The sequence below is a fragment of the Kitasatospora sp. NPDC056273 genome (assembly GCF_042268845.1).
Classification (GTDB): domain Bacteria; phylum Actinomycetota; class Actinomycetes; order Streptomycetales; family Streptomycetaceae; genus Kitasatospora.
The window spans coordinates 1-56,883 of sequence record NZ_JBHJSJ010000039.1; the positions used below are offsets into that span (position 1 = coordinate 1).

At 72.8% G+C, this 56,883-nt stretch carries 49 protein-coding genes and 1 tRNA gene (1 of these 50 only partly in view); 10 read left to right on the top strand and 40 right to left on the bottom strand.

From position 1 onward, the window contains the following. Window positions 1–143: 143 nt before the first annotated feature. Window positions 144–1,337, bottom strand: coding sequence for an acetyl-CoA C-acetyltransferase (locus ACFCY1_RS28425; protein ID WP_074001457.1), 1,194 nt, complete (start codon window positions 1,335–1,337; stop codon window positions 144–146). Between the two features lie 280 nt (window positions 1,338–1,617). Here ACFCY1_RS28425 and mce point away from each other — a divergent pair, with 280 nt between their 5' ends. The 3 genes from mce (at window position 1,618) to ACFCY1_RS28440 (ending at window position 8,738) form a co-directional block, all read left to right on the top strand. After that, complete coding sequence (gene mce / locus ACFCY1_RS28430) at window positions 1,618–2,058, top strand: methylmalonyl-CoA epimerase (protein ID WP_049651447.1); 441 nt, start codon at window positions 1,618–1,620, stop codon at window positions 2,056–2,058. A gap of 566 nt (window positions 2,059–2,624) precedes the next feature. Continuing rightward, window positions 2,625–7,691: a hypothetical protein gene (locus ACFCY1_RS28435; RefSeq protein ID WP_375876469.1), complete on the top strand. Its 5,067-nt coding sequence runs from the start codon at window positions 2,625–2,627 to the stop codon at window positions 7,689–7,691. Window positions 7,692–7,808: 117 nt separating this feature from the next. After that, window positions 7,809–8,738 carry a cellulose-binding protein gene (locus tag ACFCY1_RS28440; RefSeq protein ID WP_049655735.1) on the top strand — a complete coding sequence of 310 codons (930 nt, stop codon included), beginning with the start codon at window positions 7,809–7,811 and terminating at the stop codon, window positions 8,736–8,738. A 102-nt stretch (window positions 8,739–8,840) separates the two neighbouring features. On the opposite strand, the gene ACFCY1_RS28445 is transcribed toward ACFCY1_RS28440, so the two are convergent. Then, window positions 8,841–9,161, bottom strand: coding sequence for a hypothetical protein (locus tag ACFCY1_RS28445; RefSeq protein WP_049655736.1), 321 nt, complete (start codon window positions 9,159–9,161; stop codon window positions 8,841–8,843). Continuing rightward, window positions 9,158–9,955 carry an alpha/beta fold hydrolase gene (locus ACFCY1_RS28450; RefSeq protein ID WP_375876470.1) on the bottom strand — a complete coding sequence of 266 codons (798 nt, stop codon included), beginning with the start codon at window positions 9,953–9,955 and terminating at the stop codon, window positions 9,158–9,160. The genes ACFCY1_RS28445 and ACFCY1_RS28450 overlap by 4 nt, the downstream gene beginning before the upstream one ends. Before the next feature lie 93 nt (window positions 9,956–10,048). Here ACFCY1_RS28450 and ACFCY1_RS28455 point away from each other — a divergent pair, with 93 nt between their 5' ends. Both ACFCY1_RS28455 and ACFCY1_RS28460 read left to right on the top strand, forming a co-directional pair. Next, window positions 10,049–11,053 carry an ABC transporter ATP-binding protein gene (locus ACFCY1_RS28455; protein ID WP_049655738.1) on the top strand — a complete coding sequence of 335 codons (1,005 nt, stop codon included), beginning with the start codon at window positions 10,049–10,051 and terminating at the stop codon, window positions 11,051–11,053. A 1-nt stretch (window position 11,054) separates the two neighbouring features. Then, window positions 11,055–11,822 carry an ABC transporter permease subunit gene (locus ACFCY1_RS28460; RefSeq protein ID WP_375876471.1) on the top strand — a complete coding sequence of 256 codons (768 nt, stop codon included), beginning with the start codon at window positions 11,055–11,057 and terminating at the stop codon, window positions 11,820–11,822. A 20-nt stretch (window positions 11,823–11,842) separates the two neighbouring features. Here ACFCY1_RS28460 and ACFCY1_RS28465 read toward each other — a convergent pair whose 3' ends face one another. After that, window positions 11,843–12,166, bottom strand: coding sequence for a hypothetical protein (locus ACFCY1_RS28465; RefSeq protein WP_049655743.1), 324 nt, complete (start codon window positions 12,164–12,166; stop codon window positions 11,843–11,845). A gap of 390 nt (window positions 12,167–12,556) precedes the next feature. Here ACFCY1_RS28465 and ACFCY1_RS28470 point away from each other — a divergent pair, with 390 nt between their 5' ends. Next, window positions 12,557–13,705 carry an LLM class flavin-dependent oxidoreductase gene (locus ACFCY1_RS28470; protein WP_074001573.1) on the top strand — a complete coding sequence of 383 codons (1,149 nt, stop codon included), beginning with the start codon at window positions 12,557–12,559 and terminating at the stop codon, window positions 13,703–13,705. Between the two features lie 89 nt (window positions 13,706–13,794). Here the strand turns inward: ACFCY1_RS28470 and ACFCY1_RS28475 are convergent, their stop codons facing one another. Further along, window positions 13,795–14,187 (bottom strand): SCO5389 family protein, encoded by a 393-nt coding sequence (locus ACFCY1_RS28475; RefSeq protein WP_030282024.1) that lies wholly within the window; start codon window positions 14,185–14,187, stop codon window positions 13,795–13,797. 480 nt (window positions 14,188–14,667) lie between these two features. Between ACFCY1_RS28475 and nucS the strand changes: the two genes are divergently transcribed. Beyond that, entirely contained in the window at window positions 14,668–15,327 is a 660-nt protein-coding gene (nucS, locus tag ACFCY1_RS28480) for an endonuclease NucS (RefSeq protein WP_049655746.1), read from the top strand. Window positions 15,328–15,331: 4 nt separating this feature from the next. On the opposite strand, the gene ACFCY1_RS28485 is transcribed toward nucS, so the two are convergent. The 5 genes from ACFCY1_RS28485 to ACFCY1_RS28505 all read right to left on the bottom strand — a co-directional run bounded on the left by ACFCY1_RS28485 (window position 15,332) and on the right by ACFCY1_RS28505 (window position 21,465). Next, window positions 15,332–17,608, bottom strand: coding sequence for an ATP-binding protein (locus ACFCY1_RS28485; RefSeq protein ID WP_375876472.1), 2,277 nt, complete (start codon window positions 17,606–17,608; stop codon window positions 15,332–15,334). Window positions 17,609–17,855: 247 nt separating this feature from the next. After that, window positions 17,856–18,185, bottom strand: coding sequence for an STAS domain-containing protein (locus ACFCY1_RS28490; RefSeq protein ID WP_049651796.1), 330 nt, complete (start codon window positions 18,183–18,185; stop codon window positions 17,856–17,858). A gap of 353 nt (window positions 18,186–18,538) precedes the next feature. After that, window positions 18,539–19,408: a 3-hydroxyacyl-CoA dehydrogenase family protein gene (locus ACFCY1_RS28495; protein ID WP_049651797.1), complete on the bottom strand. Its 870-nt coding sequence runs from the start codon at window positions 19,406–19,408 to the stop codon at window positions 18,539–18,541. A 201-nt stretch (window positions 19,409–19,609) separates the two neighbouring features. Next, window positions 19,610–20,260 carry a response regulator transcription factor gene (locus ACFCY1_RS28500; RefSeq protein WP_049651798.1) on the bottom strand — a complete coding sequence of 217 codons (651 nt, stop codon included), beginning with the start codon at window positions 20,258–20,260 and terminating at the stop codon, window positions 19,610–19,612. Further along, window positions 20,257–21,465 (bottom strand): sensor histidine kinase, encoded by a 1,209-nt coding sequence (locus ACFCY1_RS28505; RefSeq protein ID WP_049651799.1) that lies wholly within the window; start codon window positions 21,463–21,465, stop codon window positions 20,257–20,259. Before ACFCY1_RS28505 ends, ACFCY1_RS28500 begins: the two co-directional genes overlap by 4 nt. A gap of 157 nt (window positions 21,466–21,622) precedes the next feature. On the opposite strand from ACFCY1_RS28505, the gene ACFCY1_RS28510 reads away from it, so the two are divergent. Further along, window positions 21,623–22,243: a hypothetical protein gene (locus tag ACFCY1_RS28510; protein ID WP_063780161.1), complete on the top strand. Its 621-nt coding sequence runs from the start codon at window positions 21,623–21,625 to the stop codon at window positions 22,241–22,243. Window positions 22,244–22,308: 65 nt separating this feature from the next. Here the strand turns inward: ACFCY1_RS28510 and ACFCY1_RS28515 are convergent, their stop codons facing one another. The 26 genes from ACFCY1_RS28515 to ACFCY1_RS28640 all read right to left on the bottom strand — a co-directional run bounded on the left by ACFCY1_RS28515 (window position 22,309) and on the right by ACFCY1_RS28640 (window position 50,102). Further along, window positions 22,309–22,881 (bottom strand): cob(I)yrinic acid a,c-diamide adenosyltransferase, encoded by a 573-nt coding sequence (locus tag ACFCY1_RS28515; protein WP_049651800.1) that lies wholly within the window; start codon window positions 22,879–22,881, stop codon window positions 22,309–22,311. Window positions 22,882–22,934: 53 nt separating this feature from the next. After that, on the bottom strand, window positions 22,935–23,435 hold the full coding sequence (locus ACFCY1_RS28520) for a DUF2550 domain-containing protein (protein ID WP_049651801.1): 501 nt from the start codon (window positions 23,433–23,435) through the stop codon (window positions 22,935–22,937). Between the two features lie 148 nt (window positions 23,436–23,583). Next, the gene (locus tag ACFCY1_RS28525; protein WP_030235805.1) at window positions 23,584–23,967 is read right to left on the bottom strand and encodes a F0F1 ATP synthase subunit epsilon; all 384 of its coding nucleotides are present in this window, start codon (window positions 23,965–23,967) and stop codon (window positions 23,584–23,586) included. A 186-nt stretch (window positions 23,968–24,153) separates the two neighbouring features. Continuing rightward, window positions 24,154–25,599: a F0F1 ATP synthase subunit beta gene (gene atpD / locus ACFCY1_RS28530; RefSeq protein WP_049651802.1), complete on the bottom strand. Its 1,446-nt coding sequence runs from the start codon at window positions 25,597–25,599 to the stop codon at window positions 24,154–24,156. A 2-nt stretch (window positions 25,600–25,601) separates the two neighbouring features. Then, the gene (locus ACFCY1_RS28535; protein ID WP_049651803.1) at window positions 25,602–26,516 is read right to left on the bottom strand and encodes a F0F1 ATP synthase subunit gamma; all 915 of its coding nucleotides are present in this window, start codon (window positions 26,514–26,516) and stop codon (window positions 25,602–25,604) included. A 32-nt stretch (window positions 26,517–26,548) separates the two neighbouring features. Next, complete coding sequence (atpA, locus tag ACFCY1_RS28540; RefSeq protein WP_049651804.1) at window positions 26,549–28,123, bottom strand: F0F1 ATP synthase subunit alpha; 1,575 nt, start codon at window positions 28,121–28,123, stop codon at window positions 26,549–26,551. A 156-nt stretch (window positions 28,124–28,279) separates the two neighbouring features. Further along, the gene (locus ACFCY1_RS28545; RefSeq protein ID WP_049651805.1) at window positions 28,280–29,095 is read right to left on the bottom strand and encodes a F0F1 ATP synthase subunit delta; all 816 of its coding nucleotides are present in this window, start codon (window positions 29,093–29,095) and stop codon (window positions 28,280–28,282) included. Beyond that, window positions 29,092–29,652 carry a F0F1 ATP synthase subunit B gene (locus ACFCY1_RS28550; protein ID WP_107086439.1) on the bottom strand — a complete coding sequence of 187 codons (561 nt, stop codon included), beginning with the start codon at window positions 29,650–29,652 and terminating at the stop codon, window positions 29,092–29,094. Before ACFCY1_RS28550 ends, ACFCY1_RS28545 begins: the two co-directional genes overlap by 4 nt. A gap of 35 nt (window positions 29,653–29,687) precedes the next feature. Next, window positions 29,688–29,924: an ATP synthase F0 subunit C gene (gene atpE, locus ACFCY1_RS28555; RefSeq protein ID WP_031074289.1), complete on the bottom strand. Its 237-nt coding sequence runs from the start codon at window positions 29,922–29,924 to the stop codon at window positions 29,688–29,690. A 96-nt stretch (window positions 29,925–30,020) separates the two neighbouring features. Further along, window positions 30,021–30,833 carry a F0F1 ATP synthase subunit A gene (atpB, locus tag ACFCY1_RS28560; protein WP_049651806.1) on the bottom strand — a complete coding sequence of 271 codons (813 nt, stop codon included), beginning with the start codon at window positions 30,831–30,833 and terminating at the stop codon, window positions 30,021–30,023. A gap of 285 nt (window positions 30,834–31,118) precedes the next feature. Further along, entirely contained in the window at window positions 31,119–31,562 is a 444-nt protein-coding gene (locus ACFCY1_RS28565; protein WP_049651807.1) for a hypothetical protein, read from the bottom strand. A 296-nt stretch (window positions 31,563–31,858) separates the two neighbouring features. Beyond that, window positions 31,859–33,148, bottom strand: a complete 1,290-nt coding sequence (locus tag ACFCY1_RS28570; RefSeq protein ID WP_049651812.1) for an MraY family glycosyltransferase — start codon at window positions 33,146–33,148, stop codon at window positions 31,859–31,861. A gap of 172 nt (window positions 33,149–33,320) precedes the next feature. After that, on the bottom strand, window positions 33,321–34,601 hold the full coding sequence (gene glyA, locus ACFCY1_RS28575) for a serine hydroxymethyltransferase (protein WP_375876473.1): 1,281 nt from the start codon (window positions 34,599–34,601) through the stop codon (window positions 33,321–33,323). A gap of 118 nt (window positions 34,602–34,719) precedes the next feature. Further along, entirely contained in the window at window positions 34,720–35,379 is a 660-nt protein-coding gene (locus ACFCY1_RS28580) for a protein-tyrosine-phosphatase (RefSeq protein WP_369808349.1), read from the bottom strand. Window positions 35,380–35,393: 14 nt separating this feature from the next. Next, on the bottom strand, window positions 35,394–36,041 hold the full coding sequence (locus tag ACFCY1_RS28585; RefSeq protein ID WP_049658072.1) for an L-threonylcarbamoyladenylate synthase: 648 nt from the start codon (window positions 36,039–36,041) through the stop codon (window positions 35,394–35,396). 74 nt (window positions 36,042–36,115) lie between these two features. Beyond that, window positions 36,116–36,982 carry a peptide chain release factor N(5)-glutamine methyltransferase gene (prmC, locus tag ACFCY1_RS28590; RefSeq protein WP_049658073.1) on the bottom strand — a complete coding sequence of 289 codons (867 nt, stop codon included), beginning with the start codon at window positions 36,980–36,982 and terminating at the stop codon, window positions 36,116–36,118. 63 nt (window positions 36,983–37,045) lie between these two features. Beyond that, a complete protein-coding gene (prfA, locus tag ACFCY1_RS28595; RefSeq protein WP_049658075.1) occupies window positions 37,046–38,125 on the bottom strand; it encodes a peptide chain release factor 1 in 1,080 nt (359 codons plus the stop codon). A gap of 132 nt (window positions 38,126–38,257) precedes the next feature. Then, complete coding sequence (gene rpmE, locus ACFCY1_RS28600; RefSeq protein WP_030057539.1) at window positions 38,258–38,479, bottom strand: 50S ribosomal protein L31; 222 nt, start codon at window positions 38,477–38,479, stop codon at window positions 38,258–38,260. Between the two features lie 138 nt (window positions 38,480–38,617). Beyond that, window positions 38,618–39,730, bottom strand: a complete 1,113-nt coding sequence (locus tag ACFCY1_RS28605) for an LCP family protein (RefSeq protein ID WP_375876474.1) — start codon at window positions 39,728–39,730, stop codon at window positions 38,618–38,620. 140 nt (window positions 39,731–39,870) lie between these two features. Continuing rightward, entirely contained in the window at window positions 39,871–41,973 is a 2,103-nt protein-coding gene (rho, locus tag ACFCY1_RS28610) for a transcription termination factor Rho (protein ID WP_375876475.1), read from the bottom strand. A gap of 602 nt (window positions 41,974–42,575) precedes the next feature. Further along, entirely contained in the window at window positions 42,576–43,514 is a 939-nt protein-coding gene (gene thrB / locus ACFCY1_RS28615) for a homoserine kinase (RefSeq protein ID WP_375876476.1), read from the bottom strand. Between the two features lie 364 nt (window positions 43,515–43,878). Then, a complete protein-coding gene (gene thrC, locus ACFCY1_RS28620) occupies window positions 43,879–44,979 on the bottom strand; it encodes a threonine synthase (RefSeq protein WP_049655889.1) in 1,101 nt (366 codons plus the stop codon). Between the two features lie 10 nt (window positions 44,980–44,989). After that, window positions 44,990–46,282: a homoserine dehydrogenase gene (locus ACFCY1_RS28625; protein ID WP_049655891.1), complete on the bottom strand. Its 1,293-nt coding sequence runs from the start codon at window positions 46,280–46,282 to the stop codon at window positions 44,990–44,992. Between the two features lie 138 nt (window positions 46,283–46,420). Beyond that, complete coding sequence (gene lysA, locus ACFCY1_RS28630; protein WP_375876477.1) at window positions 46,421–47,812, bottom strand: diaminopimelate decarboxylase; 1,392 nt, start codon at window positions 47,810–47,812, stop codon at window positions 46,421–46,423. An 89-nt stretch (window positions 47,813–47,901) separates the two neighbouring features. Next, window positions 47,902–49,563, bottom strand: a complete 1,662-nt coding sequence (gene argS, locus ACFCY1_RS28635) for an arginine--tRNA ligase (RefSeq protein ID WP_375876478.1) — start codon at window positions 49,561–49,563, stop codon at window positions 47,902–47,904. A gap of 83 nt (window positions 49,564–49,646) precedes the next feature. Further along, on the bottom strand, window positions 49,647–50,102 hold the full coding sequence (locus ACFCY1_RS28640; protein WP_375876498.1) for a response regulator: 456 nt from the start codon (window positions 50,100–50,102) through the stop codon (window positions 49,647–49,649). 223 nt (window positions 50,103–50,325) lie between these two features. On the opposite strand from ACFCY1_RS28640, the gene ACFCY1_RS28645 reads away from it, so the two are divergent. Beyond that, window positions 50,326–50,397, top strand: a tRNA-Arg gene (locus ACFCY1_RS28645). Window positions 50,398–50,535: 138 nt separating this feature from the next. Here ACFCY1_RS28645 and ACFCY1_RS28650 read toward each other — a convergent pair. From ACFCY1_RS28650 to ACFCY1_RS28665, 4 genes are all read right to left on the bottom strand, one after another. Further along, window positions 50,536–51,513, bottom strand: a complete 978-nt coding sequence (locus ACFCY1_RS28650) for a trypsin-like serine peptidase (RefSeq protein ID WP_375876479.1) — start codon at window positions 51,511–51,513, stop codon at window positions 50,536–50,538. A gap of 108 nt (window positions 51,514–51,621) precedes the next feature. Next, window positions 51,622–52,554, bottom strand: a complete 933-nt coding sequence (locus ACFCY1_RS28655; protein WP_375876480.1) for a carbohydrate kinase family protein — start codon at window positions 52,552–52,554, stop codon at window positions 51,622–51,624. Window positions 52,555–52,635: 81 nt separating this feature from the next. Continuing rightward, complete coding sequence (locus tag ACFCY1_RS28660) at window positions 52,636–54,180, bottom strand: MFS transporter (protein ID WP_375876500.1); 1,545 nt, start codon at window positions 54,178–54,180, stop codon at window positions 52,636–52,638. Between the two features lie 266 nt (window positions 54,181–54,446). Continuing rightward, window positions 54,447–56,171 carry a DUF885 domain-containing protein gene (locus tag ACFCY1_RS28665; protein WP_049657741.1) on the bottom strand — a complete coding sequence of 575 codons (1,725 nt, stop codon included), beginning with the start codon at window positions 56,169–56,171 and terminating at the stop codon, window positions 54,447–54,449. A gap of 119 nt (window positions 56,172–56,290) precedes the next feature. On the opposite strand from ACFCY1_RS28665, the gene ACFCY1_RS28670 reads away from it, so the two are divergent. Then, window positions 56,291–56,883, top strand: the 5' portion of a protein-coding gene (locus tag ACFCY1_RS28670) for a TetR/AcrR family transcriptional regulator (RefSeq protein ID WP_074001443.1). 142 nt of this gene lie beyond the right edge of the window; only the first 593 of its 735 coding nucleotides appear in the window; its start codon is at window positions 56,291–56,293; the stop codon falls past the right edge of the window.

Here is a 56,883-nt window from a genome sequence, read left to right on the forward strand (position 1 = left end):
TCACCCGCGGGCCCCCCCCCGCGCCCCGCCCCCCCCGGCCCCCCCCCCCCCGCGGGCCCAAATCAAAAACCTGCCCCCCGGGGCGGGTTCCCGGCGGGGCCGGGGCCCCCCCCCGGGGGCCCCGCAGCCCTGGTCTGAGCCGGTCAGGCCTTCGGGACGCGCACGATCAGCGCGTCGCCCTGGCCGCCGCCACCGCACAGCGCGGCCGCGCCCACCCCGCCGCCGCGGCGCTGCAGCTCCAGCGCCAGGGTCAGCACCACGCGGGCGCCGGACATCCCGATCGGGTGGCCGAGCGCGATGGCGCCGCCGTTGACGTTGACGATGTCGGAGGTGACGCCCAGATCCTTCATCGACTGGTGGGCGACGGCCGCGAAGGCCTCGTTGATCTCGATCAGGTCGAGGTCGGCGACCTCCAGGCCCTCCTTGGCCAGCGCGTGCCTGATCGCGTTGGACGGCTGCGACTGGAGCGAGTTGTCCGGGCCGGCCACGTTGCCGTGCGCGCCGATCTCGGCGATCCAGGTCAGGCCCAGCTCCTCGGCCTTGGCCTTGCTCATCACGACCACGGCGGCGGCGCCGTCGGAGATCTGCGAGGAGGTGCCGGCGGTGATCGTGCCGTCCTTGGTGAAGGCCGGGCGCAGCTTGGCCAGGCCCTCGACGGTGGTGTCCGCGCGGATGCCCTCGTCCTGGCTGAACAGCACCGGCTCGCCCTTGCGCTGCGGGATGGCCACCGGGACGATCTCGGCGTCGAAGACCCCGTCGGCCTGCGCCTTGGCGGCCCGCTGGTGGGAGGCGGCGGCGATCTCGTCCTGCGCCTCGCGCGGGATGCCCAGGCGGGTGTTGTGCTTCTCGGTGGACTCGCCCATCGGGATGTTCTCGTAGGCGTCGGTGAGGCCGTCGTGGGCCATCGCGTCGAGCATCGCGATCGCGCCGTACTTGAAGCCCTCGCGGGACTTCGGCAGCAGGTGCGGGGCGTTGGTCATCGACTCCTGGCCGCCGGCCACCACGATGTCGAACTCGCCGGCCCGGATCAGCTGGTCGGCGAGCGCGATGGCGTCGAGGCCGGAGAGGCAGACCTTGTTGACGGTCAGCGCCGGGACGTTCATCGGGATGCCGGCCTTGACGGCGGCCTGGCGGGCCGGGATCTGGCCGGCGCCGGCCTGGAGCACCTGGCCCATGATCACGTACTGGACCTGCTCGCCGGTGATCCCGGCCCGCTCCAGGGCCGCCTTGATCGCGACGGCGCCGAGGTCGGCGCCGGAGAAGCCCTTGAGAGAACCCAGCAGGCGACCCATCGGGGTCCGCGCACCGGCAACGATCACAGAGGTGGTGTTGGTCATGGGACGGGCCCCTTCGCACGTCGTGGCCAGGTGAGGATGCGCTCAATGTACTGACCCGTTACCCGCCCGTCACCGGAGCGACGGTGTGATCGAGCGCACTGGCACCATCCAGTCAACACCGTGCCGACCCGCTCCGGGTGAACCGCCCGCGGGCCGTCCGCCGGGCGGCCCGCCGTGTGAGCAGGCTCGCACGCCCGGCACTGGCGCCCGTCGCGGGCCATGCGCTGCACTGGGTGCACCTTTAGCCCCACCACCTTCTCCCCACCTCCCGGAGGCCGTCGTGCTGACCCGCATCGACCACATCGGCATCGCCTGCCGAGACCTCGACAAGACGGTCGAGTTCTACCGCGCCACCTACGGTTTTGAGGTCTTCCACTCCGAGGTCAACGAGGAGCAGGGCGTCCGCGAGGCCATGCTCCGGATCAACGGCACCGACGACGGCGGCGCCTCGTACCTCCAGCTGCTGGAGCCCACCCGGCCCGACTCCACCGTGGCCAAGTGGCTGGAGAAGAACGGCGAGGGCGTGCACCACATCGCCTTCGGCACCGCCGACGTGGACGGCGACTCCGAGGCCATCCGGGACAAGGGCGTCCGGGTCCTCTACGACCAGCCGCGGATCGGCTCGATGGGTTCGCGGATCACCTTCCTGCACCCCAAGGACTGCGGCGGCGTGCTGACCGAGCTGGTCACCTCCGCGCAGCAGGGCCACGACGGGCACTGACCCCCTCCCGGCCCGCCCCCGGGCGCGCGGCGTCCCGGGGGCAGCCGACGGTCCGTCGGTCATGACCCGTCAGTAACCTGGCGGGAAGAGCCGGAAAACACCCCTGCGGCCATTCCCCCGCAGTGCGCTCCCACTACAATGCCCAGGTGCGCGAAGGCTCCGGGGGACGGAGGCGACGGGCACGGCCGAAGACAGGCCTGTCCGCCCTCCGGCGGTCGGCCCGTCGCAAGGGGAGTCCATTACGCGGGCACGGCTGAACAGTCGCAAGACGGATCTGTCACCATTCTCCACAAGGCAAGAGTTCGCCCAGGAGTCCACTCGGACGGGGGAACGCGGCACCCCCGCGCTCCCGCGCCCCGGATTCCGACGACCGCGGCGGGCGGCCCCGGCATGGCGGGGGACCGTCCACCGGCTGCGGATGCAAGGACCAGTCGGACCGGCGCCCGGGATACCGGAGCCCGGAACCGGCCGGGTCGAGGACGCGACCAGGAGATGGATGGGACCGCGGAGTGCGGGGCAACGACCGCTACGAGGCTGACGATCACCTCTCCCAGTTCGAGGCCGAGATGGGTCGGACTCGGAAGGAGCGCGACAAGGCAGTCGAGCATGCCGAAGACCTCGCCTACCAGGTGGAGGTCCTGCGGGCGAAACTGCACGAGTCCCGCCGGATGCTGGCCCAGCCGCGCGCCTTCGACGCCGTCTCCGGCCAGGCCGAGCAGATGCTCCGCACCGCCGAGATGCAGGCCCAGCAGCTGCGCGCCGACGCCGAGCGCCAGCTGCGCGACTCCCAGGCCGCCACCCAGCGGATCATGGCCGAGGCCGCCGAGCGCACCGCCCGGCTGGAGGCCGACCTCGCCGCCCGCCGCCGCCAGCTGGAGGACGAGCTCGCCGAGCTGCGCCGCTCCGCCGAGCAGCACGTCAACGGCTGGGCCGAGCAGACCCGGGCCGGCTCCGAGCAGGAGGCCCAGCGGCTGCTCCAGGACGCCCGCGCCGAGGCCGAGCGGATGGTCGCCGCCGCCCGTGCGGAGGCCGTCGCCCTCTCCGACCACGCCCGCGCCCAGACCGCCGCCGACGTGGACGCCGCCCGCGGCGAGGCCCAGGCCGCCGCCGAGGCCGCCCTGCAGCGGGCCCAGAACGACGCCGAGCGCCTGCTGCGCGCCGCCTCCGAGCAGGCCCAGCAGGCCGGCGCCCAGGCCGCCGCCGACGTGGACGCCGCCCGCGGCGAGGCCCAGCAGCAGCTGGCCGCCGCGCACGCCGCCGCCGAGGGCCAGCTGGTCGCCGCCCAGGCCGAGATCGGCCGGCTCAAGGCTCAGGCCGCCAACGAGCAGGCCCGGGCCGAGCAGCAGCTCGCCGCCGCCAAGGCCGAGATAGAGCGGCTGCGCGCCGAGGCGATCGCCGAGGCGGAGCGCACCCGCCGCGAGGCCTCCGAACTGCGCGCCCAGGCCGAGCAGGCCGCCGAGCAGCTCCAGGCCGACGCCGAGGCCGCCGCCGAGCGCCGGGTCGCCGACGGCGAGGCCGCCAACGAACAGCGCTCGCAGACCGCCCGGGCCGAGGTGGCCCGGATGGTCGCCCAGGCCACCAAGGAGGCCTCGGCGATCCGGGCCGAGGCCGAGAGCGTCCGCACCGAGGCCGCCACCAAGCAGGCCGAGGCCGACGCCGCCCGGGCCGCCGCCGCCGAGGAGAGCGAGCGGCTGCGGGCCACCGCCGAGTCGGTGGCCTCCGAACTGAAGGCCGAGGCCGAGGCGGCGATCGCCGAACTCCGCGCCCTGGCCGAGCGGGACGTCGCCGAGCTGCGCGCGCACGCCGAGGCCGACGCCCAGCGACTGCGCGGCGAGGCCGAGGAGGCGGGCCGGGCGGCCGGCGCCAAGGACGCCACCGTCCACCTCGCCAAGGCCGCCAAGACCGCCGAGGAGGTCCTCGGCCGGGCCGACCAGGACGCCGAGACCGTGCGCGGCGAGGCCGCCGCCGAGGCCGAGCGGATCCGCGCCGAGGCCGCCGCCGAGGCGCAGCGCCTGCGCGAGCAGGCCCAGGCCGCCGTCGAGCAGGCCCAGAACGCCGCCCTGGACGACGCCGCCGCGATCCGCGAGCGGATCGAGCAGATGCAGGACGAGGCGGCCCGGCTGCGGGCCGAGGCCGAGGAGCTGCGCGCCCAGGCCGCCGCCGAGGCCGACCGGGTGCGCGGCGAGGCCCGCCGCCAGGCCGTGGTCCAGATCGAGGAGTCGGCGAAGAACGCCGAGGAGCTGCTCACCAAGGCCAAGGCCGACGCGGACGAGCTGCGCGCGGGTGCCGCCGGGGAGATCGAGCGGCTGCGCGAGCAGGCCCAGGAGCAGGCCGCCGAGACCCAGGGCCGGGCCGAGCAGACCCTGACCCGGGCCCGGGCCGAGGCCGGGAAGATCACCGAGGCCGCCGAGCAGCAGGGCCAGGACGCGCTCGCCGCCGCCAAGGCCGCGGCCGCCGAGAACCGGTCCGCCGCCGAGCGCGAGACCGCCGAACTCCGGCGCGACGCAACCGAGTTCGACCAGCGGGTGCGTGCCGAGGCGACCGCCGCGGCGGAGACCCTGACCACCGAGGCACAGGCCGAGGCGAAGGCCGTCCGGGACGCCGCGGTGGCCGACGCCGAGCGGGTGCGCACCGAGGCCGACACCGAGGCCGCCCGGGCCCGGGCCGAGGCCGAGGCGGCCGCGAACGCGCTGCGCGAGGAGAGCCGGCGCGAACGCGAGGAGGCCGCCGACGGCCTGCGGCGCGAGCGCGAGGAGACCTCCGAGCACCTGGACGCGGCCGAGGCCGCCCGTGAGCAGGCCGAACAGGCCGCCGCGGAGACCAGGGCCGAGGCCGAACAGGCCGCCGGAGAGCTGCGGGCACTCGCCCAGCGCGAGACCAGCCAGCAGCGCGAGGCCGCCGAGGCCTACGCCGACCGGGTCCGCACCGAGGCCGAACAGCACGCCGGCGACCTCACCGAACGCACCGCGGCGGAGACGACCGAGGTCCGCGAGACCGCCGACCAGTACAGCGCCGAGGTCCGCGAAGCCGCCGAGAAGCACAGCGTCGAGGTCCGCGAAGCCGCCGACGCCTACGCCGACGAGCAGCGCACCGCGGCCGACACGTACGTCACCGAGCAGCACACCGCCGCCGACACATACGCCACGGAGCAGCACACCGCGGCCGACGCCTACGCCGCGGAGACCAGGGCTGAGGCCGAACAGGCCGCCGGGGAGCTGCGGGCCCTGGCCCAGCAGGAGACCACCCAGCAGCGCGAGGCCGCCGAGGCCCACGCCGACCGGGTCCGCACCGAGGCCGAACAGCACGCCACCGACCTCACCAAGCGCACCGCGGCGGAGACCGCCGAGGTCCGCGAGGCGGCCGACCGGTACGGCGCCGAGGTCCGCGAGACCGCCGACCGGTACGGCGTCGAGGTCCGCGAAGCCGCCGAGAAGCACAGCGTCGAGGTCCGCGAGGCCGCCGACACGTACGCCACCGAGCAGCAGACCGCCGCCGACGCCTACGCCACCGAGGTCCACGAGCAGGCCGACGCGTATGCCGCCGAGGTCCGCGAGCAGGCCGACGCCCACACCGCCGAGCAGCGCGCCGCCGCCGACGAGGTGCTGGAGCGCGCCGAGGCCACCGCCGAGCAGCGCCGCGCCGAGGCCGCCAAGGACGCCAAGGCCACCCGCGAGAAGGCCGCCGCCGAACTGGCCCTGGCCAACGAGCAGGCCTCGACCGTCCGGGCCGAGGCCGGCCGCGAGCTGTCCGAGGCCCGCGCCACCGCCGACGGCATCCGCGCCGAGGCCGGCGCCGAGCTGGAGCAGGCCAGGGCCGACCGCGCCGAGCTGATCGCCGCCGCCAAGGCCGAGGGCGCCGAGCTGGTGGCCGCCGCCGAGGACGAGGCCGCCGAGGTCCGCCAGTCGGTGGCCGGTATGCACGAGGCCGCCGCCGAGCAGATCGCCGCGCTCAGGGCCGCCGCCGAGCAGGAGGTCACCGAACTCCGCGAGGCCGCCGAGCAGGACGCCACCGAGCTGCGCACCCTCGCCGAGTACGAGACCACCGAGCAGCGGGAGCTGGCCGAGCGGGAGAGCACCGAGCAGCGCGAGTCCGCCGACGCGTACGCCGCCGAGCTGCGCGGCCTGGTCGAGCGGGAGAGCGCCGAGCAGCGCGAGCTCGTCGACCGCGAGACCGCCGACCTGCGGGCCCGCACCGAGGCCGAGACCACCGCCCTGCGCGAGCAGACCGAGCTGGAGCTGGCCGCCGAGCGGGAGGCCGTCGAGGACGAGCTCGGCCGGCAGCGTGCCGAGGCCCGGGCCTACGACGGGCAGCTGCGCGCGGAGGCCGAGGCCGAGCTGCGGGCCGCCCAGGAGGCCGCCGAGCAGCTGCGCGCCGACGCGGAGGCGCAGGCCGCCCGTACGGTGGCCGAGGCCGAGGCCCAGGGCGCCCGGAGCATCGCCGACGCCGAGGAGCTGTCCGCGGCCCTGCGCGCCGAGGCCGACGAGTACGCCCTCGCCACCCGCACCCTGGCCGACGACTACGACTCCGCCACCCACTCCCGCGCCGACGCCTACGACGCGGAGACCCGGGAGGCCGCCGAGCAGTTCGACAAGGCCACCCGCGAGCACGCCAAGTCCGTCCTGGAGAAGGCCTTCGCGGACGCCGAGGCGCTCGGCGAGGACGCCCAGACCACCGCGCTGGCGACCACCGCCGCCGCCGAGGAGCAGGCGGACGCCATGGTCGCGGCCGCCCGCAAGGAGGCCGACCGGCTGGTCGCCGCCGGCGAGGCGGCCGGTCAGGCCGAGGTCGAGAAGGGCCGCTCCGACGCGGACACCCTGCTCGCCGAGGCCCGCCGGGACGCGACCGCGATCCGCGAGCGCGCCGAGGAGCTGCGCGAGCGCACCGACGCCGAGGTCGAGGCCCTGCACGAGCGCGCCCGCAAGGAGAACGCGGCGGCCATGAAGTCGGCCGGCGAGCGGGTGGACGCGCTGGTGACGGCCGCCCAGGAGCAGCTGACCGAGGCCGAGGAGCAGGCGGTGGCCACCGTCGCCGAGGCCGAGGACCGCGCGGCGGCCCTGGTCGCGGCGGCCGAGGACCGCGCGGCCGAGCTGACCTCGGAGGCCTCCGCGGAGGCCAGCAAGGTCCGGCTGTCCGCCGTCCGCAAGGCCGAGGGCCTGCTCAAGGAGGCGGAGACCAAGCTCGCCAACTCCACCGACCGCGCCGAGGCGCTCATCGGGAAGGCCGAGGCCAAGCTCCGGTCGTCCGAGGCGGAGGCCGAGGAGCGGCTGGACCGGGCCTCCACCGAGGCGGAGAAGCGGCTGCGGGACGCCGACGAGTCCGCGGACGAGCAGGTCGAGCTGGCGAAGGCGGAGGCCGAGCGGCTGCTCGCCGAGGCGAAGGCCGAGGCGAAGCGGGTCACCGACGAGGGCCGGCGCGAGCTGGACGAACTGGTGCGCCGCCGCAAGGACATCAACACCGAGATCTCCAGGGTCCAGGACGTGCTGTCCGCCCTGGAGGCGTTCGAGGCGCCGTCACCGGTCGCCCAGGCCAACGGGGGAAGCAGCACCAAGAAGGACGGGGGCGCCAAGGCCGGTGCCGGAGTTGGCTCCCCCCGGTCGGGTGGCAATCGCTCCAAGAGCTCACCACCCGATTGAGCGGACATTGGCGGTCATTGTCCGTGAGAGAACGGCATAACGCCGTCGACACTCCGGTACCGTGTCAGGATTCCCTCAACCACCTCAGCGGTTTGACGACAGGAAGCCCAGAACCCCATGAGCGACAGTCACTCCCCTCACGGCTTCGACCTGGTGCGCCGTGGGTACGAGCGCGCCCAGGTCGACGAGCGGATCACCAAGCTGGTGGCCGACCGTGACAGTGCCCTGACCCGGATCAGCGCGCTGGAGAAGCGCATCGAGGAGCTTCACCTCGAGACCCAGTCCGCCCAGGCGGCGGTCACCGAGGCGGAGCCCTCCTACGCCGGTCTCGGCGCCCGGGTCGAGAAGATCCTGCGACTCGCCGAGGAGGAGGCCAAGGACCTGCGCGACGAGGCGCACCGCGCCGCCGAGCAGCACCGCGAGCTCGCCGAGGCCGCCGCCCAGCAGGTCCGCACCGAGGCCGAGAACTACGCCAAGGACCGCAAGGCCAAGGCGGAGGACGAGGGGCTGCGGATCGTCGACAAGTCCAAGAGCGACGCCGCCCAGCTGCGCGCCGAGGCCAACAAGGACGCCCAGAACAAGCGCGAGGAGGCGGACGCCCTCTTCGAGGACACCCGCACCAAGGCCGCCCAGGCCGCGCTGGAGTTCGAGACCAACCTGGCCAAGCGCCGCGAGCAGTCCGAGCGCGACCTGGCCGCCCGTCAGGCCAAGGCCGAGAAGCGCCTGGCCGAGATCGAGCACCGGGCCGAGCAGCTGCGCCTGGAGGCCGAGAAGCTGCGCACCGACGCCGAGCGCCGCGCCCGCCAGACCGTCGAGACGGCCCAGCGCCAGTCCGAGGACATCGTGGCCGACGCCAACGCCAAGGCCGACCGCATCCGCAGCGAATCCGAGCGCGAGCTGGCGGCGCTCACCAACCGCCGCGACAGCATCAACGCCCAGCTGACCAACGTCCGCGAGATGCTGGCGACGCTGACCGGCGCGGCCGTGGCCGCCGCCTCGCTGCCGACCGACGACACCCTGGGCGTGCCCGCCCAGCAGTCGCGCTGACGCACACCGGCCGAGCCGCACCGCAGGCCCTCACCCGCCCGGGTGAGGGCCTGTCGGCTTGTCGCGCCGTCATCGCCTCGGGCGCGGCTTGACGAAGGGTCCCTAGCGGGGGTAGGCGCCGTCCGGCCGCTGGTACCCGCTGCTGAGCTGGTTGCCCTCGTCGTCCGAGACGGTGCCGAACCAGGAGGTGCACCAGACCGACACCGAGTCCGGCCAGTACTGCACCTCGAAGGGGTGCCCGGGCCCGTAGTCGCCGTACGAGGTGACGATGAAGGTCTCCCCCGGGCGCATCCAGTAGTCCTCGCCGAGCGGTTCCAGGGTCAGCTCGACCAGCCCCTCGCCCCGGTTGGTCACCGGCATCCGGCCGCTCACCTCCAGCGCCGAGAAGTCCCAGGCCGCCGCGTCCTGACTCTCCTGGCTCATCCGGCGGCCACCCGGGCGAGCAGGGCGCGCACGACGGCGTCGAAGGCCTCCGGCGCCTCCAGGGCGCTCAGGTGGCCCACCCGGGGCAGGACGGTCAGCTCGGCGTCCGGCCGGGCCCGCAGCATCGCCTCGGCCTCCTCCGGCGCCACCAGGGCGTCCTCGGCGCCCGCCACGACCGCGACCGGCACCGGCAGGCCGGCCAGCACGTCCAGGGAGTCCGGGCGGGCCGCCATGGCCCGCTGGGCCCAGGCGACGGAGGCCGGCGACGCGGCGGCGACCATCGCCTCCACCCGCTCCACCAGGTGCTGCGAGTCCGGCCCGAGCTGCCCGGCCGCGACCCGCTCGTCCAGCAGCAGCCGCACGCTGTCCCGCGCGGTGACGGCGGCGGCCATCCGCTCCCGGTTGGCCCGGACCGCTTCGGTGTCGGCGGTGGCCCGGGTGTTGGCGAGCAGCAGGCCGGCCAGCCGGTCGGGGTGGCGGCGGGCCAGGGCCAGCGCCGCGTAGCCGCCCATGGAGAGCCCGGCGACCACCGCGCGTTCGATTCCGGCGGCGTCCAGCAGCAGCGCGAGGTCGTCCGCGACCAGGTCCAGCGAGGGCTCGTCGTCGCCCAGCCCGGTGCCGCCGAACCCCCGCTGGTCGGGGGCGAGCACCCGCGCTTCGTCCCCGGTCAGGCCGGGCAGCGCGTCCAGCTGGGACGACCACATCGAGGCGTTCAGAGGAAAGGCGTGCAGCAGCAGGAGTGGTGTTCCGGTACCGCTCTCGCGGACCGACACTGCGGAGGGGAGCTGGGTCATGCCACCAACCTATTCCGGCACGCCCGGCGGGCCCACTCAGCGGGCCGCGATACCCCCTTTGTCCTAGCCTGGCAAAGACCTGAGGGAGCGCGAATGATCGAGTTGCACGACCTGACAAAACGTTACGGCAAGACCCTCGCGGTGGACCGCCTCAGCTTCCAGGTCCCCCAGGGCGTGGTGACCGGCTTCCTCGGCCCCAACGGCGCCGGCAAGTCCACCACCATGCGCATGATCCTCGACCTCGACCGCCCGACCTCCGGCCGGGTCACCATCGACGGCAAGCGCTACGGCCAGCTCAGCGAGCCGCTCAAGTACATCGGCGCGCTGCTGGAGGCCAAGGCCGTCCACCCCGGCCGCACCGCCCGCGACCACCTGCTCTGGCTCGCCCAGAGCAACCGCATCCCCGAGCGCCGGGTGGACGAGGTGCTCGCCCTGGTCGGCCTCACCCCGGTGGCCCGCAAGCGGGCCCGCGGCTTCTCGCTCGGCATGGGCCAGCGCCTGGGCATCGCCTCCGCACTGCTCGGCGACCCGGAGATCGTCATGTTCGACGAGCCGGTCAACGGCCTGGACCCGGAGGGCATCCTCTGGATCCGCAACCTGATGAAGCGCCTCGCCGGCGAGGGCCGGACGGTCTTCGTCTCCTCCCACCTGATGAGCGAGATGGCCGTCACCGCCGACCACCTGGTGGTCATCGGCCGGGGCCGGCTGCTCGCCGACCTGCCGATGCCGGAGTTCATCCGGCGCAACTCCCGCTCCGCCGTACGGCTGCGCGGCCCCGAGCCCGAGCGGCTGCTCGACGTGCTGGCCCGGGCCGGCCTGCGGCACGAACCCGGCCCGGACGGCTCCTACGAGGTGGTCGACGGGGACATCGCCCGGCTCGGCGAGCTGTTCGCCGGCCAGGGCGTGGTGCTGCACGAGCTCAGCCCGCAGCAGGCCTCGCTGGAGGAGGCCTTCATGCAGATGACGGCCGACTCGGTGGAGTACCACGCGGGCGACGGACCGGGCCTGGACGCGGCCGGCGCGCCCACCGAGTGGGGCGCCGGCTGGAAGGCGGACGGCGCCCCGCAGAACACCACGGCACGGCAGGAGGAGAACTGAGATGGCGTCCTTCCCGGCGGTCCTGCGCTCCGAGTGGACGAAGATCCGCAGCGTCCGCTCGACGGTCTGGACGCTCGCGCTGACCTTCGTCGTCACGGTCGGCATCGGCGCGCTGCTGTCCCTGCTCACCAACAACAACTTCACCGAGTTCCGCCGCGGCGACCAGTCCCCGTTCGACGCCACCGGGACGTCCTTCTCCGGCATCATGCTCGGCGAGCTGGCGATCATCGTCTTCGGGGTGCTGGCGATCGGCAACGAGTACAGCAGCGGCATGGTCCGGGTCACCCTGGCCGCCGTCCCGCAGCGCGGCACCCTGCTCACCGGCAAGGCCGTGGTGCTCGGCGCGCTGGCCCTGGCGGTCTCGCTGGTGACGGCCTTCGCCACCTTCTTCGCCGGCCAGGCGCTGCTCGGCGCGCACTCCACCACGATCGGCGAACCGAACGTGCTGCGGGCGGTGTTCGGGGCGGCGCTGTACCTGACGCTGCTCTGCCTGTTCTCGGCGGGCGTCACCACGATGCTGCACAACCAGACGCTCGCGCTCGGCGTGCTGGTGCCGTTCTTCTTCCTGCTCTCGCCGATCCTCTCGGCGGTGCCGAAGGTCAAGACCCTGGCCCACTACTTCCCCGACTACGCGGGCTCCCGGATGCTGCTGGTCTACGAGCAGCACGGCCAGCCGTACGGGCCGTGGACCGGCTTCCTGATCTGCCTCGCCTGGACGGCGGCCGCGCTGGTCGGCGGCGCGCTGGTGCTCAAGAACCGCGACGCGTAGCCGTCCCGGCGGCCCGGCCGTCAGTACCGCGGAGCGCCGCGGCCCCGCAGCAGGTTGGAGGCCCGGCGCTCCCGCGCTCCCCAGCAGGCGCGGTGCCAGTGCCGCCGGTCGTCCACGCCCGCGCCGTGCATCGGCCAGGCCACCACGTGGCCCGTCCCCGGCGGGATCTCCTGGTCGCAGCCCGGGCAGCGGTAGAACCGTCCGGCCGTCCCGGCGACCGTCTGGACCACCCAGTCGTCGCCCTGGTAGCTCTCGGTGCGGCGCAGCGAACCGCCGAGCGGGGCGGCCGGTTCTGCGCTCTCGTGGGGGGCGGCGCTCTTGATCCGGTTGCGGCGCGGCGACACGGCGGACTCCCTCTCCTGCTGGCCTCTGGGTCGTTCCAGCCTACGGCCGCCCGGGGCCCCGTACGGCCACTACCACGGCTCCGTCCGGCACTTCGGCGTTTTTGCCGAGATCCACCCGATCATCGGGGAAATTCGGGGTTCGGCGTGCCATTGGCACATGACATCCGATACCCACAGGGGGAGAAGGCGGGGCCCGCAGACCCTGCGCGCACCCGAGGAGGCCCCACGATGAGCAAGACCAGCGCCCGAGCCGAGAGCGGCCGGCCCGTCGGGGTCCGGTCGCCCGCCCCCGGCCCGACGCTGACCTCCGTCCCCCCGGTGACGGCCGTCGCGGGCGAGCCGCTGCCGGCCACCCAGTGGGCCGGCGCGCTGCCGCCGGCCACCGGTCCGGTGCGGGTCGGCCTGTTCCTGCTGTCCGCGCAGTTCCCCGGGCAGAGCCACGGCGAGGCGCTGGAGCGCACCGTCCACTCCGCCGTCGAGGCCGAACGCGCGGGCCTGGACAGCGTCTGGCTGGCCGAGCACCACTTCGTGCCGTACGGGGTGTGCCCGGACGCCGCCACGCTGGCCGGGCTGCTGCTCGGCCGCACCCGCCGGATCGGCGTCGGCACGGCGGTCAGCGTGCTCTCCACCCGCCACCCGGTGGGGCTCGGCGAGCAGGCCGCGCTGCTGCACCTCACCTCCGGCGGACGGTTCACGCTCGGGGTGGGCCGCGGCGGCCCGTGGATCGACCTGGACGTGTTCGGCGGCGGCGTGGACGCCTTCGAGAACGGCTTCCCGGAGCGGCTGGACCTGCTGCTGCGCTGGCTGCGCGGCTCCCGGGTGGGCGCGGACGGCCCGCAGTTCGCCTTCCCCGAGGTCGCGGTGGTGCCGCGGGCCACCGAGCCGGTGCGGCGGCCCGGCCTGAGCAGCTGGCTCGGCCTGGGCCAGCGGTCCGGCCCGGTGCGCTTCCCGCGCCAGCGCCGGGACGACGGGGGCCTCGGCGAGGAGCTCACCGCCTCCGGGCGGCCGGTGTCAGGCCCGCCCGTGGTGGTCGCCTGCACCTCGCCGGGCGGGGTGCGGATGGCCGCCGAGCGCGGCCTGCCGATGCTGCTCGGCATGCACTCCGGGGACGACGACAAGCTGCGGATGCTGGAGCTGTACCGGTCCGCCTGGCTGGCCGCCGGGCGGTCCGAGGAGCAGCTGCGCCGGATCGGTCGCCGGCACGTCGCGGCCGGGGTGGCCCAGGTCGACGACCGCGCCGCGGCGGCCCGGTCCACACTGCTGAACGCGATGCCCGGCTGGTTCGAGTACGGGCTCGGCGCCCACCGCACCGTGGACGGCCGCGAGCGCAGGATGCGCGACCCGCGCCAGTACACCGAGCTGCTCTGCGACCTGCACGCGGTGGGCACCCCGCGGCAGTGCGCCGACCGGCTGCTGGCCACCGCCGAACGCACCGGCATCCGGCGCTTCGCCCTGCTCGCCGAGGGCAGCGGCGACGAGGAGACGACCCTGCACAACATCGCCCGGCTCGGCTCCGAGGTGCTGCCGCAACTGGGCTGAGCCCCGTACGGGTCACGGGCCCGGGCCGCCGCCCCTCCCCCCGCACCGGGGAACGGGGCGGCCGGCGCCGCGGCACCGCGGGAAGGCGATCAGCAGTCCCGCAGCTCCTCGGACTGGTTGAGCAGCTGCTCCCGGACCGAGGTGAAGCGGTCGTACCGCGCCGCGTTGGCCTCCGACGGCAGGAACACCGCGACCCGGTGACAGTTCTGGAACGCCAGCCGGACCCCGAAGTGGCGCTGCAGGGCGCCCCGGATGGCGTCGCTGGCGAGGGCGCGCAGCAGCTGGCCACGGGCCTGCTCGCTGGGCGGTGGCACCTGGTTGTCGGCGAAGTCGGTGCCGTCGACCTTCGCCTGGGCGACCAGCGAGCTGATCAGGTCCCAGGCGTACGGCAGCGAGACGCGGACGCAGTCGACGAATTCCCGCTCGTCGACCTCGCCCCGCTCGGCCTTCTCCAGCAGGGCCGGTGAGACGTCGAGCGACATGGATTCTCCTCTCGCGGTCCACCCGCGCGGCGCCCGGGTGGTCGTGCGTAGGTCAAGCTCACAGTGAGGGTGGTGGTTTCGCATGGGGCGTCCGGAACACCGAGGGACAGGGGTTTCCGGCGCCTTCGCGACGGCGGCGGCGCCACGGGACGTGACGTCCCGGACACCGAACGCGCTCACAACAGCGTGGCAGTCAACGGAGCGGCGGGCCCGTCATTCCTGTGGATTGCTTCGGAAACACAGTGCGGTGCACCAGATTGGCCGGATCCCGTCGGATCGTTCATCTGAAGTCTCCATCCCCGTTGACAGCGATCCCGCGAGCGTGTCGTCACACACCGTAGCGACCCGAGGGTGGGGGCGCCAGGCCTCGACGGGCGGTAGCCGGACCGCAGGACCTCAATGTTGGCCGGGTTCGCGCTTTCTTCACCCAGCCGTCGCGGAATCGCATCAACTGGCCCCGGTGGGCTAGCGTGGTCGACCGTGCGTCTCGTAATTGCCCGCTGCTCAGTCGACTATGCCGGTCGGCTCTCCGCCCATCTGCCCTCCGCCACCAGGCTGATCCTGGTCAAGGCCGACGGCAGCGTCAGCATCCACGCCGACGACCGCGCCTACAAGCCGCTCAACTGGATGTCCCCGCCGTGCGTCCTCAAGGAGGCCGACGGGGTCTGGACGGTGGAGAACAAGGCCGGCGAGAAGCTCATCATCACGCTGGAGGAGGTGCTGCACGACTCGTCCCACGAGCTCGGGGTCGACCCGGGCCTGATCAAGGACGGCGTGGAGGCACACCTCCAGGAGCTGCTCGCGGACCGGATGGAGGTGCTCGGTGCCGGCTGGTCGCTGATCCGCCGCGAGTACCCCACGGCGATCGGCCCGGTCGACATCCTCTGCCGCGACGCCGACGGCTCCACGGTGGCCGTCGAGATCAAGCGCCGCGGCGAGATCGACGGTGTCGAACAGCTCACCCGCTACCTCGAACTCCTCAACCGGGACCCGCTGCTGGCCCCGGTCAAGGGCGTCTTCGCCGCGCAGGAGATCAAGCCGCAGGCCCGCGTGCTGGCCACCGACCGCGGCATCGGCTGCGTGGTGCTGGACTACGACGAGCTGCGCGGCATCGACGACGACAAGCTCAAGCTGTTCTGACCGCTCACGGCGTCGTCGCGCTCGCCGTCCCGCTCGGGGTCGTCGGCGCCCCGGACGTGGGCGGCGGCGAGCTCGCGGTGGACGCCGGGGCCGACGCGCTGTGGCTCGCCGTCGGCGGCTGCGAGGGCTGCCCCGTCTGCTGGGGCGGCGGCGACTGACCCGGCGGCTGGACCGGCGGCTGCGACTGGCCCGGTGCGGGCGGCTGCGACTGCTGCGGGGCCTGCGACTCGCCCGCCCCCGGCGAGGAGCTCGGCCGCCTGGTCGGCGAGGCGCTCGACGCGTGCGAGGCACTGCCGCTCGTGGACGGCTGCGGGCCGCTCCCCTGCCCCGCCGGGCTGCCCGGCCCGGCACCGGCCGTCCCCGCCCCGGTGCTGCCGGAGGGCTGCGGGAACGGCGCCTCCTGGGTGTCGCCGCCGCCGTCCATCCGGCCGCTGTACGGGTCCTTCCCCTTGACCTCGTCCGGCCCGCTGAAGCTCATCGCCACCGCCGTGCCGAGCACCCCCAGGGTCAGCACCGCTGTGGAGACCACGGCCGCCCGCCGCCGCCGGCTGGACTTCAGGCGGGCCGGCACCCGGGCCGCGATCTTGCGGATCACCGGGGCCCGGCCGGGCCCCGCCACGGCGGGCGCGGCGGCCGGCAGCTGCCGGCCCTCGGCGCGCAGCAGGTCGAGCATCCGGCCGACGGCGGCCACCCCGCGCTGGTCGCCCGCGGCGGCCCGCAGGGTGAGCGCGGTCTCCAGTTCGGCGATGGCCCGAGAGGGCTGCTGGAGGCAGATCGCGTGCACGCCCGCCTCGTGGTGGAACCAGGCCTGGTCGACCGCCGAACCGGTCTGGCGGGCCGCCTCCAGGCCGAGCTGGAGCACCCGCTCCCAGGCGCCCCAGCGCAGCGACAGCGCCAGCGCGGGCGCCGCCGCACGGGCGAGCCGGACCACCGCGTCGTGCCGCCCGGCGGTGCGGTCGGCGAGCAGCACCCCGATCATCACCTCGGCCTCGGCGGCGATCTGCTCCAGCGTCACCGAGCTGTGCCCGACCCACCAGGCGAAGTGCTGGGCGGCGCCGTCGACGCAGCCGCGGGCCGGCCAGTGCGGGGCGAGCAGGTCCTGCGCGCCGGCGGTCAGCCGGTGGTGCCCGCCGATGGACACCGCCAGTCCAGCGTCGGCGAGTTCGGCGAGCGCGGCCTCGCCCTGCCCGACGTCGATCAGCGCCGGCAGGTGCGGCGCGGTGGGGCACTCGCCGCCGAGCGCGACGGCGAGCCGCAGCACGGCCTGCGCGGGCTCGCTCAGCCCCTCGGCGAGCCGCACCGCGGGCGAGGCGGTCTCCGCCACCGAGGGCAGCGGGACGGTGCGGCGCAGCGCGTCCTCCCGGATCGCCGGGTCCGGGTCGTGGACGGGCCCCTCGACGGCCCCGAAGACGTCCATCCGGTCGTCCTCGGCGGCGACCAGCGCGTCCACCGCGACGTCCCGCTGGCGCAGCAGGGCGGCGGCCTGGACGAAGCGCAGCGGCAGGCCCTCGGACTCGAACCAGAGGTCCACCGCCCAGGCCTTCTCGTCGACGTCCAGCGGCCGCCCGGCCAGCCGGGCGGTGAGGGCGAGGCAGGCGGAGCGGGAGAGCCCGGCCACCAGGTGGTCCTGGAGCCGGGAGCCGGCCGGCAGCGGCGGGCCGTCCGGGGCGGCGGAGATGAGGAAGGCGCAGCCGGGGGCGGCGGCGAGCAGCTGCTCCAGCTCGGCGCCCGCGGGTTCGGCGGAGTCGATCACCACGATCGCGCCGACCTCGGCGAGGTGGGCGGCCAGCTGCCCGGGGTCGGGGCGGTAGCCGGGGGCGTGGTGGGTGGCCGCGAAGAGGTCCTGGAGCAGGTCGGGAAGGGTCCGGCGGTGGCCGCAGAGCTGCACCACTCCACCGGGGGCGAGGTCGGCGGCGGCCTCGGCGACGGCCGACAGCAGCGCGCTGCGGCCCGAGCCGGCCTGGCCGACCAGGCGTATCGAGCGGCCCTCGGAGAGCAGGCCGAGCAGTTCGACGACGTCGACCTCGCGGTCCAGCATCGGCAGGTCGGCGGGCCCGGCGCCGAGCGCGAGCGGACCGACCGCGCGGCCGACGCCGCCGACCGGACCGCGGGCGGGCTCGCTGCGTCCGGTCCGGCGCGGACGCGGACGCCACTCCTCGGGACAGGTCCTGGCCTCGGAGCCGTCCGGTGCACCGACGCCCACCAGCAGGCCGCCGGAGACCAGTTCACCGCCACGGGTGCGGACGGCCTCCTGCCGGAACTCACCGGATGGCTGTGACACGTTCTGCTCCGCATCGTGCTCGGCCGTCGGCGCCCCGCGCCGCCCGGCTGACGTCCCGCTCGCGGCCGCGGCCGGGCTGGAGGCAGCCCCGGCGGCCGTCTTCTGACGGGCAGACTCTTGCACATCCGGCCCCGACCGTGCAGAGCGGTCCGTGGCCGACGGCCGGTCGGCGGCGCTGACCAGGGGCGTTGCGCGGGCGGGGTCGGACGTACGCGGGCGTGCGGTCCGGCGCGCGGAGCGACCGTCTTTAGAGCGCGACCCCGTGCGCCTCGGCGACGCCCGCGGCGCCGTCGACGGCCAGGATGCGGTGCAGCTTGGTGGCCACCAGCAGCCGCTGGAGCTGGGCCGGGACGGAGCGCAGCACCAGGCGGCGGCCGATCCGGCCGGCCCGCCGGTGGGTGCCCATGATCACGCCGAGCCCGGTGGCGTCCCAGAACTCCAGCCGGGCGAGGTCGAGCACGAGGTCGCCGAGGCCGCCGTCCACGGCCTGGTGCAACCGGACCCGCGCGTCGGCGGCGGTGCGCACGTCGAGGCGGCCTTCGATGGCCAGCGCCGTGTGGTCGCCGGTGATGCGCATGCTCTCCTCCTTCGCCTGGACGGCCTGGTGCGGGGCGGGTCCGCCCCGGCCGTGCCGGGTACGGGAGCGGGGGGTTCGTCCGGGCGGGCCGCAGCCCCTCACCCGGCCCCGGGCGGAATGCCGGGTTCCCTCATCTGACGGTGAACCGGCTCCGCAGGTTGCTGGTTCCGGCCAGATCTGAAGCAACTTCACCCGTCCGAGGGAATATACGCAGGTCGGCCCCACACCTACGCTCGATTACCGCCCAAATCACCCGTCTGCGGCACGCTGCGTGAGGAAACTCACCCGGCCCGGCGGAGCGGGCCGTACGATGCTCCGATCGCACGGCCCGCCGGTCGTTCAGCCCCGCAGGCTCACTTGCCCTCGTACGGGTAGAAGCCGCGGCCGCTCTTGCGTCCCAGGTCACCGGCGGTGACCATGCGGGCCATGATCTCCGGCGCGGCGAACTTCTCGTCCTGGGTCTCGTCGTAGATGTTGCGGGCGGCGTGCAGCAGGATGTCCACGCCGGTCAGGTCGGCGGTCTGGAGCGGGCCCATCGCGTGGCCGAAACCGAGCCGGCAGGCGGTGTCGATGTCCTCGGCGGTGGCCACGCCCGACTCGTACAGGCTGGCGGCCTCGACGACCAGCGCGGTGATCAGGCGGGTGGTCACGAAGCCGGCCACGTCGCGGTTGACCACCACGACCTCCTTGCCGACGCCCTCGGCGTAGGCGCGGGCGGTGGCCAGCGTCTCGTCGCTGGTCTTGTAGCCGCGGACCAGCTCGACCAGCTTCATCATCGGGACCGGCGAGAAGAAGTGGACGCCGACGACCGACTCCGGGCGCTCCGTGGCGGCGGCGATCCGGGTGATCGGGATGGCGGAGGTGTTGGAGGCCAGCACGGCGCCGTCCTTGGCGAGCTTGTCGAGCTCGCGGAAGACGCCCTCCTTGACCTCCAGCTTCTCGAACACGGCCTCGACCACGATGTCGGCCTCGGCGACGGCGCCCAGGTCGGTGGTGGTGGTGATCCGGCCCAGCGCGGCCTCGGCGTCCTCGGCGCTCAGCCTGCCCTTGGCGACGAACTTCCCGTACGAGGCGCGGATGCCCGCCAGGCCCCGCTGGAGCGCCTCCTCGGTGACGTCCCGCAGCACCACCGGGTGGCCGGCCTGCGCGGACACCTGAGCGATGCCGGCGCCCATCAGGCCGGCACCGATCACGGCGATCTGCTTGCTGGACGCATTGCTCATGGCTGGGTCTCCCGATGCCGTCGCCGCCCTGCGGGCGGGCCCTGAAGGCGGCTCAGGACAGGGGTCACCCGCCGTAGGAGCCGCATCGCTCTGGCCGGACTCTAATGCCCAAATCCCCCGTGCAATAGCAATCGGGAGTGTGATCTGCAACCGACCTGGTCGGTCGCCCAAGAAGGCGACCGGAGGGCGACAAGAGGGTGATCAGATGGTCAGCCCGAGGTCCTGGGCCAGGATCGCCGCCTGCACCCGGCTGCGCAGCCGCAGCTTCGCCAGGATGCGGCTGACGTGCGTCTTGGTGGTCGCCTCCGCCATCTCCAGCCGGGCCGCGATCTCCCCGTTGGACATCCCGGAGCCGATGCAGGCCAGCACCTCCCGCTCGCGGCCGGTCAGCGCCCCCACCGCCGCCCGGGCCTCCGGTCCGACCGCCCGCTCCGGGCGGGCGAAGGCCCCGATCAGACGCTTGGTCACCGAGGGCGCCAGCATGCCGTCCCCGCGCGCCACCGTGCGGATGCCCTCGACCAGGGTGTCCGCCTCCAGGTCCTTGAGCAGGAAGCCGGAGGCGCCGGCCCGCAGCGCGCCGTAGACGTACTCGTCCAGGTCGAAGGTGGTCAGCACGAGCACCTGCCCGGCCCCGGCGGCGACCACCTCGCGGGTCGCCGAGACGCCGTCCAGCCGGGGCATCTGCACGTCCATCAGCACCACGTCCGGCCGCAGCTCCAGCGCCAGCCGGACGGCCTCCTCGCCGTCGGCGGCCTGCCCGACCACCTCGAAGCCCGGCTCGGCGCGCAGGATCATCACCAGCGCCGCCCGCACCGCCGCCTGGTCCTCGGCCACCAGTACCCGGATCGTCATGCCCGCCCCTCGTTCCCCTGGGCGCGCGGCAGCACCGCGCGCACCCTCCAGTACCCGTCCCGCGGCCCGGCCTCGAAGCTGCCGCCGAGCAGCCCGGCCCGTTCCGCCATGCCCACCAGTCCCGCCCGGGCGCCGGGCAGCCCGCGGCCCGGCCCGCCCCGGTACGGGCTGTCGACGGCGATCCGCAGCTCCTCGGGCGCGAACTCCAGCCGCAGGCTCACCAGTCCGGGCCCGGCGTGCTTGAGCGCGTTGGTCAGCGACTCCTGGACGATCCGGTACGCGGCCAGCCCGACCGGCACCGGCAGGTCGCCGCGCTCGCCGGACTCGGACAGCTCGAAGTCCAGCCCGACGTCCTGGCCGGCCGCCCGGGCCTTGGCCAGCAGGGCGTCCACCGCGGCCAGGTCGGGCGCCGCGTAGGACTCGTCCACCTCTCCCCCGCCGCTGTCCCGGAGCAGCCCGATCATGCGTCGCATTTCGGCCAATCCCTGGACGCTGTTCTCCCGGATCACCGCCAGCACCTCCACCAGCGGATCGTCCTCGGGCAGGCTCCGGCGCCGGGCCACCGACTGGGCGCCGGTGGCGTGGATCGCGATCGCCGACAGGTGGTTGGCCACCACGTCGTGCAACTCCCGTGCCATCCGGGCCCGTTCGGCGCCGATCGCCTCGCGCCGGTCCATCTCCGAGAGCAGCGCGGTCTGTTCCGCCCGCAGCCGCTCGGTCTCCGCCTCCTCCCGGTGCTTGCGCACCACGTCCCCGGTCCACACCGGGGCCAGGAAGACCAGCGAACTGACCACCACCACCAGCAGCGCCCCGGACGTCCCGCCGTAGATCGCCGCGAGGGTGGAGAGCGCCAGCACGGTGGCCCCGCCGCTCAGGTGCAGCACCCGGGACATCCGCGGGGTCCCGTAGATCACCGCCGCGTACAGCAGGTCGGTGTACATGATCAGCGTCGCCAACAGGCTGCCGGCGAACAGGCTGCCCGCGAAGGCCAGCCCGCCCAGCGACACCGCGAGCACCGGCCTGGTCCGGCGCACCAGCTCCAGCCCCGCCAGCACCACCAGCGGCAGCACCACCGCCCACAGCGGCACCCGGTCGGCCCGGTCGTACACCTTGAAGACGATCAGCACCGAACCGCCGAGCAGCCCGCAGAGGGCGATCAGCTGGTCCTGCCGGCGCGGGGAGAGGGCGGGGAACGGGAGGGGCACGTTCCCATCTCACCACCCCCGGCGGCCGGCCCGGCTCCGGTCCACGGAGGAGCCCGCTACATCGAAAGGTGCAGGCCGCTACGGCACCGCGCGACGACGACAGCGGCACGCCCGCGCACCAGGCTGGAAGCACCGCCGAAACACCCGGGAGCAGAACGTGATCGTCACCCTCATCGTCGCGGCCGAGATCTCCTTCTGGATCCTGCTCGGCCTCGGCCTCGCCACCCGCTACCTGCTCCGGTGGCGCCGCACCAGCACCGCGCTGCTGGTCGGCCTGCCACTGGTCGACCTCACCCTCTACGCCCTCACCGTCCTCGACCTGCGCGGCGGCTCCACCGCGAGCTGGACGCACGCCCTGGCCGCGAGCTACGCGGGCTTCTCGATCGGCTACGGCCCCTCGCTGGTCCGCTGGGCCGACCGGCACTTCCTGCACCGCTTCGCCGGCGGCCCCAAGCCGCTGCCCTCGCCCAAGTACGGGCCCGAGCGGACCAGGTACGAGTGGCAGATCGCCGGCCGGACCGTCGTGTCCGCCGCCGTCACGCTGAGCCTGATCACCCTGCTCGTCCCGCTCTCCGCGGGCTCCGCCCACTTCGGCACCTTCCTCCAGTGGTACCTCAAGCTGGGCATCGCCGCCGTGGTCAACGTGATCGTGGCCGGCTGCTACTCGCTCTGGCCCAAGCAGCCGCCGGCCGGCGTGCTGGTCGAGGACGGCCGGGTGGTCACCGGGAAGACCCTCGCCGGGACCACCCCCGGCGGCACCCCCGCCGACCGGCCCTGAACCGTCGAGGGCCCGTCCCCGGACCCCCACGGGGGAGGAGTCCGGGGACGGGCCCTCGTCGCGTTCTAGCGGTTCTCGCCCGGGACCCAGAGCACGTCGCCGCGCTCCTTGTTGGCCACCCGGGCCAGGATGAACAGCAGGTCGGACAGCCGGTTGAGGTACTTCGCGGTCAGCGGGTTGACGCTGTCGCCGTGCTCCGCGATCGCCGACCAGGTGGAGCGCTCGGCCCGTCGGACCACCGTGCAGGCCAGGTGCAGGTGGGCCGCCCCGGCCGTGCCGCCGGGCAGGATGAAGCTGCGCAGCTTCTCCACCCGCGCCAGGTAGTCGTCGCAGTCCGCCTCCAGCCGGTCGATGTAGGACTGCAGCACCCGCAGCGGCGGGTACTTCGGGTCCTCCACCACCGGGGTGGACAGGTCGGCGCCGACGTCGAACAGGTCGTTCTGGACCCGGACGAGCACCGCCGTCATGTCCTCGGGCAGCTCCCCCACGGCGAGGGCCACCCCGATCGCCGCGTTCGCCTCGTTGGCGTCCGCGTACGCGATCAGTCTCGGATCGGTCTTGCTGGTCCGGCTCATGTCGCCGAGCGCGGTGGTGCCGTCATCGCCGGTACGGGTGTAGATGCGCGTCAGATTGACCATGCGGCCAGCGTAGCCGCCGGGTTAGGCGGCGTTAACCCCGCCTGGAGAGGCCGCTACGCGACATTCACCCTCTGCCCCGGCGGGGCCGCCTCCAGCCAGGCCAGGAAGCCGGTCAGCGCGTCCTCGCTCATCGCCAGTTCCAGCGGCGCGCCGTTGTGCAGGCAGCGCAGCACCACCGAGCCGGACAGCAGCGCCAGTTCCTCCTGGCCCTCCGGGTAGCGCCGGCCGAGCACCTCGATCTCCCGGCGCGGAAGCATCTTGCGCGGGCGCGGGGCGTACGAGAAGACCCGGAACCACTCGATCGAGTCACCGCTGTAGCGGCCGATACCAAAAACCCACCCCTTGCCGTCGGTCGGGGGGACCGGGGCTGAGGTGGGTTTCCCGTTCTCGTCGAGGTCGGGCTGCGTCGAGGCGTCGGCGGGCATTTTGAGCCGGTAACTGCAGTCGAAGGTGCCGCCGACCCGCTGGATCAGGCGGCGTCGGACGGCGAAGGCCATCAGCCCGATCACTCCCAGGGCCACGACCGCCGCACACACCACAAGCGCGAGGACCATGCTCACCTACCTCCTCGCTACCCGCGTTCCCCGTAACGGTCGTATCAAGCGACCGCGCTGACCTACCAACTACGACGACAGTCCCGGGGTCACGCTCGCGCGTCCCCGGGACCGTCGGTCGACCCCGCTAAACCGGGGTCCGGCGCACTCAGGCGTGGGCCTTGAGGCCGCGCGCCGCGAACAGACGGACCTCGGCGCGCCGCTCGGCGTGCTCGTCCAGGCCCGACTTGGCCTTCTCCAGTGCGCGCTCGGCACGCGCGACGTCGATCTCGTCCGCCAGCTCGGCGATCTCCGCGAGCAGAGACAGCTTGTTGTCGGCGAAGGAGATGAAGCCGCCGTGCACCGCGGCGATCACGGTGCCGCCGTCCACCGTGCGGATGGTGACGGGACCGGTCTCCAGCACGCTCAGCACCGGGGTGTGGCCCGGCATGATGCCGGTGTCACCGGAGGCCGTACGGGCGACGACGATGGTGGCCGCACCGGACCACACCTTGCGGTCGGCTGCGACCAGCTCGACGTGCAGCTCAGCCAACGTGGGCTCCTAGGCTCATGCAACGCCCGATTACTCGGGAGTTTCGGTAAGAATAACGGCCCCGCGCCTCCGGCATGAAACCGGCGGCACGGATTTGACCGGAATCACAGCCGATGCGACGCGAGGGGTGGGTCCCAGGGCTGGGGCCCACCCCTCACGGTCACGCTCAGCTGCTACCGGCCGCGATTACTTCTTCGCCAGCTCGGCGGCGTTCTTCTCGAGGTCCTCGATGCCACCGCACATGAAGAAGGCCTGCTCCGGGACGGAGTCGTACTTGCCGTCCGCGATCGCGTTGAAGGCCTCGATGGTCTCCGACAGCGGCACGGTCGAACCCTCGACACCGGTGAACTGCTTCGCCACGTAGGTGTTCTGCGAGAGGAAGCGCTCGATGCGACGGGCACGGTGCACCGTGATCTTGTCCTCTTCGGACAGCTCGTCGATACCGAGGATCGCGATGATGTCCTGGAGGTCCTTGTACTTCTGCAGGATCCCCTTGATACGGATGGCCGTGTCGTAGTGGGTCTGCGCGATGTACCGCGGGTCGAGGATGCGGGACGTGGAGTCCAGCGGGTCGACGGCCGGGTAGATGCCCTTCTCCGAGATCGGGCGCGACAGAACGGTCGTCGCGTCCAGGTGGGCGAAGGTGGTGGCCGGCGCCGGGTCGGTCAGGTCGTCCGCGGGGACGTAGATCGCCTGCATCGAGGTGATCGAGTGACCGCGGGTCGAGGTGATGCGCTCCTGGAGGAGGCCCATCTCGTCGGCCAGGTTCGGCTGGTAGCCCACCGCGGAGGGCATGCGGCCGAGCAGGGTCGACACCTCGGAACCGGCCTGGGTGAACCGGAAGATGTTGTCGATGAAGAGGAGCACGTCCTGCTTCTCGACGTCACGGAAGTACTCCGCCATGGTCAGCGCGGACAGCGCGACCCGCAGACGGGTGCCCGGCGGCTCGTCCATCTGGCCGAAGACCAGCGCGGTCTTGTCCAGAACGCCCGAGTCGACCATCTCGTCGATGAGGTCGTTGCCCTCACGGGTGCGCTCGCCGACACCGGCGAACACCGACACACCACCGAAGTTCTCGGCGACGCGGTAGATCATCTCCTGGATCAGAACGGTCTTGCCGACACCGGCACCACCGAACAGACCGATCTTGCCACCCGTGACGTACGGGGTGAGCAGGTCGATGACCTTGATACCGGTCTCGAACATCTCGGTCTTGGACTCGAGGTCCTTGAACTCGGGAGCCTTGCGGTGGATCGGCCAGCGGACCTCGACCTGCTTGTCGAACTCCGCCTTGTCGACGTTCAGCACGTCACCGAGGGCGTTGAACACCTTGCCCTTGGTGATCTGGCCGACCGGGACGGAGATCGCCGCACCGGTGTCGGAGACCTGCGAACCGCGGACCAGGCCGTCGGTCGGCTGCATCGAGATGCCGCGGACCATGCCGTCGCCGAGGTGCTGGGCGACCTCGAGGGTCAGGATCTTCTTGCCCGTGCCGTCGGGGTTGTCCACCTCGACGTGCAGGGCGTTGTACATGTCCGGAATCGCGTCGACGGGGAACTCCACGTCGACGACCGGGCCGATGACCCGCGCGACGCGGCCCGTCGCCGTGGTCGGCTCAACAGTGGTGGTCATACTCATTCGCTCCCGCGGCTAGCGTCGGCGAGGGCGTTGGCGCCGCCGACGATCTCGCTGATTTCCTGGGTGATCTCGGCCTGACGGGCCGAGTTGGCAAGCCGCGTGAGCGACTTGATGAGCTCGCCGGCGTTGTCCGTCGCGCTCTTCATCGCGCGGCGGCGGGCGGCGTGCTCGGAAGCGGCCGACTGCAGCAGCGCGTTGTAGATCCGGCTCTCGACGTACCGCGGCAGGAGCGCGTCCAGGACGCCCTCCGCCGACGGCTCGAAGTCGTACAGCGGGAAGATCTCCGACTTGGCCGGCGACTGGTCGCTGAGCTGGACCTCGTCCAGCTTCAGCGGCAGCAGCCGCGCCTCGACCGCGTTCTGCGTCAGCATCGACACGAACTCGGTGGAGACCAGGTGCAGCTCGTCCACGCCGCCGGTCTCGGCCGTGAAGGCCTCGATCAGGTCGGCCGCCACGGTCTTCGCGTCACCGTAGGTCGGCTTGTCCGAGAACCCCGTCCACGAGTCCGCCACCGTCAGGCCGCGGAACGTGTAGTACGAGACGCCCTTGCGGCCGATGATGTACGTCACCACGTCCTTGCCCTCGGACCGCAGGCGCTCGCTGAGCACCTGGGCGGCCTTGATGGCGTTGGTCGAGTAGCCGCCCGCCAGGCCGCGGTCCGCCGTGATCAGCAGGACTGCGGCGCGCTTGGCGGCCGGGTTCTCGGTGGTGAGCGGGTGCTTGGCGTTGGACCGGGTGGCCACCGCCGTCACCGCCCGGGTGAGCTCATCGGCGTACGGAGTGGAGGCGGCCACCGCGCGCTGCGCCTTGACGATGCGCGACGCGGAGATCATCTCCATCGCCTTGGTGATCTTCTTCGTCGCGGTGACAGAGCGGATCCGGCGCTTGTAGACCCGAAGCTGTGCTCCCATGGGTCGTTACGTCCTTTCCCTCGCTACCGGACTCAGGCCTGCTCGGAGAGCAGCTTGCCGTCAGCGGTCTGGTACCCCTGCTTGAAGGCCTCGACGGCGCTGGTCAGCGCGTCGACGGTGCCGTCGGCCAGCAGGCCGGTCTCCACGATGCCGGCCAGCAGGTCCTTGTGCTGGAGGCGGACGTGGTCCAGGAACTCGCGCTCGAAGCGGCGGATCTCGGCGACCGGGACGTCGTCCAGCTTGCCGGTGGTGCCGGCCCAGATGGAGACGACCTGCTCCTCGACCGGGAACGGCTGGTACTGGCCCTGCTTCAGCAGCTCGACCATGCGCGCACCGCGCTCCAGCTGGGCCTTGGAGGCCGCGTCCAGGTCGGAACCGAAGGCGGCGAAGGCCTCCAGCTCACGGTACTGGGCGAGGTCCAGACGCAGGCGGCCGGCGACCGAGCGCATGGCCTTGATCTGGGCGGAGCCACCGACGCGGGAGACCGAGATACCGACGTTCACGGCCGGGCGGATGCCGGCGTTGAACAGGTCGGACTCCAGGAAGCACTGGCCGTCGGTGATGGAGATGACGTTGGTCGGGATGTACGCCGAGACGTCGTTGGCCTTGGTCTCGATGATCGGCAGACCGGTCATCGAGCCGCCGCCCAGGGCGTCGTTCAGCTTCGCGCAGCGCTCCAGCAGGCGGGAGTGCAGGTAGAAGACGTCACCCGGGTAGGCCTCGCGGCCCGGCGGGCGGCGCAGCAGCAGGGAGACGGAACGGTAGGCCTCGGCCTGCTTCGACAGGTCGTCGAAGATGATCAGGACGTGCTTGCCGTCGTACATCCACTCCTGGCCGATGGCCGAACCGGTGTACGGGGCGAGGTACTTGAAGCCGGCCGGGTCGGAGGCGGGAGCGGCCACGATGGTGGTGTACTCCAGCGCGCCGGCCTCCTCCAGGGCGCCGCGGACGGACGCGATGGTGGAGCCCTTCTGGCCCACGGCGACGTAGATGCAGCGGACCTGCTTCTCCGGGTCGCCCGAGCGCCAGTTGTCACGCTGGTTGATGATCGTGTCGACGGCCACCGCGGTCTTGCCGGTCTGGCGGTCGCCGATGATCAGCTGGCGCTGGCCGCGGCCGATCGGGGTCATCGCGTCGATGGCCTTGATGCCGGTCTGCAGCGGCTGCTTGACCGACTTGCGGGCCATGACGCCGGGGGCCTGCAGCTCCAGGGCACGGCGACCGGTGGCGGCGATGTCGCCCAGGCCGTCGATCGGGTTGCCCAGCGGGTCCACGACGCGGCCGAGGTAGCCGTCGCCGACCGGAACCGAGAGGACCTCGCCGGTGCGGCGCACGGTCTGGCCCTCTTCGATGCCGCCGAACTCACCGAGGACGACGACACCGATCTCGCGGGTGTCGAGGTTCAGCGCGAGGCCGAGCGTGCCGTCCTCGAACTTCAGCAGCTCGTTCGCCATGACCGAGGGCAGGCCCTCGACATGCGCGATGCCGTCCGCCGCGTCAGTGACCTTGCCGACCTCTTCCACAGAAGCGGCGTCCGGCTGGTACGACTGGACAAAGTCGGCCAGCGCGTCCCGGATCTCCTCCGGACGGATCGTAAGCTCCGCCATCAGGCTTCCCTGCTCTCCTAGTTTGCGATCCTCGGCCCGCCATTGAGGGCCGCAAGTATTCGACTCTCGGCCGGGTCTTCCGAACCGGCCGTACGATGTGCCGGCTCCTTGGGGAGCCGGTTTCCCGACCGAGGGTCGGATGTGCTGCTTGGGTGCTCAGCCTTCGAGCGACTGGCGAGCGCCCTCGAGGCGGCTCGACACGGTGCCGTTGATGATCTCGTCGCCGATCTGCACCCGGACGCCGCCGACGACCTCGGGGTCGACGTCGATGTTCAGGTGGACCTGGCGGCCGTACATCCGGGCCAGAGCACCGGACAGGCGCTCCTTCTGGGTGTCCGACAGCGGCACCGCGGTGGTGACCAGGGCCACCACGCGGCCGCGGCGCGCGGCGGCGAGCTTCGAGTAGGACTCCAGGCCCTGCTCCAGGCTACGGCCACGCGGCACGTTGACGAGGGCGGTGACCAGCCGGACGGTACCGGCGTTGGCGCGGCCGCCGAGCAGCTTGCCGATCAGCCCGGCCTTCGCGACGGCACCGGCCTTCGGCTCGGTCAGCGCGGCGCGCAGCTCGTGCGAGCCGCTCACCACCCGGCCGAAGCGGAAGAGCTCGTCCTCGACGTCGTCCAGGGCGCCGGCCTTGTCCGCGGCGATGATCTCCGCGTAGGCGGCGAGCTCCTCGGTCGCGTCCACCAGGTCGCGCGAGCCCGACCAGCGGGAGCGGACCAGGCCGGAGACCAGGTCGACGGCCTCGCCGGAGACCTGGCCGGTCAGCAGCGAGGTGACCAGCTGGGCCTTGTCCTGGCCCGACCGCGAGGGGTCGGTCAGGACGCGGCGCAGCGACACCTCGCGGTCCAGCACGGCCGTGACGGCGGTGAGCTCCTCGGCGAGCTTGGCCGCGTCCACCGAGGTGGAGTCGGTCAGGCTCTCCAGGTTCTGCCGGCCGGCGACGAGGGCCTCACGGCTGGCGCCGATCACTTGGCCGCACCCTGAGCAACGGCGGCCTTGGCCTCCAGCTCGTCCAGGAAGCGGTCGATGACGCCGCTCTGCCGGGTGTGGTCCTCGAGGGACTCACCCACGATGCGGGACGCCAGCTGGGTGGCCAGCGAGCCCACGTCCTGACGCAGGGCGGCAGTGGCCTGCTTCTTGTCCGCCTCGATCTGGGCGTGACCGGCGGCGACGATGGCCTCGCGCTGGCGCTGGCCCTCCTCGCGCATCTCGGCGAGCTGGGCGGCACCCTGCTCGCGAGCCTGCTCGACGATGCGGGCAGCCTCGTGGCGCGCCTCGGCGAGCTCGGCGCGGTACTGCTCAAGCAGGGCCTGGGCCTCCACCTGGGCGGCCTCGGCGCGCTCCATCCCGCCCTCGATCGCGTCCCGGCGCTCCGACAGCACCTTCTCGATGCTGGGGAGGAGCTTCTTGCCGAGCAGACCGAAGACGATGAAGAAGCAGAGCAGGCCGATGATGATCTCGGGCCACGCGGGGAGGAGAGGGTTCATCTTCTCCTCGGCCGCGAGCTGGACGATCGCCATGCTCATATCTGGACCTTCCTCAGAAAGGGTCTACGGCGGGATTACTTGTTGCCGAAGACGAACGGCATGACGATGCCGATGAGGGCGAGCGCCTCGGTCAGCGCGAAGCCGATGAACATGTTGGAACGGATGAGACCGGCAGCCTCGGGCTGGCGGGCCATGGCCTGGACACCGTTACCGAAGATCAGACCGACGCCGATGCCGGGGCCGATGGCGGCGAGGCCGTAGCCCAGGGAGGCGACGGAACCGTAGACAGTGCCCTCAGCGAGGATGCTCATTGACGTTGTCCTTTGCAGGGTGGTGAACCGGTGGTGATTGGCCACCGGGCGATCCGGGACGGGAAGTGGTTCTCGGCGGGGCCGGGGCCCCGGGGCTCAGTGCGCCTCTTCCAGGGCACCGGCGATGTAGCTGCTGGCCAGCATCACGAAGATGTAGGCCTGCAGGAACTGGACCAGCAGCTCGAAGGCGGTCAGGCCGACGGCCACGATGAACGAGGCCGAGCCGTACAGCGCGCCCAGGGACGGGCTGAGCAGGTACCAGGAGGCGATGGAGAACATCACGATCAGCAGGTGGCCGGCGAACATGTTCGCGAAGGCTCGGACCGCGAGCGTGAAGGGGCGCACGAAGATGTTCGAGAAGAACTCGATCGGCACCAGGATGAACATGACCCAGCCGGGGATGCCCGACGGCCAGCAGAGGTTCTTGAGACCGCCGACGAAGCCGTGCTTCTTGAAGGTCAGCGTCATGTAGGTGATCCACACGACCGCAGCGAGGCCGGCCGGGAACGCGATCGCCGCCGACACCGGGAACTGTGCGAACGGGATGATCGACATGATGTTCATCAACCAGATGAAGAAGAACATCGAGACCAGCATCGGGACGTACTTCTCGCCCTTCTTGCCGATCGTCTCCAGCACGATGGAGCGCTTGACGAAGTCGTAGCCGATCTCACCGACCAGCTGCAGCTTGCCGGGGACGAGGCGCGGCTTGGCGAAGGCGGCCCAGAAGAACACGACGACCAGGAGCGCGACGATGATCGACAGCAGCATCGGCTTGTTGAACTCGATGCTGCCGATCGAGAAGATCGGCTTGAACTGGAACTCGTTCAGACCCGGGGCCGGGAAGCCACAGCCAGCGTCCCCGAAGTGGCAACTGCCTGAGGCGAGGGACGTGAGTTCAGCACTCACCGCGGACTCCTTCGTCGTGACGCATGGTTACGGCAACCTCGGTGTGTCGGCGTGGCCTGCGACCACGGAGCGGCACTGGAACTTGATGGGTTTCTCGCCGACCCCGCGCGCCGGTGCACGGCACCACAGCGGGATCATCGAAGACTGCGCGGATCAGGGGGGCGATCCGTCCGCTCTCCGGACAGACCAGGCCTCTTCCCGTACTCCGTTGTTGCGACGGACGATAGCAGCCCGTCAGTGCGGCATAAACACCGCCCCCCTCGTTGGGGGGACAGTTGGGCCTCGTCACTGTTGACGCCCCTTGTCGGAGGGCTTGTCGCCCTTCTTTTCGGAGGCGTCGGGGTCGACGTAGAAGGTTTTGGCCTTGAGCGCACCGCGCACCTGGAAGCCCGTCCAGATCAGGGCGCAGCCGAGCAGGGTGAACGCGAAGGCCTGCCGGTTGAACAGCTCGGTGTCCTTGAAGACCGCGAGCACGATGCCGACCAGCAGGATCTGCGTGGTGTACACCAGCAGCGCCGCGGCCATCATGATCTGCGGGTTCGACCTGGTCAGCCGGTCGAGCGCGACCTGGCCGAAGCTGAAGAAGGCCATCACGAGGAGTGCGCCGAAGAGGGCGCCGAGCAGCCCCTTCCCACCGGCAACGGCAAAGGAGATCACCATGGCGATGATTCCGGCGACCGCAGTGGGAATCGCGGCGCCTCGGAGGATCCGGGCGTCGGTGGACGGCATGTCGGCAGCTCCGGCGGCATGTCGATGTGGCGGGGGACGGGCACTGCGGTGGCGGGTGACACCGGACCGAGGCATCGCCGCGGGCCGCCATGTGAGCGACGGGCCCGGTGAGGGAGACCGACAGGGACGGAAGTCATCCACCTGTCAGGTCTTTCGGCGTGTTCTCGATACTCGTGAACGGTATCACAAACTATTTGATGAGAGCTTTACCATGAATGTGTGGCACCTGTCACACCAACGGCGCAACGATTCCGCCGTTCGGGTGACGGCCACCTGTCGTGGCATCAACTCCCTTGTCAGTGGCGGCCGGTGGCCTTGGGGTGGGAGCCGACCGCGGTGGAGCCCACGCCGGACTCCCGCCCGGCTTCACCCAGGAGTTCCTTGTCCTTGGCCGACAGTTCAGCCATCGGACCGCTCTGCTGCCGGCGGTAGCGCGGGGGGACGAAGGACTGCACCGCCCGCGGGGCGCGCGGCCGGAACCGCGGGGTGAGCAGCACCACCAGGCCGACCAGGCAGAGCCCGGCGAGCGTCAGGACGACGGTGCGGCCGGTGTTGGTCACCGAGAAGGCGACCGAGCCGAAGGCGATCAGCGCGGCCCAGAAGTACATGATCATCACGGCGCGGCTGTGCGAGTGCCCCACCTGGAGCAGCCGGTGGTGCAGGTGGCGCTTGTCCGCGGCGAACGGGGACTGGCCCGCCCAGGTGCGGCGCACCACCGCGAGCAGCAGGTCGGCCAGCGGCAGCGCGATGACCGTCAGCGGCAGCAGCAGCGGGATGTAGATCGGCACCAGGGCGTGCACGGCGGCGGTCTGCGAGCCGGCCTCGTTGCTGATCAGGTCCGGGTCGACCCGGCCGGTGATGGAGATCGCGGCGACGGCCAGCATCAGGCCCAGCATCATCGAGCCGGAGTCGCCCATGAAGATCCGCGCGGGGTGCATGTTGTGCGCCAGGAAGCCCAGGCACATGCCGATCAGCAGCACGCTGAACAGCACGGCGGGGGCCGCGTCGGAGATCGTGTAGCCGTACCAGAGCCGGTAGCTGTACAGGAAGAAGGCCATCGCGGCGATGCACACCATGCCGCCGGCCAGGCCGTCCAGGCCGTCGATGAAGTTCACCGCGTTGACCATGACGACGACCAGGGTGACCGAGATGACCATGCCCTGGGTCGGGCTCACCGCGACCGGGCCGACACCGGGCACCGGGAGGGTGATCACCGTGACGCCCTGCCAGACCATCACGCCGGCGGCGATCATCTGGCCGCCGAGCTTCACCAGCGCGTCCACGCCCCACTTGTCGTCGAGCACCCCGAGCAGGAACATGATCCCGGCCCCGGACAGCAGCGCGCGGATGTCGGTGCCCTGGGAGAACACCTTGCTCAGGTTGTCCAGCTGCGAGGCGACCAGGATGCCCGCGCACAGTCCGCCGAACATCGCGATGCCGCCGAGCCGCGGCGTGGGTTCGCGGTGCACGTCGCGGGCGCGCACCGGCGGCATGGCGCCGGCCGCGATGGCGAACTTCCGGACCGGGCCCGTCAACAGGTAGGTGACGGCGGCGGTGCAGAACAGCACCAGCAGATACTCACGCACCACTGGCCTCCTGCATCACTGTCGAACGGGGAAGTACCGAAGGTACTCCCCTGCCTTCCCGGGGTTCGAGGTGCGTCGCCACGGCACACACCTTATTGAGTCGGACGCCCGGACCGTGCATCGCGGTTCGCCCTCCCGGGTAGGAGATCCGGATACCCGCGGAAGGCCGCCGTCAGGCCCGGTCGGCGAAGGCCGCCGCCAGCTCCCGGACCCGCGCCGCGGCCGGGACGACCGCGTCCCCGGCGAGCACCCGCGCGATCAGCCCGGCGATCTCCGCCAGCTCCGGCTCCCCCATCCCCTGGCTGGTGACCGTGCCCGTGCCCAGCCGGATGCCGGAGGTCTCGGCGGCCGGCGCCGGGTCGTACGGCAGCGCGCACTTGCCGAGCAGCAGCCCGGCCGCCGCGCAGCGCCGCTCGGCCTCCGCGCCGGTCACGCCGAGCGGGCTCACGTCGGCGGTCACCAGGTGGGTGTCGGTACCGCCCGTCAGGGGGCGCATTCCGGCCTCTGCGAGCCCAGTGGCGAGCGCCCGCGCCCCGGACACCGTCCGCTCCGCGTACGCCCGGTACGCGGGCTTCGAGGCCTCCGCGAGGGCCACCGCCTTGCCGGCCACCTCGTTCATCGCCGCGCCGCCCTGGCTGAACGGGAACACCGCCCGGTCGATCCGCTCGGCCAGCTCCGCGGTGCACAGCAGCAGCCCGCCGCGCGGGCCGCGCAGCAGCTTGTGGGTGGCCGCCACCGTGACGTCCGCGTACGGCACCGGGGAGGGCGCCACCCCGGCCGCGATCAGCCCGGTGGTCTGCGCGGCGGAGGCGATCAGGTAGGCGTCCACCTCGTCGGCGATCTCGCGGAACGCCGCCCAGTCCGGGTGCCGGGGGTGCGAGATCGAACCCGCCACGATGGCCTTGGGGCGGTGCTGCCGGGCCAGATCGCGGACCTGGTCGAGGTCGATCAGCCCGTCGGACTCGCGCACGCCGTAGCCGGTGAAGTCGAACCAGCGCCCGGAGAAGTTGGCGCGCGAGCCGCAGCTGAGGTGGCCGCCGTGCTCCAGCGACATCGCCAGCACCCCGTCGCCGGGCCGCAGCAGCGCCGCGTACGCCGCCAGCATCGCCGAAGTCGCCGACCGCGGCTGGACGTTGGCGTGCGGGGCGGCGAACAGCTCGCGGGCCCGGTCGATCGCCAGCAGCTCAGCGGCGTCCGCCAGCGCGCAGCCGGTGTGGTGCCGGCGGCCCGGGTAGCCCTCGGCGTACTTGTCGATCAGCGGGCCGGTGAGCGCCGCCAGGACGGCGGGGGTGGTCAGGTTCTCCCCCGCCAGCAGCTGGATCGTCTCGGCGCGCCGCTCGGCCTCCGCGGCCAGCAGGTCGGCCAGCTGCGGATCGGCCCGGTGCAGCGCCTCGGACGCCCAGGGGCGCCCGGTCGTGGCGGTCGGGCCGGACGCGGCATCGGTGACGGTCATGGCGGGGCTCCCGGGCGCTGCGGGGACTGTGTCACCCAGCGTAGGACCGCTCCCGCCACCCGGCCCACCGGGCCGCGGCCGAACGGCCCCGTGCGGCGCCCTGCCCGGGCCCGGCCCGTCAGCGCGGCGCGGGGACGCCGGTCAGCGCGGTGACCACCGGGTCGACCGCGTGGAATATCTCCTCGCCGCAGTTGCGGAACATGCCGATCGGCGCCCCGTACGGGTCGTCCACCTCGTCCGACTCCGGCGTGGCGGCCAGCAGCCAGCCGCGCAGCGCGGCGGCGGCCCGGACCAGCGCGCGGGCCCGCTCGGTGACGTCGGCGCCGCGCCTCGGGTCCGGCAGGGTGCCCGGGTCTATCGTCCGCACCAGGCGGGTGAACTCCTTCAGCGTGAAGGTGCGCAGCCCCGCCTCGTGGCCCATCGAGATCACCTGGGCGCGGTGGTCCAGCGTCGCCGTGAGCACCAGGTCGGCCTCGACCACGTGCTCGTCCAGCAGCTCTCGGCCGGTGAAGCCGCCGCTGTCGGCGCCGTACTCGTCGAGCACCGTCGCGGCGTGGTCCTCCATCGGCGCGCCCTCGTGGCCCCAGGTGCCGGCGCTCTCCACCAGGATCCGGCCGGCCACCCGGGGGCTCAGCCGGGTGTCCAGCTCACGCCGGGTCAGCCGCTCGGCGATCGGCGAGCGGCAGATGTTCCCCGTGCAGACGAACAGGATCCGGAAGTGGTCCAGCGGCCTGGGGCCCACGCTCAGGTACGGCGCTATGCCCGGCCCGGCGTGCAGCGAGGCGGTGGGCGTCAACTGCCGGCCTCCAGGTCGGGGACGACCTCCCTCAGCTGCTCGACGCTGATCGCACCGGCCCGCAGCAGGACCGGGACCTTGCCGGTGACGTCCACGATCGACGAGGTGGCGGAGTCCTCGGCCGCCCCGCCGTCCAGGTAGACCGAGACCGCGTCGCCGAGCTGGGCCTGTGCCTCGTCGCAGGTCAGCGGGGAGACCCCGCCGATCCGGTTGGCACTGGAGACGGCCAGCGGGCCGGTGCTGTTCAGCAGCTCGATGGCAACCGGGTGCAGCGGCATCCGGACCGCGACGGTGCCGCGGGTGTCGCCGAGGTCCCAGCGCAGTGAGGGCTGGTGCCGGGCGACCAGGGTGAGCCCGCCCGGCCAGAAGGCGTCGACCAGCTCCCAGGCCTGCTCGGAGAAGTCGGTGACCAGGCCGTGCAGGGTGGTCGGCGAGCCGACCAGCACCGGCGAGGGCGTGTTGCGGCCGCGGCCGCGGGCGGCCATCAGCTCGCCGACCGCCTCCGGGGAGAAGGCGTCCGCACCGACCCCGTACAGGGTGTCGGTGGGCAGCACGACGAGTTCGCCGCGGCGGATGGCCGAGGCGGCCTCGCGCAGACCGGTGGCGCGGTCCCCGGCATCGGCACAGTCGTAACGGCGGCTCATCGGTGCGGTCCCCTTCCGGAGTGGCTCATGGCGTTACAGCGCAGCCTTGCGCGCCGTCGTACGGTGCTCGGTGGTCACGACCCGACCCTCCGGGCCGTCGTGAAGCGGGGCCGGTTGTTCAGGTCGCGGTGGTCGGCGGTGTCCGTCCAGCCGTGTTCCTCGTTGAAGATCCACGGCACCTGGCCGCCCTGCTGGTCGGCGTGCTCGATCACCACCGCGCCGCCCGGGCGCAGCAGTCGGGCCGCGACCCGCTCGATGCCGCGGATGGTGTCCAGGCCGTCCTCGCCGGAGAACAGCGACATCTGCGGGTCGTGGTCGCGGGCCTCCGGCGCGACGTACTCCCACTCGGTGAGCGGGATGTACGGCGGGTTGGAGATGACCAGGTCGAAGCGGCCGTCCCAGGAGCGGTCGTCCTCGAAGGCCTTGGTGGCGTCACCGGCGTGCAGGGTGACCCGGGCGCGGTCCGGGCTGGCCTCGATGTTGCGCCGGGTGTACTCCAGCGCCCCCTCGTCCAGTTCGAAGGCGTGCACGGTGGAGCGCGGCAGTTCCTGGGCCAGGGCGAGCGCGATCGCGCCGGAGCCGGAGCACAGGTCCACCACCAGCGGCTCGGCCACGTCCATGTCGCGCACCGCGTCTATCGCCCACTCGACGACCGTCTCGGTCTCCGGCCGGGGCACGAACACCCCGGGGCCGACCTCCAGTTCGAGGTAGCGGAAGAACGCCCGCCCGGTGATGTGCTGGAGCGGCTCGCGCGCCTCGCGGCGGGAGACCGCCTCCCAGTAGCGGGCGTCGAAGTCGGCGTCCTTCACCGTGTGCAGCTGGCTGCGCTTGACGCGGTGGACGTAGGCGGCGAGCTCCTCCGCGTCGAAGCGCGGCGACGGCACGCCGGCCGCGGCCAACCGCTGGGTGGCCTGGGCCACCTCGGCGAGCAGCAGGTTCATCCGTACGACCTCTTGTTTCTGCGCTCCGGCTTCGGGCGAAGCGCGGGCTGGGGCGCGCCGGTCTCAGTTCTCTTGGGCCGCGGCGGCGAGCTTGGCCTCCGCGTCCTTGTCGACGCAGGACTGGATCACCGCGTTCAGTTCGCCGTCCAGGACCTGGTCCAGGTTGTACGCCTTGAATCCGGTGCGGTGGTCCGAGATGCGGTTCTCGGGGTAGTTGTACGTGCGGATCCGCTCCGAGCGGTCGACCGTACGGACCTGGCTGCGGCGCGCGTCCGAGGCCTCCCGCTCGGCCTCCTCCTGCGCGGCGGCCAGCAGCCGCGAACGCAGGATGCGCATCGCCTGCTCCTTGTTCTGGAGCTGGCTCTTCTCGTTCTGGCAGGACGCCACGATACCGGTCGGCAGGTGGGTGATCCGGACCGCGGAGTCGGTGGTGTTGACCGACTGGCCGCCGGGGCCGGAGGAGCGGTAGACGTCGATCCGCAGGTCGTTGGCGACGATCTCGACCTCGACCTCCTCCGCCTCGGGGGTGACCAGCACGCCCGCCGCGGAGGTGTGGATGCGGCCCTGGGACTCGGTGGCGGGGACGCGCTGCACGCGGTGCACGCCGCCCTCGTACTTCAGCCGGGCCCAGACGCCCTGGCCGGGCTCGGCGTTGCCCTTGGTCTTCACGGCCACCGAGACGTCCTTGTAGCCGCCGAGGTCGGACTCGTTGGAGTCGATGATCTCGGTCTTCCAGCCGATCCGCTCCGCGTAGCGCAGGTACATCCGGAGCAGGTCGCCGGCGAACAGCGCGGACTCCTCGCCGCCCTCGCCCGCCTTGATCTCCAGGATGACGTCCTTGTCGTCACTCGGGTCGCGCGGCACCAGCAGCAGCCGCAGCTCCTCGGTGAGCTCGTCCCTGCGGGCCTCGGAGGCCTTCGCCTCGGCGATGAACTCCGGGTCCTCCGCGGCGAGTTCGCGCGCGGCCTCGATGTCCTCGCCGGCCTGCCGCCACTGCCGGTAGACCCGGGTGATCGGGGTCAGCTCGGCGTACCGCTTGGCCAGCTTGCGGGCGTTGGCCTGGTCGGCGTGGACGGACGGGTCGGCCAGCCTCGTCTCGAGGTCGGCGTGCTCGACGAGGAGCTCTTCGACTGCCTCGAACATGGGGTGGCCTTCTTCCCGGTGACTCGGAAACGTGTGGGGGGTGGGGAATTCGCGGGGGGACGCGAACGGCGCCGGCCCCCAGCGCCCCCGACAACGAGTACGGGGGCACCGGGAACCGGCGCCGAGGGAGCGCTAGGCCTTCGCGCTGTGCTGCTTGCCGAAGCGGGCCTCGAAGCGGGCCACGCGGCCACCGGTGTCGAGGATCTTCTGCTTGCCGGTGTAGAACGGGTGGCACTGCGAGCAGACCTCGGCGCGGATCTCGCCACTGGTCTCGGTCGAGCGGGTGGTGAACTCGGCGCCGCAGGTGCAGGTCACGCGCGTGACCACGTACTCGGGGTGAACGTTGGGCTTCAAGGGGTTCTCCTAGGTTTCGGGAGGGTACCGGGTCGGCGGCTGGGGCGCCGCACGTGAACCGGGACCGACGGACCAGTCTGCCAGGACCGGCCGCATCTTCCCAAACCGGGTCGCGTTCCGGGATATTCCGGACCCCCCTCAGCGCGTGCCGGCGGCCTTCGCGGACGGCTTCCCCGCGGCCGGCGCGGGGGCCGTGGGGGCCGCCTGGGCGGGGTTCTCCGGCTGTTCGGAGACGATCGCGGAGGGGAACGGCTGGTCGGCCTTGAGCGCCGCCCAGACCTGCCCCGCCTGCGGCTGCAGCGGGACCACCCGGTTCGGGTCGCTGGGGGCCGTCTCCACCGGCAGGGTGACCATGCTCAGCTGGTCCGGGCCTATCCCCTTGAGCTCCTGGGCGAGCCCCACCAGCGAGTTCACCGAGCCGAGCGCGGAGTCGGTGGTGATGCTCCTGGTCACCGTGTCGCCGACCGACCACAGCTTGACCGGGTTGGTGAGCATCCCGCTCCCCCCGACCTGCTGCAGCAGCGACTTCACCATCTGCTTCTGGAGCTCGATCCGGCCGAGGTCGCTGCCGTCGCCGACGCCGTGCCGGGTGCGCACGAAGGCCAGCGCCTGCTGTCCGTCCAGGTGGTGCTCGCCGGGCGGCAGGTCGAGCCCGCTGTCCTTGTCGTGGATGGCCACCGTGGTGGTCACGGTGGCCCCGCCTATCGCGTCCACGACCCGGGCGAAGCCGGCGAAGTCGACCTGCAGGTAGTGGTCCATCCGCAGCCCGGTGAGCTGCTCGGTGGTCTTGACCGCGCAGGCCGCGCCGCCGCTCTCGAAGGCGCTGTTGTACATCGCGCGCTTGGCGCCGGGCACCGGCTTGCCGTTCGCGTCGACGCAGTCGGGGCGGGCGACCAGGGTGTCGCGCGGGATCGAGACGATCTGGGCGCCGGAGTGGGCCTGGTTGACGTGCACCACCATCGCGGTGTCCGAGCGGGCGGTGCCGCCGGTGTCCCCGCCGGCGACCGAGCCGTTGTCGCCGGCCCGCGAATCGGAGCCGAGCACCAGGATGTTGAAGGAGCCGTCGGTGGCGGCCGGCGGCCGGGCGTCGCCGAGCCGGGCGTCGATGTCGACGCTGGTGATGTTCCCGTTGAGCCTGAAGTAGGCGAAGAGGCCCGCGCCGGCGCCGAGGACGACGAGCGCGGCGAACGCGCAGGCGGCCGTCCGCAGGATTCTGCGGCGGCGACTCAGGACCCTCTTGTGCTCGGCCATACGGTCCAGAGTAAATCGGACAACATGATCCAAACGCCCCCAAGGTGTCCCGACTCTGGAACAAAGCGGCCAGGACGCACGGAACCCCGGACCGCTCGCGCGATCCGGGGTTCCGTGCTTCGACAGCCGTCCGGCTACGGTCAGTCGCCGGAGCCGGGGGTGGTCTTGGCGATCTGCATCAGGAACTCGGCGTTGCTCTTGGTCTGCTTCATCTTGTCCAGGAGCAGCTCGATCGCCTGCTGCGAGTCGAGCGCGTGCAGCACCCGGCGGAGCTTCCAGACGATGGCCAACTCCTCGCTGCCGAGCAGGATCTCCTCCTTGCGGGTGCTGGAGGCGTCCACGTCGACGGCCGGGAAGATGCGCTTGTCCGAGAGCTTCCGGTCGAGCTTGAGCTCCATGTTGCCGGTGCCCTTGAACTCCTCGAAGATCACCTCGTCCATGCGCGAGCCGGTCTCGACCAGCGCGGTGGCCAGGATGGTCAGCGAGCCGCCGTTCTCGATGTTGCGCGCGGCGCCGAAGAACTTCTTCGGCGGGTACAGCGCGGTCGAGTCGACACCACCGGACAGGATGCGGCCGGAGGCCGGCGCCGCCAGGTTGTAGGCGCGGCCGAGGCGGGTGATCGAGTCCAGCAGGATGACCACGTCGTGGCCCAGCTCCACCAGGCGCTTGGCGCGCTCGATGGCCAGCTCGGCGACGGTGGTGTGGTCCTCGGCCGGGCGGTCGAAGGTCGAGGAGATGACCTCGCCCTTCACCGACCGCTGCATGTCGGTGACCTCTTCCGGACGCTCGTCGACCAGGACGACCATCAGGTGGCACTCGGGGTTGTTGTGGGTGATCGCGTTGGCGACCGCCTGGAGCACCATGGTCTTGCCGGTCTTCGGCGGCGCGACGATCAGACCGCGCTGGCCCTTGCCGATCGGCGACACCAGGTCGATGATCCGGGTGGTCAGCACGCCCGGGTCGGTCTCCAGGCGCAGCCGCTCCTGCGGGTAGAGCGGGGTGAGCTTGTTGAACTCGGGGCGGCCGCGGCCGCTCTCCGGGTCCATGCCGTTGACGGAGTCCAGGCGCACCATGGCGTTGAACTTCTCGCGGCGCTCGCCCTCGCGCGGCTGGCGCACCGCACCGGTGATGGCGTCACCCTTGCGCAGGCCGTTCTTGCGGACCTGGGCGAGCGAGACGTAGACGTCGTTCTGGCCCGGCAGGTAGCCGGAGGTGCGCACGAACGCGTAGTTGTCGAGGATGTCGAGGATGCCCGCGACCGGGATCAGGACGTCGTCCTCGCCGACCTGCGGCTCGGCCACGCCCGCGGCCTCGAAGCCGTCACGGCCACGACGGCCGCGGCGGTCGCGGTAGCGCCCGCGCCGGCCGCGGCGGCCCTCGCCGAACTCGTCGTCCTCGTAGCCGCCCTGCTGCTGGGCCTGCGGCTGCTGGGTCTGCTGGCCCTGGCGGCCCTGCTGCTCGGCCTGGCCGCCCTGCTGCTGGCCGCCGCCCTGCTGGGGCTGGCGGTCGGCGCGCTCGCGGCGGTTGCGGCGGTCGCGGCGCGACTCGCGGCTGTCGCCGTCCTGGGCCTCGCCGCCCTCCTGGCGGTCGGCGCGCTCGGTGCGCTCGGTGCCCTCGCGGCGGTCACGGCGCTCACGGCGGTCGCGACGCGACTCGCGGCCGTCCTCGCGGCCCTCGAAGCCGCGGGTCTCGGCCGGGCGGGCCTCGGCCTGCTTCGGCTCGGCGACCGCGACGGTGGCGGGCTCGGCAGCGGCCTCGGCGACCGGGGCGACGGGCGCGCCGGCGGCCGAGGTGGCCCGGCGGCGGGTGCGCTCGGTACGGGCGGGCGCGGCGGTCTCCGCGGCGGCCTGGACCGGGATCTCGATCTGGGCCTGCGGCTCGGCGGCGGCCGGGGCCTCGGCCTTGGCGGCGGCGGCCTTGGTGCGGCGGGCCGGCTTCTCGGCCGGGGCCTCGGCGTCCGCCTTGGCGGCGGTGCGCTTGGCGGCCGGGGCGGTGCCACCGGCGGCGAGCAGCGGGTCCCCGCCGCTCTTCTCCTTGATGGTCTCGATCAGCTGGCTCTTGCGCATGCGTCCGGTACCGGTGATGCCAAGGTCCGCGGCGAGCTTCTGGAGCTCGGCCAGGACCATGCCGTCCAGGCCCGCGGCGGCACTGCGGCGGCGCCGCGCCGGAGCAGCGGGGGCGGCGGCTGCGTCCGACGCCTCTGCGTCCGGGCGCGCGCCCATCAGATCGGTGGAGTCGCTCACTAAGGGTCCTTCCCTGGAGCGGACGTCGGCCTGTCTGGCTCGGCGACCGGTTGTGCTGTCCTGACCAACGCTCGACTGCGTCGGTCCGAGGCGGTGATCCCTCGAATGGCGGGAGCCTGTCGAGAGAGGGTTACGTGCGAGGTGCGGTGCGTGAAGCACGGTGGTGCTGAGTGGCGCGTGGGCCGGTCGTGTGTCGACCTCCCCTGAGGGCGTAACCCCCACGCTTCCTGCGAATCCCGGGCCCCCGTCGCGTGACGGTGGCCCGTGCTCCGCCCGTCCTGGCCTCAGGTGGGAGGCTGCGGGTGGGAGTCAGGTGCCGTCACGGCTTCGGGATGCGGCCGCATGTCGCGCAGGCAGGCTGCGTACGCGCTGCGGTGGGCTCCCGGAGAATCGTCGCCCCGTGCATCGCCGGGACTCCACTGCCGTGGAGCGCTGGGATCGGGACGCGGCGCACCTAGCCCCGGAGGGCACCTGGTGCAGCAATGAGGTTAACACTACCGACCCCCTCAGACATTCCCCAGCCTTGCGCTTGCCAATCGTGTCCGTCGGACCCGGCTCGGCAGGGTGCCGGTGCCGGGTCCCGAGCGGCCCGTTCGGGCTGCTCAGACGTCCAGCGGGAGCACGACGGCCCCGGTGCGGTCGACGTCCAGCCGGTGCGCGGCGAACGCCGGGTCGCCGCCGTGGCCGTGGTGTCCGGCGAAGGAGAGCACCTTGTCGGCGCCCGCCTCGTCGGTGAGGGCCAGGACGGTCGGACCGGCGCCGGAGACGACCGCGGGGAAGCCCTCGGCGCGCAGGGCGCCGACCAGCGCGGCGCTGTCCGGCATGGCGGAGGCGCGGTAGTCCTGGTGCAGCCGGTCCTCGGTGGCGGCGAGGAGCAGTTCGGGGCGCCTGGTCAGCGCCTCCACCAGCAGTGCGGAACGGCCCGCGTTGACGGCCGCGTCGGCCAGCGGGACGGTCTTCGGCAGCAGTCCGCGCGCGGTCTCGGTGAGCACCTCGCCGGCCGGCACGAACACCACCGGGACGACCTGCGCGGACGGCTCCAGCACGACCGCCTTGGCCGACTCCTCGTCGGTCCAGGCGATCGTGAAGTTGCCGCGCAGGCAGGCCGCGACGTTGTCGGGGTGGCCCTCCAGCTCGGAGGCGAGGGCCAGCAGCGCGTCGTCGTCCAGCGCGGACCGGCCGCCGATGGTCACCGCGCGGGCGGCCACGATGCCGGCGCAGATGGCGGCCGAGGAGGAGCCGAGGCCGCGGCCGTGCGGTATCCGGTTGGCGCAGACCACTTCGAGGCCGCGGGGCTGGCCGCCGAGCCGGTCGAAGGCGGCGCGCATCGAGCGGACCAGCAGGTGGCGCTCGTCGCGCGGCAGCGTCTCGGCGCCCTCACCGGCGATGTCGACGGAGAGGCCGGAGTCGGCGACCCGGACGACCACGTCGTCGTACAGACCCAGCGCGAGCCCGAAGGCGTCGAAGCCCGGGCCGAGGTTGGCGCTGGTCGCGGGAACCCTGACCCGGACGGCGGCGGCACGGAACGCGGGACCGGCCATACGGTGGACTCTCCTGGGGTAAATCGGGCGGCGCGGAGCGCGTCGTCGGTGCGAGGGTGGGAACGGACCGCGGCCCCTCCGGGGGGCGGGCGGTCGCGGTGTCGGCGCGGCCCGGACCCGCCGGGCCCGGGGCATGTGCCACACGGCCGAAGCCAGAGTATCGAAGAGAGGTTCCCGAGCGGTACACCCCGTGGGCCTTCGATCTGGTGTGTTGCCGTTCTGGCCGGAAATGCTCACCCCTCCCCGTCGACGGGAGGGGTGGAAAAGGATCGCAATGCGGAACCCAATGGACACAAAAGTGTCAGGGGGGAACTCCGACGGGCCGACCCTCGAAAGGGTCGGCCCGTCGGGGCGTCAGGACCCTTTACCGGTCGAGCAGTCCGAGGCTGCGGGCGGCCGCCTCCGGGTCGATCGGGACGATCTGCGGCTGCGGCGCGCCGGCCACCGCCCAGTCCGGGTCCTTCAGGCCGTTGCCGGTCACGGTGCAGACGATCCGCTGGCCCGGGTCGACCAGGCCGGCCTCCGCCTTGGCCAGCAGACCGGCCACCGAGGCCGCCGAGGCGGGCTCCACGAAGACGCCCTCCTGCGAGGCCAACAGCCGGTAGGCGGACAGGATCTGACGGTCCGTCACCTTGTCGATGAGGCCGCCGGACTCGTCCCGCGCGGCGAGCGCGAAGTCCCAGGAGGCCGGGTTGCCGATCCGGATCGCGGTGGCGATGGTCTGCGGCTTGAGCACCGGCGCGCCGTCCACGATCGGGGCCGAGCCGGAGGCCTGGAAGCCCCACATCCGCGGGGTGCGGGTGGCGAGGCCGTCGGCCGCGTACTCGCGGTAGCCCTTCCAGTACGCGGTGATGTTGCCCGCGTTGCCGACCGGCAGGACGTGGATGTCCGGGGCGTCGCCGAGCATGTCGACGATCTCGAAGGCCGCGGTCTTCTGGCCCTCGATCCGCACCGGGTTGACCGAGTTGACCAGCGCCACCGGGTACTTCTCGGACAGTTCACGCGCAAGGGTGAGGCAGTCGTCGAAGTTCCCGTCGACCTGGAGGATCCTGGCGCCGTGGACCAGCGCCTGGCCCATCTTGCCGAGGGCGATCTTGCCCTGCGGGACGAGCACCGCGGAGACCATCCCGGCCCGCACCGCGTACGCGGCGGCGGAGGCCGAGGTGTTGCCGGTGGAGGCGCAGATGACCGCCTGCGCGCCCTCCTCCTTGGCCTTGGAGATGGCCATCGTCATCCCGCGGTCCTTGAAGGAGCCGGTCGGGTTGGCGCCCTCGACCTTGAGGTAGACCTCGCAGCCCGTGCGCTCGGAGAGCACCTGGGCGGGGACCAGGGGCGTGCCGCCCTCCAACAGGGTGACCACCGGGGTGGCCGCGGTGACCGGCAGGCGGTCCCGGTACTCCTCGATCAGGCCGCGCCACTGGTGGGTGTGCGCGCCTCGGACGACGTTCTCGGCAACGGCGTTCATGGCTGGTTCCTTATTCCCCTTCGACCCGCATGATGCTGGCCACGTCCCGCACGCTGTCCAGCGCGCGGAGCTTGTCGACCGTCGCCGACAGCGCGGCGTCGGTGGCACGGTGGGTGACCACGACGAGCGAGGCGTCGCCGTCGCGGCCCTGCTGGCGCACGGTGTCGATGGAGACGCCGTGCTCGGCGAAGACGGATGCCACCTGGGCGAGCACGCCCGCGCGGTCGTCCACGTCCAGGCTGACGTGGTAGCGGGTGACCACCTCGTCCATCGGCTTGGCCGGCAGCCGCGTGTACACCGAGTCACCGGGGCCGGTGGCGCCGGCGAGCTTGTTGCGGCAGACCGCGACCAGGTCGCCGAGCACCGCGGAGGCGGTCGGCGAGCCGCCCGCGCCGGGGCCGTAGAACATCAGCCGGCCGGCCGCCTCGGCCTCGACGAACACCGCGTTGTACGCCTCGCGGACGGAGGCCAGCGGGTGCGACAGCGGGATCATCGCCGGGTGGACGCGCGCGGTGACGGACTCGCCGTCCGCGGCCCGCTCGCAGATCGCGAGCAGCTTGACCACGCAGCCCATCTCCTTGGCGGAGGCGATGTCGGCCGCCGTCACCTCGGTGATGCCCTCGCGGTAGACGTCCGCCGCGGTGACCTTGGTGTGGAAGGCGATGCCGGCCAGGATCGCGGCCTTGGCGGCGGCGTCGAAGCCCTCCACGTCGGCCGTCGGGTCGGCCTCGGCGTAGCCCAGCGCGGTGGCCTCCTCCAGCGCCTCCGAGTAGCCGGCGCCGGTGGTGTCCATCTTGTCGAGGATGAAGTTGGTGGTGCCGTTGACGATCCCCAGCACCCGGTTGACCTTGTCCCCCGCGAGGGACTCGCGCAGCGGGCGCAGCAGCGGGATCGCGCCCGCCACCGCGGCCTCGTAGTACAGGTCCACCCCGGCCTCGGCGGCCGCGGCGTGCAGCTCGGTGCCGTCCTTGGCGAGCAGCGCCTTGTTGGCGCTGACCACCGAGGCGCCCTGCCGGAAGGCGGACAGGATCAGCGATTTGGAGGGCTCGATGCCGCCCACCACCTCGACCACCACGTCGATGTCGCCCCGGTTGACCAGGGCCTCGGCGTCGGTGGTGATCAGGTGCTCGGGGACGCCCGGGCGGGTCCGCCCGGCCCGGCGGACCGCGATCCCGGCCAACTCGACCGGAGCGCCGATGCGAGCGGCGAGGTCGTCGGCCGTCGTCGTCATGATGCGCGCCACCTCGGAGCCCACCACACCACAACCCAGCAACGCCACCTTCAGCGGGCGCGTACGCATCATCCGACTCCGCTCTGCATTCTTCTGCTTCGGTAATTTCCGGCGGGTTTTCCTGGACCGCCGGGAACTTCGGTCTCTACCAGTCTCCGGGACTTTCCGTACGGATCTACGGTCGTTCCATGATCTGAGACGAGGATTTCGTCATCCGATATCCAGACGCAGGAGATCCTCCTCCGTCTCGCGCCGGACGATCACCCGCGCCGCACCGTCCCTGACGGCGAGCACGGGGGGCTTGAGGGCGTGGTTGTAATTGCTCGCCATCGACCGGCAGTAGGCGCCGGTGGCGGGCACCGCGATCAGGTCGCCCGGGGCCAGGTCGGCCGGCAGGAAGGCGTCCCGGACGACGATGTCGCCGGACTCGCAGTGCTTGCCGACCACCCGCACCAGCATCGGCTCCGCGTCGCTGGTGCGCGACACCAGCGCCACCGAGTACTCGGCGTCGTACAGCGCGGTGCGGATGTTGTCGGACATCCCGCCGTCCACGCTGACGTAGGTGCGCAGGCCCTCCAGCGGCTTGACGGTGCCGACCTCGTACAGCGTGAACGCCGTCGGGCCGACGATCGCCCGGCCCGGCTCCACGCTCAGCCGGGGGGCGTCCAGGTTCGCGGCGGCGCACTCGCGGCGGACGATGTCGGCCAGCGCGGCCGCGATCTCGGCCGGGTCGCGCGGGTCGTCCTCGCTGGTGTACGCGATGCCGAGGCCGCCGCCGAGGTCGATCTCGGGCAGCTGGACGCCGTGCTCGTCACGGATCCCGGCCAGCAGGCCGACCACCCGGCGGGCGGCCACCTCGAAGCCCGCCATGTCGAAGATCTGCGAGCCGATGTGCGAGTGGATCCCGCGCAGCTCCAGGCTGTCGTGGCCGAGCACCCGGCGCACCGCCTCGGCGGCCGCTCCCCCGGTGAGCGACAGCCCGAACTTCTGGTCCTCGTGCGCGGTGGCGATGAACTCGTGGGTGTGCGCCTCGACACCGACGGTGATCCGGATCAGCACCCGCTGGCGCACGCCCTGGCGGGCGGCGATCGCGGCCAGGCGCCCGATCTCCTCGTAGGAGTCGACCACGATGTGCCCGACGCCGGTCTTCACCGCGTGCTCGAGCTCGTCCGCCGACTTGTTGTTGCCGTGCAGCGCGATCCGCTCCGGCGGCATCCCGGCGGCCAGGGCGACCGCCAGCTCGCCCGGGCTGCACACGTCGAGGTTGAGGCCCTCCTCGTGCAGCCAGCGCACGACGGCCTTGGAGAGGAACGCCTTCCCGGCGTAGTAGACGTCCGCGCCGGTGCCGAAGGCGTCCCGCCAGGCGCGCGCCCGGGACCGGAAGTCCTCCTCGTCCAGCACGTAGGCGGGGGTGCCGAACTCGGCGGCCAGCCGCCTGACGTCGATGCCGCCGACGGTCGCCACGCCCTCGGCGTTCCGGGCGACGGTGCGCGACCAGACCTTGGGGTCGAGCGCGTTCAGGTCGGCGGGCGGGGCCTGGTAGTGGCCCTCGGGCAGGACGTCGCCGTGACGGGGGCCTGCCGGGTGTGCGGAGCGACTCATCTTCGGAGATCCTTCGAGACCTATGGCGAGGGGCGGCGACGGTCCACGTTGACCGTCAGCCGCCCCCGCCGTGCGCTTGGGGGTGGTGCCTACATCCGCTCGGGCGCCGTCACGCCCAGGAGCGTGAGTCCGTTGGCGAGCACGGTGCGCGTCGCCTCGACCAGCCAGAGGCGGGCGCGGTGCGTGTCGGAGAGCTCCTCGTCGCCCTTGGGCAGGAACATGCAGTTCTCGTACAGGCGGTGGTACTTGCCCGCGAGGTCCTCCAGGTAGCGCGCGACCCGGTGCGGCTCGCGCAGCTCGCCGGCCGTGGCCAGCACCCGCGGGAACTCCGCGAGGTGGCCGAGCACGTCGGACTCCCACTCGGTGGCGAGCAGCTCGGGCTTGAACTGCTCGACCGTGCCCTTGTCCACGCCCAGCTCGGCGGCCTTGCGGGCCACGCCGCACATCCGGGTGTGCGCGTACTGGACGTAGAAGACCGGGTTCTCGTTGGTCTGGCTGGTCAGCAGGTTGATGTCCAGCGTGATCGTCGAGTCCGTGGAGGAGCGCGCCAGGGTGTAGCGGGCGGCGTCCACGCCGATCCACTCGATCACGTCGTCGATCGTGATGATGTTGCCGGCCCGCTTCGACATGCGGACCTCTTCGCCGTCGCGAAGCATCTTCACGAACTGGCCGATCTTCACCTCGATGTTGTGGTCCATGTCGTCGCCCGCGCAGGCCGCGATGGCCTTGAGGCGGTTGACGTAGCCGTGGTGGTCGGCGCCCAGCATGTAGAGCGCGACCTCGGCGCCGCGGTCCCGCTTGGACAGGTAGTACGCGGCGTCGGCGGCGAAGTAGGTCTTGTCGCCGTCGGCCTTGACCAGGACGCGGTCCTTGTCGTCGCCGAAGTCGGTGGTGCGCAGGAAGACCGCGTCGTCCTGCTCGAAGACGTGGCCCTGCTCGCGCAGCCGGTCGATGGCCTTCTCGACCGCGCCGGAGTCGTGCAGCGTCTTCTCCGAGAACCACACGTCGAAGTGGGTGCCGAACTCGTCCATCGAGCGCTTGATCTCGGCGACCATGAGCTTGAGGCCCTCGGTGCGGAAGACCTGGAGCTGCTCCTCCTCGGAGAGGTCGAGCACGCCGGGGATCGCGTCGGTGAGCGCCTTGGCGATGTCGACGATGTACTCGCCGACGTAGCCGTCCTCGGGCGCCGGGCGGCCGTTCGCGGCGGCCTGCAGCGAGGCGGCGAACTTGCCGATCTGCACGCCGGCGTCGTTGAGGTAGTACTCGGTGGTGACGTCGGCGCCGGAGGCCCGCAGCACGCGCGCCATCGAGTCGCCGACGGCGGCCCAGCGGACGCCGCCGATGTGGATCGGGCCGGTCGGGTTGGCGGAGACGAACTCCAGGTTGATCCTCAGGCCCTTGAGGGCCTCGTTGCGGCCGTAGGCCTCGCCCGCCTCGACGACGGTGCGCGCCAGCGCGCCGGCGGTGGCGGTGTCCCGGGTGATGTTCAGGAAGCCCGGACCGGCGATGTCGACCTTGGCGACGCCGGTGATCCCTCGCAGGCGGTCGGCCAGCAGCTCGGCAACGGCTCGCGGCGGCTTGCCGGCCGCCTTGGCGAGCTGGAGGGCCACGTTGGTCGCGTAGTCGCCGTGGTCCCTGTTCTTGGGCCGTTCGACCGTCACGTGCTCGGGCACGGCGACGGCCAGCTCGCCCGCCTCGACGGCGGAGCTCACTGCGGCCTGGATTGCCTGGGAAAGGTCTGCGGGGGTCACGACGCCAAGCGTAGGCGAGACGGGGTGCCCGCCCGCCACCCGGTTTACCGGTTGAGACGCCGGTGCGCCGTGGTTACCGGGTCTCAGCCGCGATCCGTCCGCTCTGTTCGCTCAGGGCGAACTGCGTCGGACGGGCCGGCACGGCGCCAGCCGGACGGCCCGGCGGACTGTTCCGCGAGCCCCATCAGGCGCCGGACCAGGGCCACCAGGTCGGCCGGGTCGAAGGGCTTGCCGAGGTAGCCGTCCACCCCGACCGTCTCCCCCAGGTCGAGGTCCGCCGGGGTGCAGGCGCTCACGATCGCGATCGGCAGCCGGCTGGTGTCCGGGGTCGCGCGCAGCCGGGCCGCCGTCCGCAGGCCGTCCAGCCTCGGCATCACCACGTCCAGCGTCACCACGTCGGGCCGCACCCGGCGGACGACCTCCAGGCACTCGGCGCCGTCGGCGGCGGTCACCACCTCGAAGCCCTCGAGCTCCAGGTTGACCCTGATCAGCTGGCGGATCACCTCGCTGTCGTCCACCACGAGGACCCGCCCGGACACTCCCGACACCTCACCGAGGGTATCGGCGGCCCCGCCGCCCCGTCCGGCCTTTGGGCACTTCCGCCCCCACCCGGCACACGGCCCGATCCCCGGGTCGATCCGCCGCCCGATTCGCGGCCCGATCCGCGGCCCGGACGATCTTCGGGGAAACCCGTGCACGGACCACCGCCGGAGCCTGGTACTGTTCTCACGTCGGAAGCGCGAGCGACCGACAGGCCAACAGGCCCCCGTAGCTCAGGGGATAGAGCACCGCCCTCCGGAGGCGGGTGCGTAGGTTCGAATCCTACCGGGGGCACTTCGCAGGAAGTGCAAGTCAGGCCCAGATCAGTGGAGTTGATCCACGGATCTGGGCCTTTGTCGTATGCGGACGCGCGACCGGGTCCGGGCCCGGGTGGAGCCGGGTCCGGGTGGAGCCGGGTCCGGGCCCGGTGTCTCAGGAGGCGGCCGCCTCGGCCTGGGTGTACAGGTCCGCGATGGTGTGGTCGAAGAGGGCGCTGTACGAGATGTCGTCGGTGTCGCCGCCCTGCTGGTAGCCGCCGATCGCGCCGATCACGTCGCCGGTGGCGGTGTTGATCCACGGGCCGCCGCTGGTGCCGCCCGGGTAGGCCGGGCAGTGGACGACCCGCTGGTAGGCGCTCTGCTGCCCGGTGGTGTTGGTGCACAGGACGGGCGCCTCGGCGTCGGCGGGGTAGCCGTAGAGGCGGACGGTGGCGCCGAACGGCTCGTCGGTGCCCAGCCGGTTGCCGCCGACCACGTCCTCGACGTTGCGGCCGTTGCTGGGGGCGGTCTCCAGGATCGCGAAGTCCTCGTCCTCGTCGCCCTTCTGGGACCAGCCGGCGGTGGTGTGGATCGCGGTCACCCGCCAGGTGCCGTACGGGGCGGAGCCGTCGCGGTAGCCGGGGGCGAAGGTGACGCCGTCGGTGCTGCTGAGGCAGTGCGCGGCGGTCAGCAGCAGGTTGCCGGTGGCGCTGTGCAGCACGCTGGCGGTGCAGAAGTGGTCGCCGGCCGTCGGCGTGCCGCTGAACAGCGCGCCGACCGTCCCGGTCTCACGGTCGCCGGCCGGCGCCGGGGCGGTGGTGCCGAGCGCGACGTCGGCGGCGGTGGTGGTCGGGGCGGCCGGCGCGGCGGCGGGGGTGGCCGTCGCAGTGGCCGTCGGGTCGGCGGTCGGGGCCGCGGAGGGCGTGGGGGCCGCGACCGGGGCGGGCGGGGCGACCGCCGCCGGGTCGGTGGCCGGGACGGGCACGGCGGCACGGGTGCTGCGGGCCGCCTTCCCGGCGGCCGTCGTGTCGGACAGGTCCAGCCCGTGCGTCCCGGTCAGCACCGCGGCGACCGCCACCGCGGACAGCGCGGTGAACAGGGACGGGGCCAGGAGTCTGCGGCGGCGCGAACTCTCGCGGCGGTGCTTGCCCATGCCTGTCTCTCCTGCCGGGGCGGTCGGTGGCGTCGTTCGGTGAACGACTATGGCGCCTCAGCCTGGAAAGGGCGTGACCGGCTCCTTGGAGCTCGATGAGAAATACCGTCAGCGCGTCAGCACCGCGTCCAGTTCTGCGGCTCCGACGAAAGCGGTGTGCGTCCCGGCGGCGGTGCAGGCGAAGGCCCCGGCCACCGTACCGGCCCGGGCGCAGTCCAGCGGCGGGCGGCCCTGGAACCAGGCGTACAGGAAGCCGGACACGAAGGCGTCCCCGGCGCCGTTGGTGTCCACCACCGGACGGCCCGGGTCGACGGCCGGCAGCCGGCGCGGCGCCGGGTCGTCCCGGGTGAGCAGGTGGCAGCCCTCGGCGCCGGCGGTGGCGACGACCACCCGCGCGCGCCCCTCGGCGAGGATCGCGCGCATCACCTCCTCGTGGCGGCCGCGGCAGCCGGCCACCGAGAGGAAGACCAGGTCGGAGCCGAGCGCGTAGTCGCGGTGGTGCGGGTCGGCGCCGTCCCAGTCGTGCAGGTCGGTGGAGGTGGTGCGGCCGAGGCGGTGCAGGTCGCCGTACATGTCCCGGTTGACGCCGGTGATGGACAGGTGGACGTGCCGGCTGCGCTCGGCGTACGGCAGACAGAAGTCGCGCGGCAGCCGCAGGTCGGCGGGGTGGCGGCCGTCGAAGAAGGAGAACCGGCGGCCCTCCGGGTCCACCAGGTTGACCCCGCGCGGGGTGCCGTACGGGCTCACCAGGTGCGCGAAGTGCAGTCCGTGGCGCGCGTAGTGGGCGCGGACCAGGTCGCCCTGGGGGTCGTCGCCGAGGAAGTCGATGAACGCGGTGCGCAGGCCGAGGTGGTGGGCGCCGAGGGCGACGCCGTTGCCGGTGTGGCCGACGTAGTCCCGCACCGGCTCGACGAACCGCGAGTCGCCGGGCGGGAGTTCCAGCCGCTCGACCCGGACGATGGTGTCCACGCCGCTGCCGCCGACGACGAGCAGGTCGAACTCGGGCGCTGTGGCACTGGACGGCACGGTCTCGGGCAGCACGGCGGCGCCTCCTTGGTCCCTGGGCAGTGCCCAGGAGTCAAGCAGGCGCCGGAGGTTGACTGCAAGGACTTGCTGCAAATTTCAATCGGCGGGTGGCCGCTCCGGACCCGCCTCGGCCCGGACCTCGGCCCCGCTCTCGACGTTCGCCCGGACGTCGGCCCGGGCCACGGCCCGCGGGCTCGGCCGCCCGTCCACCGCCCGTACGGCGGACGCCGATGCCGCCCCGCCCTCGACGACGGTGGCCTCGACGGCGGTGGCCGCGACCGGCGTCGGCCGGTGGTCGATCATCAGCACCGCGACCAGCGCGGCCGCCAGCAGCACGCCCATCGCCACCCAGGTCGCGACGACGTAGCCGTGTACCGCGCCCTGGGCGCGCACCGCCGGGTCGGCGGCGATCCGGGTGGCCAGGAAGCTCGCGGTGGCGCTCGCGGCGACCGTGTTCAGCAGCGCGGTGCCGACCGAACCGCCCACCTGCTGCGCCGAGTTGATGGTGGCCGAGGCCGCGCCGGCCTCGTTCGGGGCGACCCCGAGGGTGGCCAGGCTCATGGCCGGCATGAACACCAGGCCCATGCCGAAGCCGATCAGCAGTTCGGCGGGCAGCACCATGCCGGCCCACGGGCTGTCCACCCGCATCTGGGTCAGCCAGGCCATGCCGCCCGCGGCGAGCAGCAGGCCGGGGCCGATCAGGTTCCGGGACGGCACCCTGGTCATCATCCGGGCCGCGAAGCCCGTCGAACTCAGCACGATGGCGACCGTCATGGGCAGGAAGGACAGGCCGGACACGATCGGCGAGAAGTGCTTGATGGCCTGGAGGTAGTAGGTCAGGAACAGGAAGAGGCCGAACATGCCGACCATCGCCAGGCCCACCGAGAGCGCGCCGCCGCCGCGGTTGCGGTCGGCGACGATGTGCAGCGGCAGCAGCGGGTGCGCGGTGCGCCGTTCGACCAGGACGAACGCCGCGAGCAGCGCCACGCCCAGGACCAGCGGGCCGATCACCAGGCCGTCGCCCCAGCCCCTGGTCACGGCCTCGGAGGTGCCGTAGACGATCGCCAGCAGGCCGCCGCAGCCGAGCAGCGCCCCGGGCAGGTCCAGCCGCAGCCGGCGGCCCTTCCCGACGTGGTCGCGCTTCAGCACGTTGAAGGCCGCGAAGGCGGTGACGGCGGCGATCGGCACGTTGACGAACAGGCACCAGCGCCAGTCCAGGTACTCGGTCAGCAGGCCGCCGGCGATGAAGCCGATCGCGGAGCCGCCGCCGGCGATCGCGCCGAAGATGCCGAAGGCCGTACTGCGCTCCCGCGGATCGGAGAAGGTGGTGGAGAGCAGCCCCAGCGCGGAGGGGGCGAGCAGGGCGCCGAAGGCGCCCTGGAGGGCGCGGGCGCCGAAGAGCATGGCGGGGCCGACCGCCGCACCGCCGAGGGCGGAGGCGAGGGCGAAGCCCAGCAGGCCGACGGTGAAGACGCGCTTGCGGCCGAAGAGGTCGCCCAGCCGGCCGCCGAGCAGCAGCAGGCCGCCGAAGGCCAGCGTGTAGGCGGTGATCACCCACTGCCGGTCGGCGTCCGAGATGCCCAGGTCCCGTTGGGCGGACGGCAGTGCGATGTTCACGATGGTGATGTCGAGCACGATCATGAGCTGGGCGGTGGCGATGACGGCCAGCGCCCACCAGCGGCGGCGGTCCGCGTCCTCATGACCGGCGACGGTTCTCGCAGTCACTGGTCGAGCCTTCCGGAGTGGGGCGGAGAGGTCACGCAGTCGCCTTCCAGCCAAACCCCGCTCCGGACGGATGGCAAGGAAAAACCTCACCAAATCAGACCTTCGGGACAAAAGAACCAGGCCCCCGGGACTGCGGACCGAGTCCCGGGGGCCTGGTTCCACGGCTCGCGCCGCGTGGTGGCTCAGAGCGCCGAGAGCTCCTCGACCAGGTCGTCCAGCCCCAGCGAGCCCTGCGAGAGCGCCGCCATGTGCCAGGCCTTGAGGTCGAACTCCTCGCCGCGCGCCTCGTGCGCCGCCTTCGCCGCCGCCCGGCCGCGCAGCCAGGCGCGCTCGCCCAGCTTGTAGCCGATCGCCTGGCCGGGCAGGCCCAGGTAGCGGACCAGCTCGCTGTCCAGGAAGTCGGCGGACAGGCCGCAGTACAGGCCGAAGAACTCCCGGGCGTGCTCCGGGGCGACCGGCTCGCCCGGCCGGTACGGGGAGTCCGCCGGGAAGTCCAGGCCCACGTGCATGCCGATGTCGACGATGACCCGCAGCGCGCGCATCATCTGCGCGTTGAGGTAGCCCAGGCGGTGGCCCGGGTCGGTGAGGTAGCCGAGCTCGTCCATCAGGCGCTCGGCGTACAGCGCCCAGCCCTCCAGGTTGGCGCTCACCCCGCCGAGGCTCACCTGGTAGGTGGAGAGCCGGTCGGCGACGTAGTTCCACTGCGCGAGCTGGAGGTGGTGGCCCGGGACGCCCTCGTGGTACCAGGTGGAGACCAGGTCCCAGACCGGGAAGCGGTCCCGGCCGACCAGCGGCAGCCAGGTCCGCCCGGGACGGCTGAAGTCCAGCGAGGGCGCGGTGTAGTACGGCGCGGCGGCGCTGCCCGCCGGGGCGATCCTCGACTCGACCCGGGTGACCGGCTCGGCCAGGTCGAAGTGGGTGCCCTGGAGGTCCCGGACGGCCTGGTCCATCAGGCCCTGGAGGTACTCCCGGGCGGCCTCGGCGCCCTCGATCGCCGGGCCGTCCGACTCCAGCCAGCGCATCGCCGCGAGCGGACCCGCGCCCGGCAGGACCTTCTCGGCCTCGGTCTCCATCTGCGCCAGCAGGTCGTGGAACTCGCTCCAGGCCCAGGCGTAGGCCTCGTCGAGGTCCAGGTCGGCACCGGTCCAGTAGCGCACCCAGCGGACGTAGCGCTCCCGGCCCGCGGTGTCCGGGGCGCCGGCCGCGGCCGGGCCGTACACGTCGCGCAGCCAGTCCCGCAGCTCCGCCAGCGCCTCGGCGGCGGCCACCGCGTGCTTCGACAGCTCGGGGTGCAGACCCTCCGGCGCGCCCTGGACGAAGGTGCCGAACCAGGCGCCGGGCACCCGCTCGGCGGCGGGCGCGTCCTCGCCCAGCCACTCGGCGAACTGCCCGAGCACCGTGGCCACCTGGCGCGGGCCGGACAGCAGGCCGCGCTCGACGCCCTCCGTCAACGTGCGCCGGTACTGCGCGAACGCCTCCGGGAGCCGCGCCATCCGGCGGCCGATCACCTGCCACTCGGCCTCGGTGTCGGTGCCCATCAGGGTGAAGGACTCCCGCACGTCGTGCACCGGGGAGCCCAGGTTGCGCAGCGAGCGGAAGTTCTCCCCCGCCTCGTGGACGGCGAGTTCGGCGGTCAGCCGCTCGCGCAGCAGCCGGGCGCAGCGGCGCTCCGCCTCGTCGTCGGCGGCACCGGCCCGCTCGGCCTCGTCGAGCTTCGCCAGGGTGCGGCGGGCGAGGTCGGCGACGGCCTCGGGACCGGCCGGGGAGAGGTCGGGAAGCCGGTCGTCGTCAAGGTTGAGACCGAGGTACACCGCGGTCAGCGGGTCGAGCTCGGCCAGTTCGCGGACGTGGTCGTCGGCGATGCGGCGAGGGGTGGCGCCGTCGGCGGTGATCAGTTCTTCACGCATTCGGACATCATTTCGTGGCGCGGCAGCTTTGCAACCCCTTTGCGAGCCGGGTTCGCCTGCGAAAATCCGTTCGGCGCGACCGGATCCGATCCGTCCGGCGCCCATTACGCTTGGCCGCCATGGAAGCCAGCCCCGCCCCGGCCGCACCCGAGCCGCGCCCGCGCCGCACCGGCTACCGGCGGCTGCCGGTCCAGCAGCGGCGCGAGCAGCTGATCGCGGTCGCCCTGGAGCTGTTCGCCTCCCGGCCGCCCGAGGAGGTGGGCCTGGACGACGTCGCCGAGGCCGCCGGGGCCTCCCGCCCGCTGGTGTACCGCTACTTCGCGGGCGGCAAGCAGCAGTTGTACGAGGCCGCGCTGCGCACCGCGGCGGACGAGCTGAGCAGCCGCTTCGCGCTGCGGCTGAGCGGGACGCCGTCCGAGCAGCTGTCGGCGGTGCTGGACGGCTACTTCGCCTTCGTGGCCGAGCACGACGCGGGCTACTCGGCGCTGCTGCGCGGCGGTTCGGTGGTGGAGACGGCCCGCACCTCGGCGATCGTGGACGACGTCCGGCGGGAGGCGCTGCGCCGGACGCTGCGCCACCTGGGCGTGCGGGAGGCCGGGCCGCGGCTGACGCTGCTGGTGCGCTCCTGGATCGCGGTGGTCGAGGGCGCGTCGCTGAGCTGGCTGGACGAGGGGCGCGCGCTGCCGGTGGCGGAGCTGCGCGACTGGCTGGT

What these genes read in the sequence shown, in the direction of transcription:
- ACFCY1_RS28625 (WP_049655891.1), bottom strand. Translation starts at nt 46,282, where the DNA reads ATGATGCGTACGCGCCCGCTGAAGGTGGCGTTGCTGGGTTGTGGTGTG.
- ACFCY1_RS28460 (WP_375876471.1), top strand. Translation starts at nt 11,055, where the DNA reads ATGGCGTCCTTCCCGGCGGTCCTGCGCTCCGAGTGGACGAAGATCCGC.
- atpA (WP_049651804.1), bottom strand. Translation starts at nt 28,123, where the DNA reads ATGGCGGAGCTTACGATCCGTCCGGAGGAGATCCGGGACGCGCTGGCC.
- prmC (WP_049658073.1), bottom strand. Translation starts at nt 36,982, where the DNA reads ATGAACCTGCTGCTCGCCGAGGTGGCCCAGGCCACCCAGCGGTTGGCC.
- prfA (WP_049658075.1), bottom strand. Translation starts at nt 38,125, where the DNA reads ATGTTCGAGGCAGTCGAAGAGCTCCTCGTCGAGCACGCCGACCTCGAG.
- ACFCY1_RS28495 (WP_049651797.1), bottom strand. Translation starts at nt 19,408, where the DNA reads ATGAGCAATGCGTCCAGCAAGCAGATCGCCGTGATCGGTGCCGGCCTG.
- glyA (WP_375876473.1), bottom strand. Translation starts at nt 34,601, where the DNA reads ATGACCGTCACCGATGCCGCGTCCGGCCCGACCGCCACGACCGGGCGC.
- ACFCY1_RS28665 (WP_049657741.1), bottom strand. Translation starts at nt 56,171, where the DNA reads ATGCGTGAAGAACTGATCACCGCCGACGGCGCCACCCCTCGCCGCATC.
- ACFCY1_RS28445 (WP_049655736.1), bottom strand. Translation starts at nt 9,161, where the DNA reads ATGAGCCAGGAGAGTCAGGACGCGGCGGCCTGGGACTTCTCGGCGCTG.
- ACFCY1_RS28585 (WP_049658072.1), bottom strand. Translation starts at nt 36,041, where the DNA reads ATGAGCCGCCGTTACGACTGTGCCGATGCCGGGGACCGCGCCACCGGT.
- atpD (WP_049651802.1), bottom strand. Translation starts at nt 25,599, where the DNA reads ATGACCACCACTGTTGAGCCGACCACGGCGACGGGCCGCGTCGCGCGG.
- thrB (WP_375876476.1), bottom strand. Translation starts at nt 43,514, where the DNA reads ATGGCCGGTCCCGCGTTCCGTGCCGCCGCCGTCCGGGTCAGGGTTCCC.
- ACFCY1_RS28650 (WP_375876479.1), bottom strand. Translation starts at nt 51,513, where the DNA reads ATGGGCAAGCACCGCCGCGAGAGTTCGCGCCGCCGCAGACTCCTGGCC.
- ACFCY1_RS28440 (WP_049655735.1), top strand. Translation starts at nt 7,809, where the DNA reads ATGAGCGACAGTCACTCCCCTCACGGCTTCGACCTGGTGCGCCGTGGG.
- ACFCY1_RS28490 (WP_049651796.1), bottom strand. Translation starts at nt 18,185, where the DNA reads ATGCGCATCACCGGCGACCACACGGCGCTGGCCATCGAAGGCCGCCTC.
- atpE (WP_031074289.1), bottom strand. Translation starts at nt 29,924, where the DNA reads ATGAGCATCCTCGCTGAGGGCACTGTCTACGGTTCCGTCGCCTCCCTG.
- ACFCY1_RS28450 (WP_375876470.1), bottom strand. Translation starts at nt 9,955, where the DNA reads ATGACCCAGCTCCCCTCCGCAGTGTCGGTCCGCGAGAGCGGTACCGGA.
- ACFCY1_RS28605 (WP_375876474.1), bottom strand. Translation starts at nt 39,730, where the DNA reads ATGGCCGAGCACAAGAGGGTCCTGAGTCGCCGCCGCAGAATCCTGCGG.
- ACFCY1_RS28565 (WP_049651807.1), bottom strand. Translation starts at nt 31,562, where the DNA reads ATGCCGTCCACCGACGCCCGGATCCTCCGAGGCGCCGCGATTCCCACT.
- ACFCY1_RS28550 (WP_107086439.1), bottom strand. Translation starts at nt 29,652, where the DNA reads ATGAGCATGGCGATCGTCCAGCTCGCGGCCGAGGAGAAGATGAACCCT.
- ACFCY1_RS28435 (WP_375876469.1), top strand. Translation starts at nt 2,625, where the DNA reads ATGGGTCGGACTCGGAAGGAGCGCGACAAGGCAGTCGAGCATGCCGAA.
- ACFCY1_RS28535 (WP_049651803.1), bottom strand. Translation starts at nt 26,516, where the DNA reads ATGGGAGCACAGCTTCGGGTCTACAAGCGCCGGATCCGCTCTGTCACC.
- ACFCY1_RS28500 (WP_049651798.1), bottom strand. Translation starts at nt 20,260, where the DNA reads ATGACGATCCGGGTACTGGTGGCCGAGGACCAGGCGGCGGTGCGGGCG.
- ACFCY1_RS28515 (WP_049651800.1), bottom strand. Translation starts at nt 22,881, where the DNA reads ATGGTCAATCTGACGCGCATCTACACCCGTACCGGCGATGACGGCACC.
- ACFCY1_RS28475 (WP_030282024.1), bottom strand. Translation starts at nt 14,187, where the DNA reads ATGTCGCTCGACGTCTCACCGGCCCTGCTGGAGAAGGCCGAGCGGGGC.
- ACFCY1_RS28455 (WP_049655738.1), top strand. Translation starts at nt 10,049, where the DNA reads ATGATCGAGTTGCACGACCTGACAAAACGTTACGGCAAGACCCTCGCG.
- ACFCY1_RS28660 (WP_375876500.1), bottom strand. Translation starts at nt 54,180, where the DNA reads ATGATCGTGCTCGACATCACCATCGTGAACATCGCACTGCCGTCCGCC.
- ACFCY1_RS28425 (WP_074001457.1), bottom strand. Translation starts at nt 1,337, where the DNA reads ATGACCAACACCACCTCTGTGATCGTTGCCGGTGCGCGGACCCCGATG.
- thrC (WP_049655889.1), bottom strand. Translation starts at nt 44,979, where the DNA reads ATGAACGCCGTTGCCGAGAACGTCGTCCGAGGCGCGCACACCCACCAG.
- ACFCY1_RS28520 (WP_049651801.1), bottom strand. Translation starts at nt 23,435, where the DNA reads ATGGTCCTCGCGCTTGTGGTGTGTGCGGCGGTCGTGGCCCTGGGAGTG.
- lysA (WP_375876477.1), bottom strand. Translation starts at nt 47,812, where the DNA reads ATGAGTCGCTCCGCACACCCGGCAGGCCCCCGTCACGGCGACGTCCTG.